Below are 42,728 nucleotides of genomic sequence, written 5' to 3' on the forward strand. Positions count from 1 at the left end.
GAGCACGCCCTCGTCGAAGACCGCGAGCAGCCGCTCCTGCGCCTCGCTCCCGCGGAAGGCGATGTCGAGGCCGAGCAGGGGGTGCGGCGCCGCCGGGCGCCGTCCGCCACCTTCGGCGTCGTGGCGGCCGTCTTCATCGTGCAGTGGACGGTCATGGTGTGGCTGCGTGCGGACGTGGCGCTGCTGATCGCCCTGTACAGCCTGGCCGTGCACGGCAGGCTGCGGCACCTGCCCTGGGCGTGCGCCGTGATGGCCGCGGCCCTCGGCGTGGTCGCCTTCCGGGTCTCGACCGCGGTGTTCTTCGGCGACGCGCTGTTCTTCCTGGTCAGCGCCGCCACCGCGTCCGTCGCCACCGGGCTGGTGCTGCGGATCCGCCGGGCCCACCTGGCGGCGCTGCGCGAACGCGCGATCCGGCTGGAGATCGAACGCGACCAGCGCACCGAGCTGGCCGCCGCCGCCGAACGGGCCCGGGTCGCCCGCGAGATGCACGACATCATCGGCCACAACCTGTCGGTCATCATCGGTCTCGCCGACGGCGGGGCGCACGCCGCGGAGGCCAACCCGCAGCGCGGCCGGCAGGCCCTGGAACTGATCGCCGGGACGGGCCGGCAGGCGCTCGGGGAGATGCGCCGGATGCTGGGCGTTCTGCGGGACCGCCAGGACGGTCCCGGGCTGCGGCCGCAGCCCGGCGTCGCCGACCTCGAGGACCTGTGCGAGCGGATCCGGTCCGCCGGGCCGCGGGTGCTGTACCGGACGGTGGGCGCCCCCGAGTCGCTGGACCCGGCCGCCCAGCTGACCGTCTACCGTATCGTCCAGGAAGCGCTCACCAACACCCTCAAGCACGCCGGACCCCGGACCAGCGCCGAGGTCCACCTGACGGTCGACGAGGCGGTGGTCCGCATCCGGGTCCAGGACAGCGGACAGCGGGCCGACGGCCCGCGGGCCGTGCCGCCCGGCGACGGCGGCCAGGGGCTGTCCGGGATAAGCGAGCGCGCCGCCCTGTTCGACGGGACGGTCACCGCCGGACCGGCCCCGGGCGGCGGCTGGACCGTCGAGGCCGTCCTGAACCTCAACCCGCCCCCAGCCCCGGAAAGCCGCGCCACGTGACCACCGTGCTCATCGTCGACGACCAGCCGCTCCAGCGATTCGGCTTCCGGATGCTGCTGGAGAGCACCGCCGGGACCTCCGTGGTCGGGGAGGCCGCCCACGGCGCCGAGGCGGTCCGGCGGGCCGCCGAACTCAGCCCGGACGTGGTGCTGATGGACGTCCGGATGCCCGGCATGGACGGCATCGAGGCGACCCGCCGGATCGTCGCCGCCGGCGGCCGCTCGCGGGTCCTGGTGCTGACCACCTTCGACATGGACGAGTACGCGCACGCGGCACTGCGGGCCGGGGCCAGCGGCTTCCTGCTGAAGGACGCGCTGCCGGAGGAGCTGCTGGCCGGGATCCGCGCGGTGGCCTCCGGCGATGCGGTGATCGCCCCCGGGCTGACCCGCCGGCTGCTCGACGCGTACGCCCACCACCTCCCGGTCCGCGGGCCGGGCGAGGGCCCGTCCGGTGACCCGCGGCTGGCCGCCCTCACCGAGCGGGAGCGCGAGATCCTGGTCGCCGTCGCCCAGGGCTGGACCAACGGCGAGATCGCGCAGCGGCTGGTGCTCGCCGAGTCCACCGTCAAGACCCACGTCGGCCGGGTCCTCGCCAAGGTCGGTGCCCGCGACCGGGTGCAGGCCGTGATCTTCGCGTACGACCTCGGGCTGACCCGCGCGGCCGGCCCCGTCTGACCGGTCCCCTCCGCGCTGCGCAAGATCATCGAGGGGTGGGGGCTGGCTAGGCTGTCGCCATGACGATGCCCAGGACCCGCCCGGTGAGCGTGGACGCGATGATCGAGGACCTGCGGACCCTGGTCGGCGTCGAGTCCCCCTCGCGCGACCTCGAGGCCCTGGCGGTGTCGGCGAAGACGGTCGCCGCCGTCCTGGAATCCCGCCTCGGCGGACGCGCCCGGCTGATCGACAGCGGGGCCGGGCCCCACGTCCACTGGTCCGGTGGTGGCGAACCCCGGGTCCTGATCCTCGGCCACCACGACACGGTCTTCCCGCTCGGCACCCTGCAGCGGCGCCCGTTCACGGTGGCGGACGGGAGGGCGACCGGGCCCGGCGTCTTCGACATGCTCGGCGGCCTGGTGCAGGCCGTCCACGGCGTCGCGGCCCTGGCGGACCGGACCGGCGTCGAGATCCTGGTGACCGCCGACGAGGAGGTCGGCTCCGCCACCTCCCGGCCCCTCATCGAGGAACGGGCCCTCGCCTGCGGAGCCGTCTCGTGGTCGAGGGGGCCGCCGACGGCGGCGGGCTGAAGACCGCCCGCAAGGGCTGCGGCACCTTCACGATCACCGTCACGGGCCGGGCGTCGCACGCCGGGCTGGAACCCGAGGCCGGGGTCAACGCCCTGGTCGAAGCGGCCCACCAGGTCCTGGCCGTCGCCGCACTCGGCCGGCCCGACCTCGGCACGACCGTCACCCCGACCGTCGCGTCCGCCGGCACGCTGGACAACGTCGTCCCGGCGGCGGCGACCGTGGTCGTCGACGTCCGGGTCGAGTCGGCCGCCGAGCAGGAACGGATCGAGTCCGCCTTCGCCGCCCTGGCCCCGCACCTCGACCGGGCCGAGATCACCGTCGAAGGATCGGTCGGCCGGCCCCCGATGCCGGCGTCCGCCTCGGCCGGGCTGTTCGCGGTGGCGGCGCGGCTGCTCCCCGGCATCGAGGGCCGGGCGGTCGGCGGCGGCAGTGACGGCAACTTCACCGCCGCCCTGGGGGTGCCGACCCTCGACGGGCTCGGCGCGGTGGGCGGCGGCGCCCACGCCGACCACGAGTACCTGCTGATCGACCGCATGGCCGAGCGGGCGGAGCTGGTCGCCGGCCTGGTGGACGCGGTCCGGCAGGGGGGCGGCCTGCTGCGGGGGTAGCCCCCGCGAGTGGCGTTGGCCGCTGCGGAGCGGTGCGGGTCCCCGGACGGCCGAGTGCCGGAGCACCGCGACCCGGCCGGCCCCGGGTGCCGATGCCTCAGGGCGCCGTGAAGAGGCCCGGGAAGCCAGGGGCGAGCCACGGGCGGCGGCCCCAGGCGAGGATCTTGCCGCGGAGCAGGACGGCGACCGGGCCGACCCGGCCGAGGGCGAGCAGGAAGAACGCCACCGGGTCGGCCAGGATCGTGCAGTCGGCCCGCGGCGGCGGACCGTCGGTGACCACCGCCACCCCGTCGGTGAAGGTGACCGCGAACCCGCCGCCGCCGCGTACCCGCAGGTCGTAACAGGCACTGTGGCCCGCCGCCGCCCGGTCGTTCACCACCCTGGGCATGGCGGTGCGCAGGAACGGCACGGTCAGCGCGACGCGGTGACGGTCGATCGGGTGCGGCCGCCGCAGGGCGACGGCGATGTCGTACGCGTGCCCGAGCATGTGGGTCAGCAGGTACGAGCCGAGGGTGCCGAGGTCCATCGGGCCCAGCGGGGTGAGGACCGGTTCGGTGGCGGCGCGCGGGCCGGCGGCGTCGGTGAAGGCCCGGGCGTGGCGGACGATGGCGTCGGCCAGGGCGGCCGGGTCGCGTTCGGGGTAGGCGGCGAGGGAGGCCTCGTTGGCGGCGGCCAGGCTGCCCGGGGTGCCGTCGCCGTACGGGCGTTCGGCGCCCGTGGCCAGCGCGGCCATCAGCTCGTTGGCCAGCGCCAGGTGGGCCGCCGCCTGGCCGACCGTCCACTCGGCCCCGGGGATCGGCAGATCCGGGTCGTCGCAGCCGAGCAGCAGGGCGGCCGTCTCCGCGGCCACCTCGTCGACCGCGCGGAGCAGGTCGTCGCGGATCGCGGTCCGGGGCCCGGTGGGTGAGGTCATGGATGTGAAGCGTGGGGCACGGCGGCCCGGCTGTCCAGAGGTGGACCGCTCCCGATCCGCACCGGATCCCCACCCGGCCCGCCAAGCACCGGCGCAGGTCAGGCGGACGGGTGTTCTAGGATGTCGGCCTATGACGGATGCACGGGGGATGGAATCGGCCCACAGCGGCGAACCACTGGTGACCGGAGTGCCGGAGCCCGACTGGCAGGGGCTGGCGGAGCGTCACGAGCGTGAACTGCGGCGGCGCAAGCAGGTCAGGCTGACCGTGGCGGGCGTCCTCGCCGTCGCCGTCGTCGGGGGCGGGGTCGCCACGGCGGTGCAGGTGGCCGGTCCGAAGCACGGCTCCCCGAACGCCGCCGGCGCCACCTCGGCCGCACCCGCCGACAGCCGGACCGACGGCACGGCCGACCCCTCGGCGACCACCGACGGCAGCGCCACGCCCACCACGGGCGCGCCGACCCCGGAGAGCCCCGCCGCCACCGAGCCGGGCGCCACGCCGGGGACCGGCACCTCGCCGGCCGCCGGGACCACGGCCACCACCGCCAAGCCTCCCGCACCGGGCACCGGCGCCCCGGCTGCCGGCACCTCCGCCGCGCCGCGCCCGCCGGCCACCGCACCCGGCACCGGCCCGGCCGCGCCGCAGACGCCGCCCACGACCCCCGGCAAGGCGTACAGCCCGGCCCAGGTGTGCGGCGCCGGCTACGGCGTGGTGGACCAGCACCCGCTCGGCGGCGCCACCGTCTACCTGCTGTACAACGCCGGCAACGGCAACAACTGCGTCACCACGATCGCCGGCACCCCCGGCGGCCCGGTCGCGATGAACGCCACCCTGACGGTCAAGGGCGGTGCCACGGCGGGCAATCCGGGAAGCTTCACCTACTACGCCGGTCCGGTGACCGCGCACGCCGCCAACACCTGTGTCCAGTGGGGCGGTTCGTACCAGGGCGCCAGCTGGACCAGCGGCTGGAGCCACTGCGGCTGACCCGGGGCCCCGCCGCCCCACCGGGCGTTCACATGTCGCTCGGAAAGCCCGCCAGGACCGTCCCGTGCGGGCCGGAGCGCAGCAACCAGACCGGGCGGCTGCCGAGTTCGGCCACCGACGGGGTGACGTACAGCAGACCGGGCCGCTCGCCCGGTTCGGCGGTGTCCTCGGCCGCCGCGACGATCAGGCGCAGGACGTCGCAGGCGGTGCCGGCCGGGTCCGCCGCCGCGGCGGCCCGGTCCAGGCCCTCCGCCATCGCGGCGAGCGCCGCCCACAACGCCTCGGAGACCAGAGCGATCGGCGAGCCGTCCAGCGCCGGATGCGGGCCCGGGTCCGGGCACGGGCGGTGGGCACGGGCGACGGCCGGATCGAGGGCACCGGTGGCCGGCCCGGACGGGAAGGTGATGTCGTTCATGGCAGGGACGCTAACCCCGAGCACTGACGACGGGTCATGAACCGGCCGCCGCTCACCCGATCGTGCGCGCCGGCGGCCGCCGCGGCGGCCATCCTTGCCGGTGACGAACTCCGGCGTGCACGGCCATAATCGGGGGCCTGACCGATCTCACCGGTCAGCACACCGAAGGGGGACCCGGATGACGGAAGCGATGGCCGCCGCCGCGCAGGAACACGGACTCGGCGCCCGGCAGCAACTGGTGGAGAACAACCCCAAGCGGAAGCCCTGGCCGTTCGTCGTGCTGATGGCCGCCGTCGGCGGGTGGGCGTTCGACTTCGGCCTGGACATCGCGGTGGAGAACCAGCGCAAGGACGGCACCTGGTACTTCGGGCTCCCGATGCTGGGGGCCGCGGCGCTGGCGCTGGCGACCGCGGCCTGGCTGCTGCTGCGCCGCAACGGGACCAAGACCTGGGTGGCCCGCTACGAGCACGGCCTCGCCCGGCAGATCGCGGGCGCCGAGCCGGAGGTCCACCACTGGGACGAGATCAGGTGGGTGGCCCGGGACGACGTCAAGGTGGTTCAGCAGATCGGCAGTTACATGAAGTACCAGCTGCTGGTGGCACCCGAGCAGGGGCGCCTGATCGTCGTCGACAACGAGTACGCCGGGGTGCTGCCGTTCGCCGAGGGGGTGACCGAGGCGTTCACCCGGGCGCGGGTGCCCAAGGACGCGGCGCGGCTGGAGGCGGGTGAGCGGCTGGAGTTCGGCGGGGTCATCGACATCAACGCCGGCGGCCTCGGGAAGGGCAGCCGGCGGATCGGCTGGCGGGAGCTCGGGAAGATCGAGCTGAAGCAGGGCCGGATGCACGTCCACCGCCGCGGTGAGCCGAAGGCGTGGCTGACGGTCCCGGCGGTCGGCCTGCCCAACCTGCTGGTCCTGCTGACGCTGGCCGACGCGCTCCGGCGCCGGCACAGTCCCGACGAGGGCCCGGGCGCCGGCTGACGGGACGACGGGCCCGGGCGGCGGCCCGCCGGGCGGCTTCGCTAGCATGCCGCTCGACCGTTCGTACCAACCGTCGGCCCGGTGGCCTGCGGATATGAGGAGTACCTTGTCCCGGTTCCGGGTTGCCGCCCTGTTCGCCGCCACCGCCACGCTGTGCTGCGCGGCCCCCGTGGTCCCCGCCGCCCACGCCGACACCCCGGTCGGCGGCTGCCAGGGGAGCGGCACCATCACCGGCGGGGGCGGCCGGGACTCGGTCAACGCCCAGCGTGGCCACGCGGGCGTGGTGTCCGCGTCCTTCCGTACCACCGACCAGGTGCCGGCGGGGACGACGGTCCGGGTCCAGATCTCCTCGGCGCCGGCCGGCGCGGCCGCGCCCCAGGCCTCCTGGCGGGTGGACGGCGGCGGCTGGCACGGTGTGGCGCTGGGTCAGGACCGCGGCCCGGTGGGGGACGCGTACTGGATGGGCTCCGGATCGGCGCTGCCCGCGCTGGCGGCCGGTGAGCACCGCCTGGAGCTGTCGGTCACGGTGCCCGCCGACGGCCCGCTGGTGACCTACCACCCGAACGTCTACTTCGACACCCCCGCGCCGTGTTACCTGCTGATCGGCTCGGTGGGCCTGGGGTCCGTCCAGATGCAGGGCGGAAGCAGCGGCGGCAGCGGTGGCGCCGCGACGCCGACCAAGCGGGCGGCCACCACGCCGACGCCGACGGCGAGGCGGAGCACCGGCGCCACGCCGTCGGCGGCCCGCACCACCGCGGCGCCCGAGCCGACCGCGACGGCCGGCCCTGCGTCGCCGTCCGCCGCGCCGACGGCCTCCCCGACGGCGGACCCGGCTGCGTCCGCGAGTGCGTCGGTGACGGCCTCCGCCACCGGGTCCGCCGTCGCCGCCCCCGCACCGCCGACCGGGATCCCGGCGGCCGCGCCGGTCGCAGCGGACGGCGGCGGCGCGGGCTGGGGTACGGCGCTCGGCGCCGCGGGCGTGCTGGTGGCCGGGGCCGGGACGGCGGTCGTCGTGCGGCGCAGCCGCCGCCGGGCCGCCGGACAGGCCGGGTAGCGGGCCCGGGGGAGCAGCCGGAGCAGAGCGGACGACGGGCCGCCCGGATCACTCCGGGCGGCCCGTCCCCGGCACCCGCGGTCAGCCGCGCCCGGGTGGCCGAGCAGGCGTCAGCTGGTCTGGATCGCGGTGTCGTCGATCACGAAGCTGGTCTGCAGCGAGGAGTCCTCGACGCCGTTGAACTTCAGCGTGACGGCCTGGCCGGCGTAGGCCGACAGGTCGACGGTCTTCTGGGCGTACCCGGTGGCCTTGTTGAGGTTCGAGTACGAGGCGACGGTGGTGCCGTTGACGGTCACCGTCAGCTTGTCGTAGGCGGTGGTGGTGCTGGTCTCCGCCGTGTCGACGTGCAGCCAGTAGCTGAGCGTGGCCTTGCAGCCCGCCGGGATGGTCACCGTCTGGGAGGCGGAGTCCGTGTGGGCGGAGCCGTAGCCGTTCATCCAGGCCTTCCAGCTGCCCGAGTGGGCGGCCTGGGAGGCGCTGTTGTCGACCACGCCGCTGGTGGTGGTCCACGGCGCGGCGGAGCCGGTCTCGAAGCCGGCGTTGCCGAGCAGCTGGGCCGGGGTGCAGGTGCCGCCGGTGGTGGTGACGGTCCAGGTGAAGGAGGCGGTGCCGGTCTTGTTGGCGGCGTCCTTGGCGGTCACGGTGACGTTGTAGCTGCCGGCCGCGGTGGCGGTGCCGGTGATCTTGCCGGTGGAGGCGTTGATCGACAGGCCGGTGGGCAGGCCGGTGGCCGAGTAGGTCAGCGGGGCGGTCCCGCCGGAGGCCGAGATCTGCAGGTTGGCCGAACCGTTCAGCACGGTGGACTGGTTGCCCGGGTTGGTCACCGACACCGCGGTGCCGGCCGGCTTGGTGAGCAGGCAGCCGCTGACGGTGAGGTCGATGGCGCGGCCGGCGCCGAGGCAGGTGGTGAACCAGTAGGTCTCCTCACCGTAGCTCTGCCCCTTGGTCACCGTGGTGGTGCCGTCGGCCGCCACCTCGCACGGGTTGTTCAGCGTGCACATCTCACCGTCGTCGTTGCCCGTGTTGTTGATGCCGACGACCCGCTTGGTGCCGGCGTCGACGATCGGGGAGCCCGAGGTGCCGTGGGTGGTGTTGCAGCCGCTGTCGTAGCGGATCGAGTCGTGCCAGGTCCACTGGTCCTCGCGCAGGGTGGGGACGAACCCGTTGACGGAGCAGGTCCACACCTGCTTCCAGTACGAGGAGGGTATGAACATCGACGAGCCGTCGACCGGGTGGGTGTCACTGATGGTCAGTGCGGTGGTGCTGTACTTGCTGGTGATCGACGCGTAGGTGTCGGTCAGCTGGTACAGCGCCACATCGGTGCCGGTCATGGTCGCGTAGAGGACCTTGTCCGCCTGGACGGTGCCGAGCGAGGAGCCGGACGGGCCGAGCAGGGTGCCGCTGCGGCTGGCGCTGACGTTCTGGATCACCTGGCCGGCGCTGGGCATGGTCGGCAGGCAGTGCCCGTTGGTGAGCATGAGCGCCCGGTCGGTGTCGACCGAGGAGGGGTAACGCACCAGCGTGGCCGAGCAGTTGCTCAGCGCGATGGTGGCGGTCAGGTCGCCGGCCTGGACGGCCTGCGCGGGGGAGGCGGCGAAGGTCAGCACACCCGCGATGACCGCGCCCGCACCGAAGGCGGCGACAAGTCTCTTGAACATGGCTCTCCTTGTGGGGGAATGCGGGCGTGCGGCAGGTCGCCGACACCCACGCCGCACGAAACTGCCATGACCACTTCAACAAGGTCAACCATCCCGACAGAACTCGCCGCCCGGATCCCCGGCCGCACCCGCACAAGTACCGTCAATCACCCCATCCGGTACGGGAGTCGGCGCCAGCGCGGCCGGACATGCCGACGGCCGGCCGCGGCGGCGACCGGCCGGGGGAGTGGCCGCGGGCGCGGGGCGCGCCGGCGGGCCGTCAGGCGTACTCGGTCAGGTCGATCGCGTGGATCCGCAGCGGGTGCCCGTACCGCGGGTCGGTGAGCTCGCGCTCCGGCTCCATGCCGAGCTTGCGCATGACGTTCTCGGAGGCGGTGTTGCCGATCCGGGTGATGCTGATCACCCGGTCCAGACCCCGGTCCTCCAGGGCGAACTCCAGGACCGCGTGCGCGGCCTCCGAGGCGTACCCCTGACCCCAGTACGGGCGGCCGAGCCGCCAGCCGATCTCCACGGCGGGCAGCACCTCGGGCAGGAAGTCGGGAACGGACAGCCCGGTGAACCCGGCCAGCTCGCCCGAGGCCAGCAGCTCGACGGCGAACAGGCCGAAACCCTCCTCGTCCCACTCCTCCTCCCAGCGCTCGATCGCCTCCGCGGTCTGCTCCAGGTCGAGCACGGAGCCGTCGCGGATCCAGTGCATCACCTCCGGATCGGCGTTGATCTCCGCCATCGCGGCGAGGTCGGTGTCCTGCCAGCGGCGCAGCAGGAGGCGGGGGGTCTGAATCTCGGTCATGGGCCCATCCTGTCGAAGACCCGACGGAAGGTGGTAACCGGCGCGAGCGGAGCCGCCGGGGCGACGGCTGTCAGGGCTCGTCGGCGGGGACCGGCAGGCCGGTGACGTGGAGGGCGGCCGGGCGGCGGCGAAGGCGCGCCCGATGACGTTCCCGACCGGAACGAAGCCGCGGCCGCCTCGCCGACGTGGTGGCGGGAGCCCCGGGAGCCGGGCCGCCGGCTCCCCTCGGTGGGCCGGCGAACCCGGCGGCCGAGGGTTTCCTGCCCGGGTCCGGACCGCCCTCGGGCGCGGTGGGCGGGTGGCGCACCGTCAAGGGTTCGGCAACGTTCGGCAAACTCTCAGCTTTCTCCCAGGGAGCGGCAACCGAACGCGCGTTCCGGCAGTCCATGAGCGTGCCGGGCAAATCCGTCCGGGCAGCACAGGATCCAGGTAAAGCGCGCGATGACACTGACAGGTACCCCGTTCCTCATCCTCACGATCATCCTGTTCGTGGCCTCCATCGCCTTGGCGATGGCGCAGTGGAGAAACGCCGGAGCGCTCCGGCGCAACCCGCGGCAACGGGCGCCGCGCCGCGGACCGCTCCAGGCGGCCGGCTACCTCGGCACCATCCTGTTCTGTCAGTTCACCGCCGTGGCGATGGTCTTCGTCCTGGTCAACAACGCCAACCTGCTCTACGACAACTGGGGCGACCTGCTGGGCACCGCCAGCCACGTCCGCGCCGTACCCGACCCCCCGAAGGACGACGGCGCCGGCGCCCCCGGACCCAAGGTGATCCAGGCCTTCCGGCCCGCCGACTCCGACGCCGTCCCACGGACCGTCAAGCAGACCGACCTCAAGGGCCGGCTCTCCGGCGTCGACGGCGAGGTCCTGGTCTGGACGCCGCCGCAGTACGACGAACCGGCGTACAAGGACAAGAAGTTCCCCGTGGTCGAGCTGCTGGCGGGCTTCCCCGGCAGCGCCAGCGCCTGGTTCGGGGCGATGGACGTCAGCAACCAGCTCGGCCCGCTGATGAAGGCCGGTCAGGTGACCCCGTTCATCCTGGTGGCGCCCCGGGTCACCCTGCTCGGCCCGAACACCGACTCCGGCTGCGCCGACGTCCCCGGCAAGGTCAACGCCGAGACCTGGCTGTCGCGCGACGTCCCGCAGATGGTCACCGACAACTTCCGGGCCGACACCACCCCGGACCGCTGGGCACTGGCCGGCTACTCGGCGGGCGCCCACTGCGCCACCCGCCTCGCCCTCGCCCACCCCAACCGCTACCGCGCCGCGATCAGCATGTCCGGCTACAACGACCCAGGCCAGGAACCCGCCTCACTGACCGCCAAGGACCCCAAGCTCCGCGAGAGCGCCAACCCCCTCACTCTGCTCACCCACGCCGCCACCCCGCCGAACGTCGCGCTCTACCTCACCGGGCGCAAGGACGACGGCCTCGGCGACGCGACCGCCCTCCAGCGCGCGGCGAAGAACCCGACCACCGTCACCATGGTGGAGACCACCGGCCCGCACCTCACCTCGACCTGGAAGCCACTGGTCGTCCCGGCGTTCACCTGGCTGACGGGCATCATCCCGCCGGGCCGGTAGGGCGGTCCGGCGCCCACCGCCGCCCCGGGCCGGGCGGCCCGGTCCGGCGGCGGCCGAACGGCGGTTGAACGGCCGGCGAACTCCCGCCCGGGGACCGCTGCCCGGGCCGGGGACCCCCGCGGTATCCGGGACACCGCCGCCCGGCGTCGGATAGACAGGACACGAAGCGCGCCGGCGGGCGCGAGACGGTCGCCGGGGGGCAGGTATGACGCAGAACCACTTCGAGGGCACGGCCAACACGGTGGTGCAGGCCGGCTCGGTGGCCTTCCACCACCACTACGGCGCGCGGCGCCACCTCATCGAGGAGTTCCCGCCGCCCGACACCTCCGACCTCGGCTGGCTGATGGCGCAGCCCAGCCGGCTGCTCGACGCGCGCCGGCGGGTGGTGGCGTTCTCCGGCCGGGACGCCGAGCTCGGACACCTCGCCGACTGGCGCGACACCGGCGGCACCGGGCTGTCCGTCCTGCTGCTGCACGCGCCGGGCGGGCAGGGCAAGACCCGGCTGGCGGCCGAGTTCGCGGAGCTGACCAGGCGCGGCGGGCCACCCGACGGGCGCCGCTGGCGGGTCCTGCAGGCCCGGCTCGGCGCCGCCCCCGCCCCCGGACTCGTCCCGCCCGCCACCCCGGCGCCCGCCGCGGCCGGCACCGGCACCCTGCTCGTGGTGGACTACGCGGACCGCTGGGCGCACAGTGAGCTGCTCCGGCTGCTGGCCGACCCGGCGCTGCGCCCGTCCGGCCCGGTGCGGGTGCTGCTGGTGGGCCGGACCGTGCGCTGGTACGCGGCGCTGCGCGCCGAGTTGGCCGCGCGCGGCGCCGCGGCCGGGGACCACCTGCTGCCGTCCCCGGCCGGGGACCGGCTGGCGGTGTTCGAGGCGGCCCGGGACCGGTTCGCCGGCCCGGACCTGTACGACCTGCCCGACGCCGCCCGGATCGGCCCGCCCGGCCCGCTGGACCAGCCGGACTTCGGCCTGGTGCTGACCGTCCACATGGCCGCGCTGGCGGCGGTCGACGCGGCCGCCCGGGGCCGCCGCGCGCCCGCCGCGCCGCACGAGCTGTCGGCGTACCTGCTGGACCGGGAGTACCTGGCCTGGCAGCAGCTGGCCGACGCCCAGCGCGAGGGCCAGGACTACCGCACCCGGCCGAGCGTGATGGCGAAGACCGTCTTCGTGGCGGCGCTGACCGGGGCCGTCGGCCACGGCACCGGCGCCGCGGTGCTGCGCAGGCTGGACCTGCCCGGCCACCCGGAGGACCTGCTGCTGGACCACCGGTTCTGCTACCCGTCCACCGACCGCGGCCAGGTCCTGGAACCGCTCTACCCCGACCGGCTCGCCGAGGACTTCCTCGGCCTGCTCACCCCGGGCCACCAGGTCGCGTCCTACGAGCCCGACCCGTGGACCACCGCCGTGCCGGGCCTCCTGATGGGCGACGACGGCCTGCGGCCCGTCCTCGCGCCCCGGCTGGTCACGATGCTGGCCGCGGCCGCCGACCGCTGGCCGCACCTCGGCGAGCAGGTCCTGCACCCGCTGATCGGCCGGGACCCGAGGATCGCCTTCGACGGCGGCAGCGCGGCGCTGGCCGCCCTCGCGGGGCTGGACGGACTTCCGCCGTCGCTGCTGGAGGTCCTGCACGTGCTGCCCGAGTACTGGGCCGGCCTCGAGCGGCAGGTCGACCTGGACGTCGGCATCGCCGCCGTCGCCGAACGCGTCACCGAGCGGCGGCTGGCCGCCACCGCCGATCCGGCCCGGCGGGCGGAGCTCCTGCTCACCCTGGGCCTGCGGCTGTCCAACGCGGGCCGCCGGGAGCAGGCCCTCGCGGCGGTGCAGGAGGCGGTGCGGATCCACCGCGGACCCGCCGGCCGTACCCCCGCCGACCCGGCCCCGCTGGCGGTGGCGCTGGTGGAACTCGGCGTCGGGCTGGCCGCCCTGGGCCGGCGCCAGGAGGCGCTGGCGGCCACCGCCGAGGCGGTCGAGCTGTACCGGCGGCCCGCCGCCGGTGGGCCGACCGCCCGCCGGCGGGCGCAGCTGGCCACGGCCCTCGGCAACCTCGGCTCGCACCTCGCCCTGCTGGGGCGCCCGGAGGAGGCGCTCGCCCCGGCCCGGGAGGCCGCCGAGATCCTCCGGCAGCTCGCCGAGGAGGACCCGGAGACCTGGCTGCCGGCCCACGCCCGGGCGCTGAACGGCCTGGCGGCCGAGCTCATGGAACTCGGCCGCCACCGCGAGGCGCTGACACCGGCCTACGGGTCGGTGGAGATCCGCCGCCGCCTCGCGCAGCAGCGCCCGGCCCGCCACCTGCCCGACCTCGCCCTGGCGCTGCAGAACTTCAACACGGCCGCCAGGGCGCTGATCGACGCCCTCGCGCCGGCGGACCGCGGGGAACTGCTGGCGCTGGTCCGCTCCGGCGCCGAGGAGTCGGTGGCGATCCTGCGGCGGCTGGTGCGCACCAACCCGGCCGCGTTCCGGCCGGACCTGGCCGCCGCGCTGCACGGCCTCGGCGCGGTCCACCACGACCTCGGGCGCCACGAGGAGGCGCTGACGGCCCTGGAGGAGGCGGTCGCGCTGGGCCGGGAGGAGGCCGCGGCCGGTTCGGACGCCGCCCTGGCGGGGCTGGCCCGGTCGCTGCAGTCGCTCGGTACGGTGCAGTCCGCGCTCGGCCGCCGCGGGCCCGCGCTGACCGCCGCCGACGAGGCCTTCGGCCTGTACTCGCAGCTGGCCGCGGTGCACCCCGAGGCCTACCGGCTCGAGGTCGGGCGCAGCCTGGAAGGGCTCGCGGCGGAGCTGGCGGCGGCCGGGAAAGCGGATGCGGCGATCCGGGCGTACGGGGAGGCCGCCGAGCTGGTCCGGCCGTACGCCGCCCGCCAGGGGCAGGAGCACCTGCGGGACCTCGCCCGGATCCTGCACCACCTCGGCGCCGAACTGGTCGCGGCGGGCCGTCACCCGCAGGCGCTGCCGGTCCTGGAGGAGGCGGTGGACGCGGGCCGGCGGGCCCCGCGGCAGCCGGCAACCTCAGCCCGGCTGGCCGCCTGCCTCTACCTGACCGCGGTGTGCCGCTTCCTCACCGGCCGGCGGGCGCAGGCCGCGGAACCGGCCAAGGAGGCGCTGGGGATCCGGCGGGAACTCGCCCGGAGCGGGTCGCACCCCGGGCCGCGGCCGGGCGCGCGGCACACGGGCGGGACCCTGACGATCGATCCGGGGCTGCGCGGAGCCGGGGAGATCCGGGCGCACCTGCTGTCGGCGGTGCTGCTCGGTGACGGCGGGCCGGGCCCGGCCCTGCTGGACGACATCGTCGTGAAGGACCCGGAGCTGTTCGTGCGGGTGGTCCAGCTACTGGCGCAGGAACCCGACCCCCGGCCCGGCGTCAGGTAAGGGTACGCTAACTTCGCCGCCCGGCGGATTCGGCTGCGCCGGGTCCGCCCATCGGGCGCGGCCCGTCGCCCGGGTGTCCGGTAAATGGCCGGGGCGCGGCCACTTCCTGAAGTGCCGTCCGGGGGGCCGCAGGCGCGCGGAATTCCGCGGCGCTGCAGGTCCGGACTGTTGCACTCGTGGTGCAATCGTCACACTTGCACTTGCGGTGCAAGATGTCAAAAACCTCCCGGGGCAACCCCGCTGGGGTCCGGCGGGGTGCCCGCCGGGCCGGTATCGGTGCAGATCGGACACCGGCGCCCGGGGATCCGGTGCCGCAAGGGTCATTCGTGGACGTCGCGTCAGGGGCGGGAGGCCCGCCGGCGGGCGGATGATCACGTTGCGGTCACGGTTTCCCCCTGAGGGAACTCTTGTACGACCTGCTACTCATCGGTAAATGTCCATCCGCAGGCCGGAAATGATGGTCAGCCAGGCCGGTAAATCGGCCATTCACAGGGCCTGGCGCAATTTGCGTCGGCCCGCTTCCGCGCCACATATTTCTTCGGTTGCCGCAGGGGGGTGGCCCACACCCGCTCCCGTGCGGACGCAGCAGACATCACGAACGCGCAGGGGACGCGGCGACCAGCCGGCCCGGCCGCGCTCGTCCACCACGCCGGACCGTCCACGCCCCAGCAGGCCGCGGTCCGGGTCGCGTACGGAGCATCGATGACCGCCTTGTCGTCCCTGTCCCCGGGGCCGGACACCGCTGCCGCGGCGCCCGGCCACGCCCCGCTCGGATCGGCCGCGGCCGGCCCGCAGGCACCGACGGTCGCCGTCGTCGGCCTCGGCTACGTCGGCCTGCCCACCGCGCTGGCGCTGGTCGCCTCCGGCTGCCGGGTGATCGGCCTCGACGTCAGCACCGACCGGCTGGACGCGATCCGCCGCCAGGACGTCGACCTGCTCCCCACCGACCGGACCCGCCTCGCCGAGACCCTCGACGGCACCGGCCTGGAGCTCACCGCCGACCCGGCCGCCATCGCCGCCGCCGACACCGTGATGGTCTGCGTACCGACCCCGGTCGACCCGCACCTGGTGCCCGACCTGCGCGCGCTCGCCGGCGCCTGCGCCGCCGTGGTGGCCCACGCGGTCCCCGGCCAGCTGCTGATGCTGACCTCCACCACGTACGTCGGCACCACCCGCGAACTGCTGGTCGAGCCGCTCGCCGCGCGCGGCCTGCGGGCCGGCCAGGACATCCACGTGGCGTTCTCCCCGGAGCGGATCGACCCCGGCAACGCCCACCACGCCCAGGACAGCACCCCCCGGGTGGCCGGCGGCGTCACCGAGCGCTGCACCGAACTGGCCGCCGAGGTGCTCGCCCGCACCGCCCCCTCGGTGCACCGGGTCGGCTCGGCCGAGGCCGCCGAGATGACCAAGCTCTTCGAGAACACCTTCCGCGCCGTCAACATCGCGCTCGCCAACGAGTTCGCCGACAACTGCCGCGGCCTGGGCCTGGACCCCCTGGAGATCATCGAGGCCGCGGCCAGCAAGCCGTACGGCTTCATGCCCTTCTACCCCGGCCCGGGCGTCGGCGGCCACTGCATCCCCTGCGACCCGCACTACCTGCTCTGGCAGCTGCGCAAGCTGCGCATATCCTCGCCGCTGGTCGACACCGCGATGACCGCCATCGCCGGCCGCCCGCGCCAGGTCGTCCACCGGGTGCGCGAACTGCTCGCCGAACGCGGCCGCCCGCTGGCCGGCGCCCGGGTGCTGCTGTGCGGCATCGCGTACAAGCCCGGCGTCGCCGACGTCCGCGAGTCCCCGGCCCTGGAGATCCTGGAGGAGCTCGCCGACCTCGGCGCGCAGGTCTCCTACACCGACCCGCTGGTCCCCGAGGCCCACCTGCACGGCAAGGTCCAGCAGAGCGTCGCCGAACCGGCCGCCCACGACTGGGACCTGGTCGTCGTCCACACCGTCCACCCCGGCGCCGACCTGACCTGGCTGACCGGGCAGCAGAACGTGCTGGACGCCACCTACCGCCTCACCGGCCTCCCCACGAAGGCGGTCCTGTGACCCGGCCGCCGTCCTCCTGGCAGGACGGACACGACCAGCCGCCGTCGCACCCCTTCGACGAGCACCCCTTCGACCGGCCCCCGTTCCAGCAGCACCCCACGGGGGCCCCGGCCGCCGAGCACCGCGCCGCCCCCGCCGGGGTCCTGCTCGCCGACCGCCCCGACCACCCGCAGGCCCCCGCCCCCGCCGCGCCCGCCGGCCGCGCCGAACGGCTGCTGCCCCAGCTGCCCCCCGGCGTCCGCGCCCGCGAACGCCGCCCCGGCCCGCTCGGCCGCGCGATGGACCGGATGGACCCGGCGCTGCGCCACGGCGTCCGCCGCGTACTGACCCTGCTGTGCATCCTGCCGCTGCTGCTGATCCTCGCCCGCGAGGCGCCCCGGCTGCCGCAGAGCCCCCTGGTGCTCGGCTACGGATTCGTGGTGCTGGCCGGCACCATCGCCATGCTGTACATCGCGTACAGCAAGTACGACGACCCCTCGGTGCGCGTCCTGCGCAAGCGCCCGCGCCGGCTGGAGGACTTCCCCGCACTGCCCCCGCTGCCCCGGGTGAGCTTCCTGCTCGCGGTCAAGGACGAGGAGGAGTGCATCGAGGACTGCGTCCGCTCGATGGCCGACTCCCAGTACCCCGACCTGCAGATCATCGTGGTCGACGACCTCTCCGAGGACGGCACCCGCGACGTCCTGCGCCGCCTGGAGCACGAACTCGGCATCACCGTGCTCTACCTGGAGAAGAACCTCGGCAAGAAGCACGCCCTGGTCCGCGCCTGCGAGATCGCCGACGGCGACGTCATCGCCTTCACCGACTCCGACTGCATCCTCGCCCCCGACGCGCTGCGCCGCTGCGTCGACGCCCTGGTCCGCCACCCGGAACTCGGCGCCGTCAGCGGCCACTGCCGCGCCCTGAACGCCCCGGTCTCGATCTTCACCAAGGCCCAGGACGTCTGGTACGAGGGCCAGTTCCGGGTCGCCAAGGCCGCGGAGTCCACCTTCGGCTCGGTCACCTGCGTCTCCGGCCCGCTGGCGGTCTTCCGCCGCGACGCCATCTACAACTACCTCCCGGCCTGGGCCGGCGACCGCTTCCTCGGCGCGCCGTTCCGCTTCGCCACCGACCGCCAGCTGACCGGCTACGTGCTCGGCCAGAAGTGGAAGGGCAAGTCGCTCAAGCGCCAGTACGCCGACTCGCCGTTCGTCACCGAACAGGACTACCCCGAGCGCCAGTGGCGGATCGGCTACGTCGAGTCCGCCCGGGTGTGGACCAACGTGCCGGCCCGGTTCCGGCCGTTCATGAAGCAGCAGATCCGCTGGAAGAAGAGCTTCATCCGCAACCTCTGCTTCACCGGCACCTTCATGTGGCGCCGGGGCCTGGGCCCCGCCCTGCTCTACTACGGCCACGCCCTGTGGGTGGTCGCCGCCCCCGTGATGGCCTTCCGCCACCTGCTCTGGGCACCGATCCACGGCGCCGCCTTCCTGACCATGCTCTACCTGTGCGGCGTCATCCTCAAGGGCTCCGTCTGGGGCCTGGCGTTCAAGGTCGACAACCCCGGCGACCCCCGCTGGCGCTACCGCCCGGTGATGAGCCTGCTCTCCTCGGTGCTGCTCGCCTGGCTGCTGCCCTACTCCCTGCTCACCATCCGACGCGGCGTCTGGTCCAGGAGCGCGACGTGACATCTGCCCTGCGCGCCCTGCTGCGCGCGATCGCCGCGGTGCTCGCCACCGCCACCGTGGTCGCCGTCTACGCGATCGTGCTCTCCCGAGGGAGCCTGCTGTGACCGATCTGTCCACCGCCCCCCGCCGGCGCGGCCTGACCCACTGGGTGGCCCGGCTCGCGCTCGCCGCCGTCGCGCTCACCGTCCTCGCGCTGCCGTTCTACGCCGGCTGGAAGTACTACGTCTTCCGCCGCGACGTCACCCCGCAGGCGGCGCTCGCCGACCCGGTGCGGCTGCCCAAGGCCGAACAGGCCGCCTGGCAGAGCGGCGCCGCCGCGCTGCCCGACACCGCCGCGCCCGTGGTGCTGACCTACCACGACATCAGCCCGAAGAGCGACAGCCAGTACATCGTCACCCCCGACGCATTCGACCAGCAGCTCAGCGCCCTGGAGACGGCCGGCTACCGCACCCTGACCACCGACGAGTTCGTCGACTACCTCAAGGGCGGCCCCGCCCCGCCGCGCTCGGTCTACATCACCTTCGACGACGGCACCAACGGCCTGTGGGTCTACGCCGACCGGATCCTGGCGCGCCACCACATGCACGCCGCCTCGTACCTGATCACCGGCAAGGTCGGCAAGAACCGGCCCTACTACCTGTCCTGGGACGAGATCTCCCGGATGGCCTCCTCCGGCCGCTGGGACTTCCAGGACCACACCCACGACCTGCACTGGCGCGGCGTCGTCGACGACAAGGGCACCGAGGCGTCCGCGCTGGCCAACCGGCTGTGGCTGCCCGACCAGAAGCGCGACGAGACCTCGGACGAGTACGTCGCCCGGATCGGCGCCGACCTCGCCCGCTCGGTCCAGGACTTCGCCGACCACGACCTGCCCAAGCCGCAGATGTTCGCCTACCCGTTCTCCGAGATGAGCGAGCGCGGCAACCTGCCGGTGCCCGGACCGTCCCTCCAGTCCCTGCTGGAGAAGACCTTCGCCGCCACCCTCACCGACGTCAGCCGGCGCCCGCTGCCGGCCGGCCGCCGCGCCGCCGCCGCCCGCCAGGTCCAGCGCCTGGAGGTCTACCAGCACACCACCGCCAAGGACCTGGTCGCCGACGTCGCCCGCTGGACCCTGGTCCCGCCGGTCGCCGAAGCCGCCCTCGACCACCCCGAGCAGTGGACCCGCAGCGACGGCAGCAACGACACCGGCACCGGCGTCCTCACCGGCGCCGGCCCCTACCCCGCCGGCGCGACCTACGTCTCCGCCGACTACCTGCCGATGGCCTCCGCCGACTGGACCGACTACACCGCCACCGCGACCGTCACCGACCTCGCCGACAACACCAACGTCGGCCTGACCGCCCGGGTCGGCAGCCTGGAGCCGATTTCGGTCAGCGTCAGCCGCAACACCGCCGTGCTCTACCGCGGCACCGGCGACAAGCGCGAACAGCTCGCCAGCAAGCCCCTGGTCCCGGCCGCCACCCACACCGTGGAGGTCACCGTCACCGGCACCACCACCCGGTTCACCATCGACGGCCGCACCGAGCTCACCGCCACCGGCACCGCCGTCGGCGGCAACGCCACCGGCGGCATCGCGCTCAACGTCCGCAACGGCGCCGGCGGCAAGTGGCCCGCCTTCTCCAAGGTCGCCGTCAAGCAGACCGCCGCCACCGGCGCCACCGCCGGCCCCAGCCAGCTCGACATCGCGAAGGCCGTCCTGCTCGACCCCGCCGCCAGCTGGGCGTTCGCACCCGGCGAGTCCTCCAGCATGAAGGTCGGCGGCGACGGCCTGTCCCCGCAGGGCCTCGCCCTGTCCGACTACGCCGCGTACGAGCAGCTGCGCACCGCCTCCTGGACCCGCTACACCGTGCGCGGAACCGTCGCCCGGCTGAACACCCCGCAGGTCAGCGGGGCACTGTGGGCCCGGGTCGGCAGCTCGCAGGCGGTCAGCGTCGAGGTCAGCCGGCGAGGGGTCAAGGTGCTGTCCGGCAGCGCCGACAACCGCAAGGTGGTCGCCTCCAAGACGCTCGCCGACGCCGACCACCACGACGTCACCATCACCGTCGGCGCCGAGGCCACCTGGATCACCGTCGACGACGCGGTGCACCTGATGCTCCCGGCCAAGGGCGAGACCGGCGGCGTGGCCTACTCCGCCTACCGGGACGTCACCCGGCACGCCTGGCCCACCGTCCGCAACCTCAAGGTGACCCCGGCCGAGGTGAAATGACCGTCCCCGCCACCCCCCACCGGGCGGACGACACCGCCGTCCCCCGCCGAGCGCTGCTGCTCGGCGGGGCGGCGGCGGTGGCCGCCGTCGTGTTCGGCGCCGACTCCGCGCCCGAACCGCTGCGCCCGTTCACCGCCCGGCCGCTGCCCCACGACGGCCTGCTCACCAACGAGTACGCCTTCCGGCACCCGGACGCCCCCGACGCCCACCCCGACCCGGACTGGGTGGTCACCAGCGGCTCGCTGTTCGCCGACGGCGGCGCCCTGTGGACCGGCACCCCGGACGGCCAGAGCCCCGACCCGGCCTCCGCCCGGCACACCGACTCCGCGGTCTTCCGGCTGGTCACCCGCCGCCGGGACTTCGCCGACTGCACGGTCCGCGCCGAGGTGCTGCTGGAGCCGCCCGTCACCACCTCCCGCACCCCCGCGCAGGACTGGGACGGCGGACACCTGTGGCTGCGCTACCGAAGCCCGCAGGAGCTGTACGCCGTGAGCTTCCGCCGCCGCGACGGCGTCGTGGTCGTCAAGCGCAAGACCCCCGACGAACACGGCGCCGCCGACGCCGAAGGCAGCTACGAGACCATCGCCGAAGCCAAGCACGCCATGGAGTACGGCAGTTGGCACAGCGTGGAGGCGAGTGTCGCCGACACCCTGACCGGCGCGGTCCGGCTGCGGCTGGCCGTCGACGGCCGGGTCCTGCTCGACGTCAAGGACCAGGGCGGGGAGCGGATCACCGCGCCCGGCGGCGTGGGCGTACGGGCCGACAACTCGGACCTGCGGATCAGGGCGTTCTCGGTCGGCCCGGCCCGCTTCTGAGGACCGCTCCGGCCCGCCCGGGGACCGGCCCGCACCGTCCGGGCGGGCCGGTCCCGGGCGGGCCGGTTTCCGTGCGGGTCAGTCCCCGGGCCTGGGTCAGCCCCCGGCCGTCCCGGCGGCCGCGAGCAGGGCGAGCACGGTGACCTCCATGGTGCGCCGGGCCCGCGCCACGTCCAGGCCGCCGCAGCGCCAGTGGTGCCAGGCGCTCCAGGTGGTGACCGCGTCCAGCCCGTTCAGCAGGTCGGCGCGCGCGCCTTCGGGCAGCCCGGCCAGCTCCTCGGCGAAGACCTCGGCGAGCCGCTGCCGGGCGAACTCCAGCACCTGCCGGATCACCGCCTCCACCCGCGGCGACGGGCTCTCCAGCCGCAGGACCGCCAGCCGGGTCGGCGTCAGCCCCTCCAGGATCCGGGACCGCTGCTCGGCCAGCGCCGCCACCCGATCCGCCCGCGGCCCGGACGTCGGCAGCGGCCTGACCTCGGCCATCAGCCGGTCCAGGCGCCGCTGTACGGCGAGATCGGTGAGCTCCGCCAGGTCGGCGAAGTGGTGGAACAGCAGCCGCCGCGACACCCCGGCCCGCTCGGCCACCCGGTCGGCGGGGAACCGGGTCCGCCCCTCCTCCAGCAGCGCGAGCATCGCGTCCGCGATCCGCTCGCGGGTCTGCCGCCCCCGCTCGGTACGGCCGTCCGGGCTGCCGCCGGGCGGCTCGGCCTGCGTCACTTGGTCCTCCGTCGTCCGCCCGCGGCCCGGACCGCACGCCCGTACCGCCTTCACCGGGGCAAGCCTACGGAGTCCGGACGACGGGCCCCAACCCCGTGCGCACCCCGCCCCGGCTCCAGGGCGGTAGGGCGGTCACCGCGGGCCGCCGTCCGCCTCCCGGCTGCGGGGCCTGGCGCGGACGTGCATCCGCTCGCCCTGCCGCCCGAACAGGCTGAGCAGCTCCACCGGGCGCCCGTCCGCACTGCTGAACCAGTGCGGCACCCGGGTGTCGAACTCGGCGGCCTCGCCGGCACCCAGCACCAGGTCGTGCTCGGCGATGACCAGCCGCAGCCTGCCGTCCAGTACGTACAGCCACTCGTAGCCCTCGTGGGAACGCAGGTCCGGCTCGGTACCCCGGTCGGCGATCACCATCTTGTACGCCTGGAGGGGACCGGCGCCGCGGGACAGCGGGACGACCGACCCGCCGTTCGGCAGGGTGCGCGGGGTCAGCCGGACCCGCGGGTCACCCACCTCCGGCGCCCCGACCAGGTCGTCCAGCGGCACCCGGTAGGCACCGGCGAGCGGCAGCAGCAACTCCAGGCTGGGACGGCGCTGCCCGGACTCCAGCCGGGAGAGCGTGCTCTTGGAGATACCGGTCGTCTCGGAGAGCCCGGCCAGGGTCAGACCGCGCTTGGCACGCAGCGCCTTGAGCCGCGGGCCGACCTCGTCGAGGACCGTGCGGTACTGCTCGGGTTCGTCCATGCGGACATTCCACCCCCGCTGTCCCAGGATTGGCAACAAGAATTGCCGCGCGGCCGGATCCGGGTGCACCCTCCCGACATGAGCACCCATCGCGAGCACGGCCAGCGCCAGCACGGACAGCACCAGCAGAGCCAGCACCAGCGCGGCCAGCACGACGACGGCCGCCACCGGCACGGGGCCCCGGCGCAGGGCAACGGCCACGGGCACGACCACGGCCGCACCGAGATCGACTGGGAGGTGATGGCCGCCCACCTGGAGCGCAACGCCGAACTCCAGCTCCCGGCCCTGCGCCGGGCGGCGGCCCGGCTGCGGGACCGGCTCGGCCCGGACCGGGAGGTCCGGCGGATCCTCGACATCGGCAGCGGCCCGGGCGTGATGACCTGCGTACTGGCCGAGACCTTCCCGGGCGCCGAGGCGGTCGCCGTGGACGGCGCGCCCGGTCTGCTGGACCGCGCCCTGGCCCGGGCCGAGCGGCTCGGCCTGACCGGCCGGGTGGCCGTCCGGCACGCCGAGCTGCCGGCCGGCCTGGCCGCCGCCGACGTCGACGCCGACGGGCCGGGCACGGCCGACCTGCTCTGGAGCAGCCGGGCCGTGCACCACCTCGGCGACCAGCAGGGCGCGTTGGGCGCGCTCACCGAGCTGCTGCGGCCCGGCGGCCTGCTCGCCGTCGCGGAGGGCGGCCTGCCGATGCGCTACCTCCCGCGCGACATCGGCATCGGCCGCCCCGGCCTCCAGGCCCGGCTCGACGCCGCCCAGGAGCACTGGTACGACCGGATGCGGGCCGAGCTGCCCGGCAGCGTCGCCGTGGTCGAGGACTGGCCGGCGATGCTGCGGAACGCCGGACTCGCCGACGTCGGGAGCTTCACCACCCTGGTGGACCTTCCGGCCCCGCTCGACGGCCCGGCCCGGGAGTTCCTGCTCAGCCATCTGACCCGGCTGCGCGGCGCGGCGGACGACCTGCTGGACGCCGAGGACCTCGGGACGCTCGACGTGCTGATCGACCCGGCGGCGCCGGAGGGCGTCCTGCTGCGGCCCGACGCCTTCCTGCTGTCCGCCGTCACGGTCTTCACCGGAGTGCGCCCGAGCGGCTGACCTGCACTTTCGCCCGCCCGCTCGCCCACACGTCGCCCGTCCTCACAGAACGGACCACCCGTTGAAGCCCCTCACGGCCGGACCGGTTCCGGCAGCAGCCCGATCCACCCCGGGGACACCGTCCGCGCGCTGGGCGCTGGCCGGCCTCTCGCTGTCGATGCTGCTGTCCTCGCTCGGCACCAGCATCGCCAACGTCGGACTGCCCGCCCTGGCCCGGGCGTTCACCGCCTCCTTCCAGGACATCCAGTGGATCGTCCTCGCCTACCTGCTGGCCGTCACCACACTGATCGTCAGCGTCGGACGGCTCGGCGACCTCATCGGCCGCCGACGCCTGCTGCTGGCCGGCCTCGCGCTGTTCACGGCGGCCTCGGTGCTGTGCGGCCTCGCGCCCGCGCTCTGGCTGCTGGTCGCGGCCCGGGCCGCCCAGGGCGTGGGCGCGGCCGTGATGATGGCCCTCACCATGGCGTTCGTCGGGGAGATCGTCCCGAAGGAGCGGACCGGCAGCGCGATGGGCCTGCTCGGCACCACCTCCGCGATCGGCACCGCCCTCGGCCCGTCCCTCGGCGGCCTGCTGATCTGGGGGTTCGGCTGGCGGGCGGTCTTCCTCGTCACCGCGCCGCTCGGCGCCGTCGCCCTGCTGCTGGCGTACCGTCACCTGCCCGCCGACCGGCTGCGGCCGGGGGCCGACCGGGCCCGCTTCGACCGGGCGGGGACGCTGCTGCTCGCGCTGACCCTGGCGGCCTACGCGCTGGCGATGACGATCGGGCGCGGCTCCTTCGGTCCGCTCAACCTGGCGCTGCTGCTGGCGGCCGCCGCCGGGGTCGGCGCCTTCGTCCGTACCGAGGCGAGGGCCGCCTCCCCGCTGATCCGGCTGGTCGCCCTGCGCGACCCGGCACTCGGCGCGAGTCTGGCCACCAGCGCACTCGTCTCGACGGTGATGATGGCCACGCTGGTGGTCGGGCCGTTCTACCTCGCCCGCGCACTCGGGCTCGGGCAGGCCGTGGTCGGCCTCGCCCTGTCGGTGGGCCCGCTCGTCGCGGCGCTGACCGGGGTGCCGGCCGGCCGGGTCGTCGACCGCTTCGGGGCCTCCCGGATGACGGTGGCCGGGCTGACCGGGACCGCGGCGGGCTCGCTCCTGCTGGCCGTCCTGCCCCCGACGCTCGGGGTCGCCGGTTACCTGGTGCCCATCGGGCTGGCCACGGCCGGCTACGCGGTGTTCCAGACCGCCAACAACACCGCCGTCATGGCGGACGTCCAGCCGGACCGGCGGGGTGTCGTCTCCGGCATGCTCAACCTGTCGCGCAACCTCGGCCTGATCACCGGGGCGTCGGTGATGGGCGCGGTCTTCGCGTTCGCCTCCGACACCAGGGACGTCACCGCGGCCGCGCCCGACGCGGTCGCCACCGGGATGCGGGTGACCTTCGCCGTCGCGGCGGCGCTGATCGTGGTCGCGCTCGCCCTCACGGCCGGCAGCCGGGCGCTCGCGCGCCGCACGGCGGACCCGCGCCCCTCCTGACCGGCCCCGGCAACCGTCCCGGCCTCAGCACTGCCCCGACCCCGCCCGTAAGTGCAACTTCTGGTTGCGTATCGGGCGGGGCCGGACTACCGTGATACGCAACCGAACGTTGCGAGAGGTCGGAGAGCGGCATGGAGTACGGCAGCATCGAGCGCGAACTGCACATCGACGCCTCGCCCGAGGTGGTGTTCGAGGTGCTCAGCACCCCCGAGCACATCCGGGACTGGTGGAGCGCCGAGACCGCGTTCGAACCGGCGGCCGGTGCGACCGGCAGCCTCACCTGGACCGACCAGGACTCCGGGCGGCGGGAGACCGCACCGTTCACGGTCGTCCTGGCGGACCCGCCGCGCACGTTCTCCTTCCGTTGGACGTACGACGAGGGCGAGACCGCCGGTCCGGGCAACTCGCTGCTGGTCACCTTCGAGCTGGTCCCGGCGGGGGAGGGGACCTTGGTCCGCTTCCGTGAGACCGGCTACCGGGAGCGGGGCTGGGAGGCCGCCGTGCTGGAGGCGTACTACAACGACCACCGGCAGGGCTGGGACTTCTACCTGGCGAGGCTGGCCGCCTCCGGCGCCCGGCTCGCGGGCGCGCGACGGGCACCGCGATGAGCACCGCCGTCGACGACGAGCTCTGGTCCGCGATCGGGGACCCGACCCGGCGCCGGATGATCGACCTGCTGCTGAGCGACGGTCAGGGCACCGCGACCACCCTCAGTGCGCACCTGCCGATCACCCGGCAGGCCGTCACCAAGCACCTGGCCGTGCTCGACCGGGTCGGGCTGGTCCGCTCCGCACCGTCCGGCCGGGAGAAGCGCTACCACGTGGACGAGGCGCAACTGGCCCGCGCCGTCGCCCAGCTGAACGCCGTCGGCGAGCTCTGGGACGCCCGGCTGCGGCGCATCAAGACCCTCGCCGAGACGATCCAGCGGGCCAGGAACACCGAGAGCAAGCCGGAGAACAACCCCGAGAACGACCCTCACGCGTAGGGCCGACGAGCAAGGAGAAGCGACATGGTGGACATCCTGCACCGGGTGGGAATCATCGCACCGCCCGAGAAGGTCTACGAGGCGCTCACGACCGTCGACGGTCTGGCCGCCTGGTGGACGGCCGACACGAGCGGCGACACCGACGGGGTCCTGGCCTTCCGCTTCGGCGAGGTCGGCGGCTTCGACATGAAGGTCCTCGAGCTGCGGCCGGACACGGGCGTGCGGTGGGAGGTGGTCGACGGTCCGGCCGAGTGGATCGGCACCACGGTGAGCTTCGACCTGACCCAGGACGGGCAGTGGACGATCGTGATGTTCGCCCACCGGGGCTGGCGCGAGCCGGTCGAGTTCATGAACCACTGCAGCACCAAGTGGGCGACCTTCCTGATGAGCCTGAAGTCCCTGGTGGAGACGGGGACCGGCGCACCGCATCCGCACGACGTGCCGATCGGCAACTGGCACTGACCGCGGGCGGGAAACCGCACCTGTTCGGCGCCCACCGAGGGGGCGTGGGTCAGCCGCGGGTGCCGAGCCAGTCGGTGAAGGCGGCCAGGGCGGGTTCGGGGTCGCGGCGGCCGAGGCCGATGCGGAAGCGGTCGGCGGGAGTCGCGGTCAGCTCGGAGCGGTAGATGCTCGCCGGCAGCAGCAGGACCCCGGCCTGCTCGACCAGTTCGGTGCAGAACGCCTCCACCCCGTCCGGGCCGAGGTAGCGGGGGTAGGCCACGCAGCCGCCGTCCGGTGCCCGCCAGTCGAACAGCTCGGGGAACCGGGCGAAGAAGGCGTCGAACACAGGCAGGTTGGCGGCGATGACGGCCCGGTTGCGGGCCAGGATCTGCTCGCTGGCCTTGACGGCGATCCGGGCCAGCACCTCGCTCGGGGCCGAGTTGCAGATGGTGGTGTAGTGCTTGGCGCGCTCCAGTCGGGAGCGCAACTCCCGGTCCCGGCAGGTGATCCAGCCGATCCGGAGTCCCGGCAGGCCGAGCGACTTGGAGGTGACGTTCAGCGACAGCGCCCGCTCGGACAGGTCCGCCGCCTGCGGCAGGGTGCGGGCGGGGTCGCGCTCCAGCCCGCGGTAGACCTCGTCGCTGAACAGCCGGATGCCGCGCTCGTCGCACAGCCGGGCCAGCGCGGCGAAGTCCGCCGCGTCGATCACCTTGCCGGTCGGGTTGTTGGGGAAGTTGACCGACACCACCCGGGTGTTCGGCCGGAGCGCCGCGGCCACCTCGTCGAGGTCCAGCGCCCAGTCGCGGGCCGGGTCGAGCGCCACGCCGGTGACCTCGCACAGGGACAGCGGGACGGTCTCGGCGGCCTGGTAGTTGGGCGTCAGGACGACGGCGTGGTCGTCGGGGCCGAGCAGCACCTGCATCGCCAGGTAGAGCGCCTCCTCGGCGCCGGCGAAGCAGATCACGTCGTCGGCCCCGGCCCGGGTGTACATCTGCGCGACGGCCTGCCGCAGGCCCGGGTCGCCGAAGGTCTCGGTGTAGCCGAACGACAGCGTCTCCCAGGCCCGGAGGTCCTCCGGGTCGGCCAGCGCGAGCAGTTCGGGCATGGTCATGGTCTGCGCGTCGGAGGCGGTCAGGTGGTGGCGGGCGGTGAACTCCCAGCGGGAGAAGTAGGTTTCCAGCCGGAAGTCGGGAAGTCGGGTCATCGGGGGTCGCTCCGGTCCTTGAGTTCGGCGAGCAGGGCGTAGACGGTGGAGCGCGAGGCCCCGAGGGCGGTGGCCACGACCGGGACCGCGCGCCGGACGGTGAAGACACCGGCCCGGTCGAGCTCGGCGAGGACGGCGAGCCGGTCCTCGCGGCCGAGGCGTTCCACGGGCCGTCCGCGGGTGCGGACGAAGCCGCCGACGATCTGGTGGACGCGCTCGGTCCAGTCCTGCTCGAACAGCGCTTCCGGGCGGGGCGCGGTGGGGGCGGCGAACCCGGCCAGCAGCGCGGCGGCCCGGTCGAGCGGCGTGCGGTCGAGGTTGACGCAGAGCACCGCCGACGGCTCGCCGTCGGGCCCGCGCAGCACGGCACTGACGGAGGACAGCCGCCGCCCGTCGGCCAGCAGCTTCTCGTAGGGCCCGTAGACGTCGTGCGCCGACGGCTCCAGCCGGTCCAGCTCGCCCAGCAGCGAGGGGTCGCCGGCGGCGCGCCTGGTCATCGGGTTCCAGATCGCCAGGACCCGGTCGCGCCCGGCGTCGTGCAGCACCACCTCGGCGTACGGGCCGAGCAGCAGGGCGACCGCCTGGCACACCGGCGACCACAGTCGCACCCGCGGGTCGGGGATGCTCTCGTCCAGTTCCATGCCTGGACTGTACGTCCGGACTGGACGAAGTGTCCAGGACCTGATCCGGCCCGGCCCGGTCCGGGCGTGTCGTCGGCGGCCGTGAGTCGTTGACCGGGTGAGCGTCCCCGACCGGGGCGCGGCACGGTGCCCCCGGCACGCACCCGCCCGGCCCCCACCCCGGGGCCGGGCCGCCGGTGGCACTGACGGGGCGGCCGGCACGGCACCGGCCGCCCCTCCGGTGCGTCAGCTGCTCGGGGCGCCGCCGAGGAGGTCGACCAGCCGGTCCCAGACCGTACGCCGGTCGGGCGGGAAGCGGCGCCGGGCCTTCGCCTGCTTGGCCGAGCCGTCGGGGTAGCGCCAGCGCGCCCACGGGGAGTCCGGCTTGGCGATCCTGATCGCGGCCACGGCGGCGACCAGCGGGATCAGTACGCCGATCAGACCGGTGGCGATCTTGCCCTTGAACAGGGCGCACAGCGAGAAGCCGAGGTTGAGCAGCAGCACCACGGCCACGGCCGGCGCGCTGTCCTCGGAACCGATGTCGAAGGGGTTGGCGCCGAGCATCAGCAGCAGCCCGATCGAGGCGGCGATCAGCACGGCGTCCACCGACTTGCGGCCCTCCGAGGACCAGTAGACGTCGTCGAGGTGGAACCAGAGCGCGAACTCGTCCAGGGTGAGCGCCGCCCCCGCGCCGAACAGCGCCGCCAGCACGTACCGCCACGGGGTGGCCGGCTGGTAGGCGAACTCGGCTGCGCCGGCGATCAGCATCAGGAAGATGCCGTACACCTGGTGGTGGATGTGCAGCCCGCCGACCGAGACGTCCCGGAACGGGCCCTTCCCGGCCCGGATCATCCTGGTCACCATCCTGGTGACCAGGAAGGTCACCACGAACGCACCGACCATCCAGCCGATCCCGGAACGCAGCGGCACGCTGGTACCGGTGTCGGCCGCAGCGGCGGCGGACCCGGCGAGCAGGGCCGCGCGGTCAGCCATCGGAGCCGCCCTCCTCGGCCTTGCCGCCCTTGCCCGGCCCGCCGGGTGCCTGCCCGCCCCCGCCCCCGGCCGGTCCGTCCGGCACCGCCGGCGCGGTGTGGCGGCGGCTGAACATGGCGGGCAGGCTCGGCGTCTCCAGGAACCCCTCGGCCCGCGCGGAGGCCAGCGCGATCCGCGGTAGCTCCCCGCCCTTGCGGAAGCACAGGTAGCGCGGCTCCCAGATCGGCCGGTACTTGGCGTTGGCCCGGTACAGCGACTCGATCTGCCACCACCGCGAGAAGAACGACAGCACCGCCCGCCACAGCCGCAGCACCGGCCCCGCACCGAGCCGGGAGCCCCGCTCGAAGACCGCGCGGAACATCGCGAAGTTCAGCGAGATCCGCACGATGCCGAGCCCGTCCGCCGCGTTCACCAGGTCGAGGACCATGAACTCCAGCAGCCCGTTGTCCGCCTCCCGGTCCCGGCGCATCAGGTCCAGCGACAGCCCGTCCCGCCCCCAGGGGGTGAAGCTGAGCAGGGCGCGCAGGGTGCCGTCGCCGTCGGTGCACTCGATCATGACGCACTGTCCGTCCTCGGGATCGCCGAGCCGCCCGAGCGCCATCGAGAAGCCGCGTTCCGTCTCGCCACCCCGCCAGTGGTCGGCCAGCCTGACCAGCGCAGCCATGTCCCGCTCGGCGATGTCGGCGTGCCGGCGGATCCGGGTGGTGTACCCGGCCCGCTGGACCCGGTTGTACGCCTGCCGCAGCCCCCGCATGGCGCGGCCCTCCAGGCTGAACTCGGCGACCTCCAGGATCGCTTCGTCGCCGAGTTCCAGCGCGTCCAGGCCGTGCCGGGCGTAGACCGTCCCCGCCTCCTGGCCGGCGCCGATGACGGCGGGCACCCAGGCGTTGGCCCGGGCCTGGTCCAGCCAGGGCTCGATCGCGCCGGGCCACGCCTCCGGGTCGCCGATCGGGTCGCCCGAGGCCAGCGAGACACCGCCGACCACCCGGTACGCGATGGCGGCCTTGCCGGACGGGGACCAGGCCACCGACTTGTCACGGCGCAGCGCGAAGTACCCGAGCGAGTCCCGCTCGCCCCACTGCTCCAGCAGGGCGCGCAGCCGGGCCTCGTCGTCGGCGGTCAGCCGTTCGCGGTTCTTGGGCGCCCGGAAGAGGACGTACAGCACCAGCAGGAACACCAGGACGCCCGCCAGGTTCACCACCACGTCCACCCAGCGGGGCACCGCGACGCCCTGGACGTCGACGTCGCCGGAGAGGGTCAGCACCCGGGCCACCGCGTAGCCCAGGTCGCCGCCGGCACTGCCGGTCGGGTCGGTGTCGGTCGCCACCACCAGCGCCGTACCGCCGCCGATCACCACCGCGAGGCCGAGGACGGCGGTGGCCACCGCGAGCTTGGCGTTGCCGGGGGCGCCCCGGCCCTGGAACTGGGAGCGGCCCAGGAACAGCGCCACGGTGACCGCGCAAGTGATCGCGGTGGAGATCCAGTTGACCACGTGCGAGCGGACCACCGGCTGGCTCAGCGTCAGTACGAACACCAGCGACACCAGGACGTACAGGATGACCGCGAACCACCACGCGGCCCGCTTGCCGCGACCCAGCATCACCGCGAGGAACACCGCCAGGGCGAAGGAGGTGAAGCCGGTGGTGAGCGGGAACGGCGGGTACAGGTCGCCGGTGTTCACCTGGTCGAACTGGTTGCGCAGCGGCGCCAGCACCACGGCCAGCAGGATCAGCGCCGCGACGATCCTCAGGTACCCGACCACCAGCCGGGCCGAGACCCGGGCCACCCGGCTGTCGCGCGTCCGCTGCTGGGCCTGTGACATGCGCTGCGCATCGCCTTCCCGGGTCCCCGGTGCCCCGCACGGGCCCGCTCCCCGGGCCCGCGGCCCCGCCGACCCGGGGCACACCTCTGACTCAGCGTCGGGCCGGCGCCCCCACCCCGCGACCGCTGGACCCCGGACGGGCGACGGCTCGCGCCGACCCGTCCGGGGAGCGAGCCGGGATCAGCCGTTCGACCCGTGGTGAGCCGCGCGGAAGTGCTCGGCGACGGTCAGGAAGAGGAAGAAGTTGGGGATCTGCGCGACCGGGGTGTTCGACCACGGCAGCAGCTTGCCGGCCCTGCCCAGGAAGACGGTGCCGTTCTTGATCTCGATCCGCTGGATCTCGTGCCAGTGCGCGGCGCCGCGCTTGGCGCTGACGATGCCCTCGGCCGCCACGGCGAGGTCGCCGAACCGGACGGTCGTCCCGCCCGCCACCGCGGCCGTCACACCGGGCAGCTGGGCCCGGGTGATCTCGTGCTGGACGGCCGCGCCCCAGCGCTCCGGGTCGGCGTAGAAGTTGGTGAGCTTGACCTTGGAGCCGTCCGCCCGGAACAGCGTGTACAGGTACGTGGTCCCCACGTAGACGCCGTTGGCGTACCGCCGGGTGATCTGCTGGAGCACCGTCATCGCGTCCCAGCGGAACGACGCGGTCGGGCCGCTGCGGTCGGCGACGACCAGACCGTGCTCGAACAGGTGGAGACGCTTGGCGGCCTGCTTGCGGGACAGGTTCGGGGTCTGCACGAGCAGCCAGACGAACATCAGACCCGGCAGGACGAAGCACGCCAGTCCGAGGACCGCGAACAGGACCAGCCCGGCCATCCGCCAGAAACCGTGGCGCTGGGGGGCGAAGGTCTCGCGGTGCTGCCCCAGCCCCTCCGCGGCGGCGACGGCCTCGACGGCGGCCGGTATCTGCTCGTGGGTCAGGGGTGCTGCGGCTGTCGCCATGGTGCCTCTTTCATCGCCCCCGGGAGCCGTGGCGCCACGGGCGGGTGGTGCTGGTGCGCGGATCCTACTGAACGCCGGTCACCCCTCCCACCTGGGGTGCCGTCCCGTTCCCGGCAGCCTGAGCGGCCGTGCGGTGCGCAAACGCTGCAAGTGCCGATTCGGGCGCGCGGTGCGGATCCTGATACCGGAGGCGTTCGCCTCCCGGAGCGGACGGGAGCGGGGTCATGGACTTTCGGGACGAGCTACCGGTCGACCACCGGCTGGCCCGGGTCTACCGGCTCGGCGGCGGACTCTGCGGCGCCGCCTTGCTGGTGTTCGGCTGCCTGGGCCTGGCCGACGGACTGGCCTTCTTCGACACCCGCGGCCAGCAGGTCGCGGGCCTGTCCAGCAACGGACTGCTCAGCCTGGTGTCGATCGTCACCGCCGTGGTGCTCATCGCCGGCGCGTCGATCGGCGGCAACACCGCCTCCACCGTCAACATCGCCGTCGGCGGGCTGTTCGTGCTGAGCGGCTTCGTCAACCTCACCCTGCTGGACTCCGGCGCCAACCTGCTGGCCTTCCGCATCCCCAACGTGGTCTTCAGCTTCGTGGCGGGATTCGCCATCGCCACCTTCGGCATGTACGGCCGGGTCAGCACCAAGCTGCCGCACGACAACCCGTACTGGCGCCACCGCCACCAGCAGCCGGACACCGGACCGGCGCAGCACGTACCGCGGTGACACCCCCGCCGTGCCCGGCCGCGGGCTGTCGGTGGCACGCCCTACCCTCTCCACCATGACCACGGAGTTCGAGCTCGACCTCGGCGGCGGCCGCACCCTGCACCTGTACGACACCGGACCCGGCCGCGGCGGACGGTTGCCCGTGATCTGGCACCACGGCACCCCGAACGTCGGCGCACCGCCCGAGCCGCTGTTCGCCGCCGCCGACCGGCTCGGGCTGCGCTGGGTGTCCTACGACCGGCCCGGGTACGGCGGATCGGCGCCCGCACCCGGCCGGGACATCGCCTCCGGCGCCGCCTGCGCCGCGGCCGTCGCCGATGCCCTGTGCATCGAACGGTTCGCCGTGGTGGGCCACTCCGGCGGCGCGCCGCACGCCCTGGCCTGCGCCGCGCTGCTGCCCGACCGGGTGGTCGGCACGGTCGCCATCGCCTCGCTGGCGCCGTACGACGCCGACGCCCTGGACTGGTACGCCGGGATGACGGACTCCGGCGTCGCCTCGCTGCGCGCCGCGGCCGCCGGCCGGGAGGCGAAGGAGCGGCACGAAGCCTCCGGAGCCGAGTACGACCCGGAGTTCACCCCGGCCGACCTCGCCGCGCTGGCCGGCCCGTGGTCCTGGTTCGGGAAGGTCGTCGGCCCGGCCGTGGCAGCCGGCCCCGGCGGGCTGATCGACGACGACCTGGCCTACGTCCGCCCGTGGGGCTTCGACCCGGCCCGGGTGACGGCCCCGATCCTGCTGCACGGCGGCCGCGACCGGGTGGTGCCCGCCTCGCACAGCGAGTGGCTGGCACGCCACTGCCCCGGCGCCGAACTGCGGCTCACCCCCGAGGACGGTCACATCTCGGTGCTCACAGGCGCCGCCGACGCCCTCGCCCTGCTCCGCGAACGCGCCACCTGAGGCCCACGGACCGGGAGATACTCGCGTGATGGACACCTACCACGGCACCGGGACCCTCGAATGGTGGGCCAACCGCTCGACCTGCCTCGGCGGGTACGAGGTGGACCTCGACATCCGCGTGGACGAGGGCGGTTGGACCTGCGCGGCGGCACTCCCCGCCGCGCTGACGGAGGACGAGCGGGAAGGGTTCGCCTTCCTGATGGCGCTCGATCCGGTCTTCACCCTGCGCCTCGAGGACGGGAGCAGCATCCTGGTCGACGTCGAGGCGGACGGTGACGCCCGACGCCTCGGCCTCAGCGTCTGCGCGGGCTGACCGGCCCCGACCGGGCCCGGGCCCGCCGCGGTTGCCGATTCAGCTGCCCGCGTCCACCGTGGGGAAGTGGAGTCCTGCCGCGGCCGGCGGTCCAGCCCCGGCCTCCGGGACGCCGGACGCGATGCCGCCGAGGCGGCTCGGCGTGGGACGCGTAACCCCCGGAAGCCCGACGCCCCGGCGGCCGCGCCCTCCCGGCCCGAGCGCAAGGGAGCAGCACATGACCGACGCCCGACCCGGAACGGACCGTCACAGCACCGACCGGCCGGCGGCCGACCGTCGCGCGGCCGTCGCCGACCTGCGGCGGATCGGGATCAACAGGGACCACTGGTACCCGGTTGCCCGGTCCCGGAACGTGCCGAAGGAGCGGACCTTCGCCGCCGTCTTCGCCGGCGAGCGGATCGCCCTGTACCGCGGCCGGAGCGGACGGGTGTACGCCCTGGAGGACCGCTGCGCGCACCGCCAGGTCCCGCTGAGCATGGGCGTGGTGGAGGGCGACGCGCTGCGCTGCTGCTACCACGCCTGGGCCTACCGCGGGAACGGCCACATCTCGCAGATCCCGTACCTGCCCAAGGGGTGCGAGCGGCCGCCGCGCGGGGTCGCGAGCTATCCGGTCCGGGAGGCGTACGGCCTGGTGTTCGTCTTCCCCGGCGATCCGGACAAGGCCGAGTCGGCGCCGTTCCCGGTACTGCCGGAGTTCGCCGCCGCGTCCCACCGGACCATGACCTTCTCCCGCACCGTGCGGTGCCACTACTCGTTCATGCACGAGAACCTGCTCGACATGAACCACCAGTTCCTGCACCGCGGCGTGCTGGGCCGGATCCAGCCCGAACTGCTGGGGTACGAGAGCGGCCCGCGGTTCGTCGAGGCCCGCTACCTGTTCGTCCCCGCCGGGGGGAGGAAGGACCGCGGCGCCGGTCTGCTGTCCGCCGAGGGGATCGGCGGCAAGGACCGGCCCGACGTGGTCACCATCCGCACCGAGTACCCGTACCAGACGCTGCGGGACGTGCCCGAGGGCGCCGAGCTCCCGGCGTTCTCGCTCTGGGCGGCCTACGTGCCCGAGGACGCCGAGCAGCGCACCAACCACGCCTACGGCCTGCTGATGATCGCGAAGCCGCCGGTCCCCGGCGTGCTCCACCTGGCGTGGCCGCTCATCCGGCGCTTCACGGAACGCGTCTTCGCCCAGGACCGGATGGCCGTCGAGGCCGAACAGCGGGCCTGGGACGAGCAGGGCGAGGACCGCAACCACGAGGTGTTCCCGCTGATCCTGGACGTCCGGGAGGTGCTGCGCTCCAACGGCGTGCCGCTCGACCCGCCGGCCGGCGCCCCCGCTGCGCCCGGCAGCGGCGGGCGCCCCGGCGCGGTCGCGGAGGCCAACGGCTCCACCGGCCGGGGCTGACCCCGGCGGACCGTCAGCCGGACCCCGGCGCCGGGGGCATCAGACACCGGGTGACGACCCGGAACAGCAGCCGCCCGGCGCCGACCGTCGACTCCACGCCGACCAGGTAGCGGCCCTCGGCCCGGAAGGCGTCGAGCAGTGCATCGGGACGGCCCGCCAGCGTCTCCCGGTAGCCGCCGACCTCGAACCCCTCCTGCTCCAGGGCGGCCCGGATCCTGCGGACGACCTCCGGATGCCGGGCCGCCGGGACATCGCTGTACACCGCGTACGACAGCGTGTACCGGCCGTCGGCCGCCACCTCACCGCCCCGGCCGACACACGGCCGGAACGACGGGCCCGCCGACCCCGGGGCCAGCGCCACGCCCGCCGACCGGGCCAGGTACTCGGTCAGTTGCCTGGCCCAGCCGGCGGCATCCTGACGGTCCATCACCGGCAACGGCTCGAACGGGCCGGCCGGCGGGGCGGGGTGGGACATACGGCCTCCGAGGAGATGGGAACGCGGCAGCAGCGGGCGCGGCCGCGACGGAACGACCGGACCGGGACGGGACCGCCGCAGCGGCTAACCCGCCACCGTCGCCGGCTGCTTGCCGGCGATGATGCGGCCCTGGTTGAGCAGGCTCTGACTGTCCGGATCCCAGTAACCGCTGTGCCCGGACGTGTCGGTGGCGATCACCGTGCCACCGAAGGGCGCCGCCATCGGATCCGCCCCGAGGGTCCGCCCGGCGGCCAGCCGGATCGGATCGTTCCCGGCGGCACCGACCCAGACGTGCCCGGGAGCCGCGTGCAGGTCCGAGGCGTGGGCGGTGGTCATCCCGGGGCTGGCGATGGCCACCAGGTCGTCGGCGTCCAGGCCCTCGCCGCCCGCGGCGGCGGCCCCGACGGCGGTGGTGCCGTAACTGTGCCCGATCACCGTCAGATGGCTGCGGTTGCCGCCCTGCGCCACCCGGGTGCCCCGGGTGAAGCGCCGCATCGCCTCGGCGCCGTCCTCGGCCCGGCCGCGGCCGGCGACCCCCAGGCTCTCCGGCGGGATCTCGGGCGCGTCGTACCCCAGCCAGGAGATCACCGACACGCTCCGGCCGGGCGCCACCGCGCATGCCGCCTGCTGCAGCCGGCCGATCCGCTCCAGCTGTCCCGGCATCCGGGCCAGCGTGGTGCCCGTGCCCGGCACCAGCACGGCGGTGTGCTGCGCGGTGTCAGGGTCGCCCAGCGCGACGATCGCCCGCCCGTCCCCGGCCGGTTCCAGGCCCAGCAGGAACAGCCGCTGCGCCGACGGGCCGCCGTCTCGGCGGTCGAGACGCTCCTTCAGCACCCGCAGGGCGTTCTGCCGCTCGTCGTACTGCCCGTACGTCAGGCCCGAGCCGCGCGGGCTCCCCGCCCTGAGGGCGTCCAACTGCTGCTCCAGGACCAGCCGGTTGGCCCGGTCGCGGACGGCGGCGGGCAGGCCGTCGAGCTGGCCCACCTCGGCGGGGTGCAGGGCCAGGTGGGCGCGCTGCTGCTCGGGCGTCAGCGACCGCCACCAGTCGGCGGACCGCTGCGGATCCGTGTTGCCGGGCAGGTACTCGCCCAGGCCGAGCGCCGCGAACACCTCCCCGGCATCCCGCGCGGCCTCGGCCGCCCGGCCGAACACCCCGGGCCGGGTGAGGATGCCGCCCTCCAGCCCTTCGAGCGCGCGGGCACCCCGGTCGCTGGCCTCGCGGGCGGCGGCGAGCGCCGCGTCGATCCGCTGCTGGACCTGGCCGCGCAGCACCCCGAGCCGTTGCCACCGCTCCCGGGCGTCCGGGTCGTGCCGGTCGCCGGGCTCGGCGGACGGCAGGCCCACCAGGCCGTCACCGGTGACCGGCAGGTCCCACTCGTCGGCCCGGCGCAGCGCGTTGAGCAGATCGGTCCTGGCCTGGTCCATCCGCTCGGCGACGGTGTCCAGGGTGAGCGCGGCGGCCTCGCACTCGACCCGCAGGACGTCGAGGAACTCCTCGCTCTGCTCCATCGCGTAGAACGCGGCGTCCGCGTCGCGCCCCGACCAGCTCTGCCGCAGCGGACCGTTGACCTGGGTACGGTGCCGGGAGCCGGCGGCGTCGCCGTGGGCCGACAGCCGCCGCCAGGCCTGCGCGGCCTCCCGCACACCGTCCGGGTCGAAGGACCGCAGCTGCGGGAAGAGCGCGTTCACCGGCCGGCCCGCAGGAACTCCCCGGCCACCGCACGGTCGGTACCGCGGTGCTGCCGGGCGGCGCGGTCCAGGTTCGCGGCGGTCTCGCAGAACCGCTGCCGCAGGCCGTCCAGGGCGGGCGCCCAACCGTCCGCCATCCGTTCCAGCGCACCTCCGACGGACCACGCGGCCAGCGGCGCGGCCGCCGCCCGGCTCGCCGCGACGGCACCCTCGGCCGGCGCCCGGAACTCCTCGGCGAGCGCGTCCGCCACCCGCGCCGACGCCGCCAGCTCGTCCGGCCGAACCCACATCACATCGCCCACGGCACACCCCTTCGGCCGGTCCTTGCGGTACGGAGGACTCGGACCCTAGCGAAGCCGCGGGGGCGCGGCGTCGACCCCGCGGTGGCGCGAACCGGGCCTCGGAGGGTGGCAGTTGGTGCGCCGGGGCCGCCACGGACAGGGCCGGCGGGCTCCCCGGACGGCGGAGCGGCGGCCGCCCGCTTTCGCCCGAAAGGGTGAGGGCCGGAGCGCGGGCAGGACAGGGGTGGGGGTGGGCCGGCGACCGTCAGAGCGGCTCCCCGAGCGGGCCGTGCCGGTCCTCCAGCGCCTCGGCCCAGTGCGCGGCGAAGTCCGGCTGCGAGCCGTCCGCATCGGTGAACCCGTACTCCCGGTACAGGCCCCAAGTGGCCAGCGCGCGGCCGGTCCTGGCCATCACCTCGGGGTCCGCGGCCAGCGCCGCGACCGCCCGGCCCAGATAGGCGGGGGACTCCGAATGGGCGAAGTCCGGATCCGCGGCGATCCCGTCCCGCCAGGTGGCCTCGGTGACACCGAAGTGCTCCAGCATCGCCTCCGAACGCAGGAACCCCGGGGTCAGCGCCACCGCCGCCACCCCGAACGGCCGCAGCTCGGCGGCCTGCGCGACGGCGAGCCGGATCACCGCCGACTTCGCGAGGTCGTAGAAGAACGAGCCCCGGTAGCGAGCCGTGTTGCCGTCCGTCACCTCGACGACCAGACCGCTCCGCCGCGCCACCAGCAGCGGAAGGGCGAACCGGCTGGTGATCACATGGGTCTCCACCGCCTGCCGCAGCAGCCGCAGGCCGGTCTCCAGGTCCTGCTCCCACAGCGGGTGTTCCCAGTCGGTCAGCGGATCACCACCCCAGACCGAGTTCACCAGCACGTCCAGCCGGCCGTCCTGATCGGCGGCGATCCGGCCGACCAGCGCCTCGACCTCAGCCGGGCTGCTGTGGTCGCAGCGGACCGCGATGCCGGTGCCGCCCGCCGCCGAGACCAGTGCGGCGGTCTCCTCGACGGTCTCGGGCCGGCCGAGTTCGGAGCGCAGCGCGCCGCTGCTGCGCCCGGTGACGTACACCGTCGCGCCGGCGGCGCCGAGTTCCACGGCGATGCCGCGGCCGCCGCCGCGGGTGCCGCCCGCGACCAGGGCCACCCGGCCGGCAAGGGGGCGGTTGTCGTCGGTCATGGTTCCTCCGGGTTCCGGTGGTGAGGGTGCGTCGGGTCGGCTGCCGGGTGCGGGCCGGGTGTCAGGTGCGGGGCCAGGACGGTGTCGAGCTCCCGCCGGACCCGCTGCGCGAGGGTGCCGTGGCGTTCCAGCGCCCAGGCCAGACCCGCGCCCGCGGTGGCCGCCTGTACGGAGCCGGTCAGCGCGGCGAGGTCCGTCCCGGGCCGCAGTTCGCCGGTGGTGACGGCCTCGGCGAGCAGGGCGCCGATGGCCCGGCCCTGTGCCCGGTGGACGGCGAGGGCGTGCCGGTGGAGTTCGGGGTCGGTCAGGTCCAGGCACAGGAAGGCCAGGTGGTTGGCGAAGCGCTCGGGGGTGGTCATCGGCGCCATCGACTCCGCCACCAGGGCCGCCAGCGCGTCGAGCGCCGAGCCGTGCCGCTCCCGGACCCGCTGCGGCAGCGTGTCGGCCTCCTGTACGGACCGTTCGGCGAGCGCCAGCAGCAGCCCTCGCTTGGACCCGAACCGCTGGACGAGCGTGCCGGGCACCAGCCCGACCTTCCGGGCCACCGCCGCCAGGGTCAGCCCTGCCGGACCGACCCGGCCCATCACCTCGGCCGTAGCCCGCAGGATCGCGGCGTCCTCGACCCCTCGGGGGCGTCCGGCCACCGTGTCCTCCCGGATTAGTAAATGAACGTTCATTTATTAAACCGCGCGGGGCGGGACTGCGGCAACCGGAGCTGGAGCTGGAGCCGGGACTCGGAGCGGGACAGGCCACCGGCCGGGCCTCCGAACGGGCCTCCGTACGGCCGCCCGGGGTCAGCGGGTGCGGGGGCGGGCCGCCAGCAGGGCGGTGTCGTCCTCGGCGGGGTGGGCGGCCAGCGAGTGCAGCACGGTGTCCAGGAGCTCCTCCAGGTCACCGGTGGCGGGCAGCGGGAGGGCGGCGAGGCGGGCGAGGGAGGTGTCGATGTCCTCGCCGCGGCGCTCGACCAGGCCGTCCGTGTAGAGCAGCAGGGTCTGGTCGGCGGTGAGCGGGCGGCGGGCCTGCTCGTAGTCGGACAGCCCGGTGCCCAGCGGGGGACCGGTGGGCAGCTGGACCAGTTCGGTCGGCCGGTCCGGGGAGATCAGGGCGGGCGGCAGGTGTCCGGCGTTGGCGAAGGTCCAGCGGTGACGGGCCGGGTCGGCGAGGGCGAGCAGGCAGGTGGCGGGCCGGGCCGACTCGTTCTCGGAGATGAGCGTGTCGAGCTGGCGCAGGATCCGGTGCGGTGGTAGGTCCATCCCCGCCGTGTAGCGCAGCATCGAACGGTAGGTGCTCATGTCGACGGCGGCCTCGACCCCGTGGCCCATGACGTCGCCGATGACCAGCAGCGTGCGGCCGAACGGCAGCCGGACGGTCTCGTACCAGTCGCCGCCGACGACGGTGTGACTGCCCGACGGCCGGTAGCGGGTGGCGAGTTGCAGGTTGGGGTGCGGGTTGGCCGGCTCGGCCAGCAGGGCGCGCTGCAGGTCGAGGGCGACGTGCTGGGACCTGGTGTAGCGCTGCGCGTTGTCGATGGCGAGCGCCGCATGGCCGGCCAGATCGCCGAGCACGGCGGGCGGGCCGCCGTCGGGGCCGCCGTCGAGTCCGAGGCCGGGGACCGGTTCGGTGGGCCGCCCCGGGCCGGGGAGCCTGGCCAGGTGCAGGACCCCGAGGGTGCGGCCGCGCGCGAGCAGCGGTACCACCATCAGACGCTCCGCGCCCGCGGCCCGGAAGGCCGCCGGATCGGCGCCCCGCGGGGCGCCCGCCGCGCCGGCCTGCGCAGGGGCAACGGGGAGCAGGACGAGGGTGACCGCCCGGCCGGTGGCGAGCGCCTCGGCGGTGGGGGAGCCGGGCCGGTGGCGGACGTTCTCGCCGGGCTGGGCCAACGGCGCGGTGACGGCCCCGCGCCGGGTGTCGGCCGTCAGCGCGGCGCGGTGCAGCCGTATCCGGCCCCCGGCCCCGGACGCGCCGTGGCCGCCCGGCAGGAGGTCGACGGCGGCGATGTCGGCCAGACCGTGGCGGATCGCGAACTCCGCGAGTTCGACGCAGGTGGTGTCGGCGTCGAGCGTGGTGCCGATCTCCTCGTCGGCCGCCCTGGCCACCGCCAGCCGTACGGTGGCGGCGTCCGGCTCCCGGGTCGCAGCGCCCGTCCCGGTCTCGGCCCCGGCCCCGAGCAGGGTGGCGACCACCCCGGCGGGACGGCCCCCGAGGTCGATGCGCCGGCACGACAGACGCAGGCCGGGCTGCCGCAGCGCGGTCGGGGGCAGTGGGTCGCTGACGGTCTCGCCGCCCCGCTCGTCGGCCAGCGCCCGGGCCGCGGCCGGTCCGGCGGCCGCGAGCGCGGAGGCCGCGACCGGGCGGCCGGACAGCTCCTCGGCCCGTACGCCGGTGGCGCGCTCGAAGGCGGGGTTGGCGTGGAGCCAGTGGAGGCGGGCGTCGGCGACCGCGATGCCGGCGGGTGTGCCGTCGAGGACGGCGGACAGCAGCTCCAGACCGGCCTCGGTCGCGGCGGCCACGGCTCCCACAGCTCCTACGGCTGCCGCACGGTCGGGTTCAGCCCCTGGTGCCTCATCGTGCACCTGGTCCCCTCTCGTTCCGCTCTCCTTCCGGCCGGACGCCACCTCGGTGGGCCCGTCCATGATCACGCTATCGGGTCGGGCCGGTCTCCACACCCCCGATGCACGGGGTTCGCGGCGGGGAGCGGAACGGATGCGGGCGGTGCCCGGCGCCGATGCGGGGGAATTGCGCGAAGGCGGCTCCCCGGGACACCGCCGGGCAGGATGGTGGCTCAATGACGACGCACTACCTCGAAGCCCCCGCCGACCACCTCCCGGACCCGGACGGGCCGCCGGCCGTGTTCCTGGCGGGTGGGATCACCGGCTGCCCCGACTGGCAGGCGGATGCCGCCGAGGAACTCCTCGCCGCCGATCTGGCCGTGTTCAACCCGCGCCGGGCCGACTTCCCGGTCGGTGACCCGGCCGAGGGGCCGCGCCAGATCGCGTGGGAGCACCGGTACCTGCACCGGGCCGACCTGACGCTGTTCTGGTTCTGCGCGGAGCAGGTCCAGCCGATCGCGCTGCTGGAGCTCGGCGCCGCGCTGGGCGAGCGCAGAGCGATCGTGGTCGGCACCGACCCGGCGTACCCGCGCCGCCTGGACGTGGTCGAGCAGGTACGCCTGGCGGCCCCGGCGGTCCCGGTGCCGGATCTCCTCGACGTCGTCGCCCCAGAACTCCACCCGCAGCGGGTGCTCCTCGGTCGGCGGGAAGACGTCCAGGATGCCGCCGCGGACCGCGA

At 74.8% G+C, this 42,728-nt stretch carries 36 protein-coding genes and 4 pseudogenes; 22 read left to right on the forward strand and 18 right to left on the reverse strand.

The annotated features are described in order from the left end of the window. The 3 genes and pseudogenes from AB0D08_RS25810 to AB0D08_RS25820 form a co-directional block, all read left to right on the forward strand. Nucleotides 1-1,107: histidine kinase (locus AB0D08_RS25810; protein WP_359891966.1), on the forward strand; the 1,107-nt coding region annotated here is incomplete at its 5' end. Continuing rightward, entirely contained in the window at nucleotides 1,104-1,781 is a 678-nt protein-coding gene (locus AB0D08_RS25815; protein WP_033822266.1) for a response regulator transcription factor, read from the forward strand. The genes AB0D08_RS25810 and AB0D08_RS25815, both read left to right, overlap by 4 nt. A gap of 59 nt (nucleotides 1,782-1,840) precedes the next feature. Beyond that, nucleotides 1,841-2,958 (forward strand): annotated as a pseudogene (locus AB0D08_RS25820) (M20 family metallopeptidase). Nucleotides 2,959-3,055: 97 nt separating this feature from the next. On the opposite strand, the gene AB0D08_RS25825 reads toward AB0D08_RS25820, so the two are convergent. Further along, nucleotides 3,056-3,871 (reverse strand): maleylpyruvate isomerase family mycothiol-dependent enzyme, encoded by an 816-nt coding sequence (locus tag AB0D08_RS25825; protein ID WP_033822268.1) that lies wholly within the window; start codon nucleotides 3,869-3,871, stop codon nucleotides 3,056-3,058. 130 nt (nucleotides 3,872-4,001) lie between these two features. Between AB0D08_RS25825 and AB0D08_RS25830 the strand changes: the two genes are divergently transcribed. Beyond that, complete coding sequence (locus AB0D08_RS25830) at nucleotides 4,002-4,853, forward strand: hypothetical protein (protein ID WP_359891969.1); 852 nt, start codon at nucleotides 4,002-4,004, stop codon at nucleotides 4,851-4,853. A gap of 28 nt (nucleotides 4,854-4,881) precedes the next feature. Here the strand turns inward: AB0D08_RS25830 and AB0D08_RS25835 are convergent, their stop codons facing one another. Continuing rightward, the gene (locus AB0D08_RS25835; RefSeq protein WP_033822155.1) at nucleotides 4,882-5,268 is read right to left on the reverse strand and encodes a hypothetical protein; all 387 of its coding nucleotides are present in this window, start codon (nucleotides 5,266-5,268) and stop codon (nucleotides 4,882-4,884) included. A 178-nt stretch (nucleotides 5,269-5,446) separates the two neighbouring features. On the opposite strand from AB0D08_RS25835, the gene AB0D08_RS25840 reads away from it, so the two are divergent. Both AB0D08_RS25840 and AB0D08_RS25845 read left to right on the forward strand, forming a co-directional pair. Beyond that, nucleotides 5,447-6,247 (forward strand): DUF6585 family protein, encoded by an 801-nt coding sequence (locus AB0D08_RS25840; RefSeq protein WP_149038324.1) that lies wholly within the window; start codon nucleotides 5,447-5,449, stop codon nucleotides 6,245-6,247. A 94-nt stretch (nucleotides 6,248-6,341) separates the two neighbouring features. Then, nucleotides 6,342-7,301: a hypothetical protein gene (locus AB0D08_RS25845; protein ID WP_359891973.1), complete on the forward strand. Its 960-nt coding sequence runs from the start codon at nucleotides 6,342-6,344 to the stop codon at nucleotides 7,299-7,301. A 110-nt stretch (nucleotides 7,302-7,411) separates the two neighbouring features. On the opposite strand, the pseudogene AB0D08_RS25850 reads toward AB0D08_RS25845, so the two are convergent. The 3 genes and pseudogenes from AB0D08_RS25850 to AB0D08_RS25860 form a co-directional block, all read right to left on the reverse strand. Continuing rightward, nucleotides 7,412-8,131 (reverse strand): annotated as a pseudogene (locus AB0D08_RS25850) (putative Ig domain-containing protein); the annotation flags it as partial. A 210-nt stretch (nucleotides 8,132-8,341) separates the two neighbouring features. Beyond that, a pseudogene (locus tag AB0D08_RS25855) lies at nucleotides 8,342-8,959 on the reverse strand (serine protease); the annotation flags it as partial. Nucleotides 8,960-9,218: 259 nt separating this feature from the next. Further along, nucleotides 9,219-9,749: a GNAT family N-acetyltransferase gene (locus tag AB0D08_RS25860; protein WP_033826213.1), complete on the reverse strand. Its 531-nt coding sequence runs from the start codon at nucleotides 9,747-9,749 to the stop codon at nucleotides 9,219-9,221. Between the two features lie 441 nt (nucleotides 9,750-10,190). Between AB0D08_RS25860 and AB0D08_RS25865 the strand changes: the two genes are divergently transcribed. From AB0D08_RS25865 to AB0D08_RS25890, 6 genes are all read left to right on the forward strand, one after another. Further along, complete coding sequence (locus AB0D08_RS25865; RefSeq protein WP_033826214.1) at nucleotides 10,191-11,330, forward strand: alpha/beta hydrolase-fold protein; 1,140 nt, start codon at nucleotides 10,191-10,193, stop codon at nucleotides 11,328-11,330. Nucleotides 11,331-11,535: 205 nt separating this feature from the next. Next, nucleotides 11,536-14,691, forward strand: coding sequence for a tetratricopeptide repeat protein (locus AB0D08_RS25870; RefSeq protein ID WP_359891977.1), 3,156 nt, complete (start codon nucleotides 11,536-11,538; stop codon nucleotides 14,689-14,691). Nucleotides 14,692-15,393: 702 nt separating this feature from the next. Then, a complete protein-coding gene (locus AB0D08_RS25875) occupies nucleotides 15,394-16,737 on the forward strand; it encodes a nucleotide sugar dehydrogenase (RefSeq protein WP_082526775.1) in 1,344 nt (447 codons plus the stop codon). Next, a complete protein-coding gene (locus tag AB0D08_RS25880; protein ID WP_359891981.1) occupies nucleotides 16,734-18,401 on the forward strand; it encodes a glycosyltransferase in 1,668 nt (555 codons plus the stop codon). The genes AB0D08_RS25875 and AB0D08_RS25880 overlap by 4 nt, the downstream gene beginning before the upstream one ends. Nucleotides 18,402-18,501: 100 nt before the next feature. Then, entirely contained in the window at nucleotides 18,502-20,607 is a 2,106-nt protein-coding gene (locus AB0D08_RS25885) for a polysaccharide deacetylase family protein (RefSeq protein WP_359891983.1), read from the forward strand. Then, a complete protein-coding gene (locus AB0D08_RS25890; RefSeq protein ID WP_051811649.1) occupies nucleotides 20,604-21,422 on the forward strand; it encodes a hypothetical protein in 819 nt (272 codons plus the stop codon). Before AB0D08_RS25885 ends, AB0D08_RS25890 begins: the two co-directional genes overlap by 4 nt. Before the next feature lie 96 nt (nucleotides 21,423-21,518). On the opposite strand, the gene AB0D08_RS25895 is transcribed toward AB0D08_RS25890, so the two are convergent. Both AB0D08_RS25895 and AB0D08_RS25900 read right to left on the reverse strand, forming a co-directional pair. Then, on the reverse strand, nucleotides 21,519-22,139 hold the full coding sequence (locus AB0D08_RS25895; RefSeq protein WP_359891986.1) for a TetR/AcrR family transcriptional regulator: 621 nt from the start codon (nucleotides 22,137-22,139) through the stop codon (nucleotides 21,519-21,521). Between the two features lie 132 nt (nucleotides 22,140-22,271). Beyond that, nucleotides 22,272-22,880: an XRE family transcriptional regulator gene (locus tag AB0D08_RS25900; RefSeq protein ID WP_033818015.1), complete on the reverse strand. Its 609-nt coding sequence runs from the start codon at nucleotides 22,878-22,880 to the stop codon at nucleotides 22,272-22,274. Nucleotides 22,881-22,958: 78 nt separating this feature from the next. Between AB0D08_RS25900 and AB0D08_RS25905 the strand changes: the two genes are divergently transcribed. The 5 genes from AB0D08_RS25905 to AB0D08_RS25925 all read left to right on the forward strand — a co-directional run bounded on the left by AB0D08_RS25905 (nucleotide 22,959) and on the right by AB0D08_RS25925 (nucleotide 26,935). Beyond that, a complete protein-coding gene (locus AB0D08_RS25905) occupies nucleotides 22,959-23,972 on the forward strand; it encodes a class I SAM-dependent methyltransferase (RefSeq protein ID WP_359891989.1) in 1,014 nt (337 codons plus the stop codon). Between the two features lie 61 nt (nucleotides 23,973-24,033). Continuing rightward, on the forward strand, nucleotides 24,034-25,488 hold the full coding sequence (locus AB0D08_RS25910; RefSeq protein WP_359891992.1) for an MFS transporter: 1,455 nt from the start codon (nucleotides 24,034-24,036) through the stop codon (nucleotides 25,486-25,488). Nucleotides 25,489-25,619: 131 nt separating this feature from the next. Further along, entirely contained in the window at nucleotides 25,620-26,096 is a 477-nt protein-coding gene (locus AB0D08_RS25915) for an SRPBCC domain-containing protein (RefSeq protein ID WP_359891995.1), read from the forward strand. Next, nucleotides 26,093-26,473, forward strand: coding sequence for a metalloregulator ArsR/SmtB family transcription factor (locus tag AB0D08_RS25920; RefSeq protein WP_359891997.1), 381 nt, complete (start codon nucleotides 26,093-26,095; stop codon nucleotides 26,471-26,473). Before AB0D08_RS25915 ends, AB0D08_RS25920 begins: the two co-directional genes overlap by 4 nt. A 24-nt stretch (nucleotides 26,474-26,497) precedes the next feature. After that, entirely contained in the window at nucleotides 26,498-26,935 is a 438-nt protein-coding gene (locus AB0D08_RS25925; protein WP_359892000.1) for an SRPBCC domain-containing protein, read from the forward strand. A 49-nt stretch (nucleotides 26,936-26,984) separates the two neighbouring features. Here the strand turns inward: AB0D08_RS25925 and AB0D08_RS25930 are convergent, their stop codons facing one another. The 5 genes from AB0D08_RS25930 to AB0D08_RS25950 all read right to left on the reverse strand — a co-directional run bounded on the left by AB0D08_RS25930 (nucleotide 26,985) and on the right by AB0D08_RS25950 (nucleotide 32,495). Then, the gene (locus AB0D08_RS25930) at nucleotides 26,985-28,118 is read right to left on the reverse strand and encodes a pyridoxal phosphate-dependent aminotransferase (RefSeq protein WP_359892003.1); all 1,134 of its coding nucleotides are present in this window, start codon (nucleotides 28,116-28,118) and stop codon (nucleotides 26,985-26,987) included. Next, nucleotides 28,115-28,759: a PAS domain-containing protein gene (locus tag AB0D08_RS25935; protein WP_359892006.1), complete on the reverse strand. Its 645-nt coding sequence runs from the start codon at nucleotides 28,757-28,759 to the stop codon at nucleotides 28,115-28,117. The genes AB0D08_RS25930 and AB0D08_RS25935 overlap by 4 nt, the downstream gene beginning before the upstream one ends. A gap of 225 nt (nucleotides 28,760-28,984) precedes the next feature. After that, nucleotides 28,985-29,731 carry a hypothetical protein gene (locus AB0D08_RS25940; protein ID WP_233288886.1) on the reverse strand — a complete coding sequence of 249 codons (747 nt, stop codon included), beginning with the start codon at nucleotides 29,729-29,731 and terminating at the stop codon, nucleotides 28,985-28,987. Continuing rightward, a complete protein-coding gene (locus AB0D08_RS25945; protein ID WP_359892010.1) occupies nucleotides 29,724-31,553 on the reverse strand; it encodes a phosphatidylglycerol lysyltransferase domain-containing protein in 1,830 nt (609 codons plus the stop codon). The genes AB0D08_RS25940 and AB0D08_RS25945 overlap by 8 nt, the downstream gene beginning before the upstream one ends. A gap of 180 nt (nucleotides 31,554-31,733) precedes the next feature. Continuing rightward, nucleotides 31,734-32,495, reverse strand: a complete 762-nt coding sequence (locus tag AB0D08_RS25950; RefSeq protein WP_359892013.1) for a DUF6585 family protein — start codon at nucleotides 32,493-32,495, stop codon at nucleotides 31,734-31,736. A 224-nt stretch (nucleotides 32,496-32,719) separates the two neighbouring features. Here AB0D08_RS25950 and AB0D08_RS25955 point away from each other — a divergent pair, with 224 nt between their 5' ends. From AB0D08_RS25955 to AB0D08_RS25970, 4 genes are all read left to right on the forward strand, one after another. Continuing rightward, nucleotides 32,720-33,214 carry a DUF4383 domain-containing protein gene (locus tag AB0D08_RS25955; protein ID WP_051811653.1) on the forward strand — a complete coding sequence of 165 codons (495 nt, stop codon included), beginning with the start codon at nucleotides 32,720-32,722 and terminating at the stop codon, nucleotides 33,212-33,214. Nucleotides 33,215-33,269: 55 nt separating this feature from the next. Further along, the gene (locus tag AB0D08_RS25960) at nucleotides 33,270-34,109 is read left to right on the forward strand and encodes an alpha/beta hydrolase (RefSeq protein ID WP_359892016.1); all 840 of its coding nucleotides are present in this window, start codon (nucleotides 33,270-33,272) and stop codon (nucleotides 34,107-34,109) included. Between the two features lie 28 nt (nucleotides 34,110-34,137). Then, nucleotides 34,138-34,422 (forward strand): hypothetical protein, encoded by a 285-nt coding sequence (locus AB0D08_RS25965; RefSeq protein WP_051811655.1) that lies wholly within the window; start codon nucleotides 34,138-34,140, stop codon nucleotides 34,420-34,422. A 217-nt stretch (nucleotides 34,423-34,639) separates the two neighbouring features. Continuing rightward, nucleotides 34,640-35,818, forward strand: a complete 1,179-nt coding sequence (locus tag AB0D08_RS25970) for an aromatic ring-hydroxylating dioxygenase subunit alpha (protein ID WP_051811657.1) — start codon at nucleotides 34,640-34,642, stop codon at nucleotides 35,816-35,818. A 13-nt stretch (nucleotides 35,819-35,831) separates the two neighbouring features. Here the strand turns inward: AB0D08_RS25970 and AB0D08_RS25975 are convergent, their stop codons facing one another. From AB0D08_RS25975 to AB0D08_RS26000, 6 genes are all read right to left on the reverse strand, one after another. Next, the gene (locus AB0D08_RS25975; RefSeq protein ID WP_359892020.1) at nucleotides 35,832-36,293 is read right to left on the reverse strand and encodes a hypothetical protein; all 462 of its coding nucleotides are present in this window, start codon (nucleotides 36,291-36,293) and stop codon (nucleotides 35,832-35,834) included. An 84-nt stretch (nucleotides 36,294-36,377) separates the two neighbouring features. Beyond that, entirely contained in the window at nucleotides 36,378-37,982 is a 1,605-nt protein-coding gene (locus tag AB0D08_RS25980; protein ID WP_359892023.1) for an alpha/beta hydrolase, read from the reverse strand. Next, nucleotides 37,979-38,284, reverse strand: a complete 306-nt coding sequence (locus AB0D08_RS25985) for a hypothetical protein (protein WP_359892026.1) — start codon at nucleotides 38,282-38,284, stop codon at nucleotides 37,979-37,981. The genes AB0D08_RS25980 and AB0D08_RS25985 overlap by 4 nt, the downstream gene beginning before the upstream one ends. 244 nt (nucleotides 38,285-38,528) lie before the next feature. Then, nucleotides 38,529-39,440, reverse strand: coding sequence for an SDR family oxidoreductase (locus tag AB0D08_RS25990; protein ID WP_033818024.1), 912 nt, complete (start codon nucleotides 39,438-39,440; stop codon nucleotides 38,529-38,531). Beyond that, on the reverse strand, nucleotides 39,437-40,084 hold the full coding sequence (locus tag AB0D08_RS25995; RefSeq protein ID WP_359892029.1) for a helix-turn-helix domain-containing protein: 648 nt from the start codon (nucleotides 40,082-40,084) through the stop codon (nucleotides 39,437-39,439). The genes AB0D08_RS25990 and AB0D08_RS25995 overlap by 4 nt, the downstream gene beginning before the upstream one ends. A gap of 150 nt (nucleotides 40,085-40,234) precedes the next feature. Further along, nucleotides 40,235-41,950 carry a SpoIIE family protein phosphatase gene (locus tag AB0D08_RS26000; RefSeq protein WP_359892031.1) on the reverse strand — a complete coding sequence of 572 codons (1,716 nt, stop codon included), beginning with the start codon at nucleotides 41,948-41,950 and terminating at the stop codon, nucleotides 40,235-40,237. Between the two features lie 275 nt (nucleotides 41,951-42,225). Between AB0D08_RS26000 and AB0D08_RS26005 the strand changes: the two are divergent. Beyond that, nucleotides 42,226-42,498 (forward strand): annotated as a pseudogene (locus tag AB0D08_RS26005) (nucleoside 2-deoxyribosyltransferase domain-containing protein); the annotation flags it as partial. Between the last annotated feature and the right edge of the window lie 230 nt (nucleotides 42,499-42,728).

Source organism: Kitasatospora sp. NPDC048540 (assembly GCF_040651175.1).
Lineage (GTDB): Bacteria > Actinomycetota > Actinomycetes > Streptomycetales > Streptomycetaceae > Kitasatospora.

What these genes read in the sequence shown, in the direction of transcription:
- AB0D08_RS25900 (WP_033818015.1), bottom strand. Translation starts at nt 22,880, where the DNA reads ATGGACGAACCCGAGCAGTACCGCACGGTCCTCGACGAGGTCGGCCCG.
- AB0D08_RS25940 (WP_233288886.1), bottom strand. Translation starts at nt 29,731, where the DNA reads ATGGCTGACCGCGCGGCCCTGCTCGCCGGGTCCGCCGCCGCTGCGGCC.
- AB0D08_RS25975 (WP_359892020.1), bottom strand. Translation starts at nt 36,293, where the DNA reads ATGTCCCACCCCGCCCCGCCGGCCGGCCCGTTCGAGCCGTTGCCGGTG.
- AB0D08_RS25905 (WP_359891989.1), top strand. Translation starts at nt 22,959, where the DNA reads ATGAGCACCCATCGCGAGCACGGCCAGCGCCAGCACGGACAGCACCAG.
- AB0D08_RS25930 (WP_359892003.1), bottom strand. Translation starts at nt 28,118, where the DNA reads ATGACCCGACTTCCCGACTTCCGGCTGGAAACCTACTTCTCCCGCTGG.
- AB0D08_RS25955 (WP_051811653.1), top strand. Translation starts at nt 32,720, where the DNA reads ATGGACTTTCGGGACGAGCTACCGGTCGACCACCGGCTGGCCCGGGTC.
- AB0D08_RS25945 (WP_359892010.1), bottom strand. Translation starts at nt 31,553, where the DNA reads ATGTCACAGGCCCAGCAGCGGACGCGCGACAGCCGGGTGGCCCGGGTC.
- AB0D08_RS25870 (WP_359891977.1), top strand. Translation starts at nt 11,536, where the DNA reads ATGACGCAGAACCACTTCGAGGGCACGGCCAACACGGTGGTGCAGGCC.
- AB0D08_RS25875 (WP_082526775.1), top strand. Translation starts at nt 15,394, where the DNA reads ATGACCGCCTTGTCGTCCCTGTCCCCGGGGCCGGACACCGCTGCCGCG.
- AB0D08_RS25865 (WP_033826214.1), top strand. Translation starts at nt 10,191, where the DNA reads ATGACACTGACAGGTACCCCGTTCCTCATCCTCACGATCATCCTGTTC.
- AB0D08_RS25920 (WP_359891997.1), top strand. Translation starts at nt 26,093, where the DNA reads ATGAGCACCGCCGTCGACGACGAGCTCTGGTCCGCGATCGGGGACCCG.
- AB0D08_RS25830 (WP_359891969.1), top strand. Translation starts at nt 4,002, where the DNA reads ATGACGGATGCACGGGGGATGGAATCGGCCCACAGCGGCGAACCACTG.
- AB0D08_RS25860 (WP_033826213.1), bottom strand. Translation starts at nt 9,749, where the DNA reads ATGACCGAGATTCAGACCCCCCGCCTCCTGCTGCGCCGCTGGCAGGAC.
- AB0D08_RS25840 (WP_149038324.1), top strand. Translation starts at nt 5,447, where the DNA reads ATGACGGAAGCGATGGCCGCCGCCGCGCAGGAACACGGACTCGGCGCC.
- AB0D08_RS25990 (WP_033818024.1), bottom strand. Translation starts at nt 39,440, where the DNA reads ATGACCGACGACAACCGCCCCCTTGCCGGCCGGGTGGCCCTGGTCGCG.
- AB0D08_RS25950 (WP_359892013.1), bottom strand. Translation starts at nt 32,495, where the DNA reads ATGGCGACAGCCGCAGCACCCCTGACCCACGAGCAGATACCGGCCGCC.
- AB0D08_RS25835 (WP_033822155.1), bottom strand. Translation starts at nt 5,268, where the DNA reads ATGAACGACATCACCTTCCCGTCCGGGCCGGCCACCGGTGCCCTCGAT.
- AB0D08_RS25970 (WP_051811657.1), top strand. Translation starts at nt 34,640, where the DNA reads ATGACCGACGCCCGACCCGGAACGGACCGTCACAGCACCGACCGGCCG.
- AB0D08_RS25890 (WP_051811649.1), top strand. Translation starts at nt 20,604, where the DNA reads ATGACCGTCCCCGCCACCCCCCACCGGGCGGACGACACCGCCGTCCCC.
- AB0D08_RS25825 (WP_033822268.1), bottom strand. Translation starts at nt 3,871, where the DNA reads ATGACCTCACCCACCGGGCCCCGGACCGCGATCCGCGACGACCTGCTC.
- AB0D08_RS25915 (WP_359891995.1), top strand. Translation starts at nt 25,620, where the DNA reads ATGGAGTACGGCAGCATCGAGCGCGAACTGCACATCGACGCCTCGCCC.
- AB0D08_RS25935 (WP_359892006.1), bottom strand. Translation starts at nt 28,759, where the DNA reads ATGGAACTGGACGAGAGCATCCCCGACCCGCGGGTGCGACTGTGGTCG.
- AB0D08_RS25965 (WP_051811655.1), top strand. Translation starts at nt 34,138, where the DNA reads ATGGACACCTACCACGGCACCGGGACCCTCGAATGGTGGGCCAACCGC.
- AB0D08_RS25925 (WP_359892000.1), top strand. Translation starts at nt 26,498, where the DNA reads ATGGTGGACATCCTGCACCGGGTGGGAATCATCGCACCGCCCGAGAAG.
- AB0D08_RS25960 (WP_359892016.1), top strand. Translation starts at nt 33,270, where the DNA reads ATGACCACGGAGTTCGAGCTCGACCTCGGCGGCGGCCGCACCCTGCAC.
- AB0D08_RS25845 (WP_359891973.1), top strand. Translation starts at nt 6,342, where the DNA reads ATGAGGAGTACCTTGTCCCGGTTCCGGGTTGCCGCCCTGTTCGCCGCC.